Origin of the sequence: Nostoc favosum CHAB5714, from assembly GCF_020829495.1 — a bacterium.
Lineage (GTDB): Bacteria > Cyanobacteriota > Cyanobacteriia > Cyanobacteriales > Nostocaceae > Nostoc > Nostoc favosum.
Window position 1 is genome coordinate 57,672 of record NZ_JAIVFQ010000012.1, and the last position, 57,671, is coordinate 115,342.

General features: G+C 39.9%; 50 protein-coding genes and 3 pseudogenes (1 of these 53 only partly in view). 26 read left to right on the forward strand and 27 right to left on the reverse strand.

Features of this window, described 5'->3' with window-relative positions; translation table 11 throughout:
• From LC586_RS11180 to LC586_RS11195, 4 genes are all read right to left on the reverse strand, one after another.
• Positions 1 to 71 carry the 5' portion of a DUF2808 domain-containing protein gene (locus LC586_RS11180; protein ID WP_229484611.1) on the reverse strand. It extends 415 nt beyond the left edge of the window, so 71 of the gene's 486 nt are visible here — the first part of the coding sequence; it begins with the start codon at positions 69 to 71; the stop codon falls past the left edge of the window.
• Positions 72 to 351: 280 nt separating this feature from the next.
• On the reverse strand, positions 352 to 831 hold the full coding sequence (locus tag LC586_RS11185) for a hypothetical protein (RefSeq protein ID WP_229484612.1): 480 nt from the start codon (positions 829 to 831) through the stop codon (positions 352 to 354).
• A gap of 88 nt (positions 832 to 919) precedes the next feature.
• Positions 920 to 1,078, reverse strand: coding sequence for a hypothetical protein (locus LC586_RS11190; RefSeq protein WP_229484613.1), 159 nt, complete (start codon positions 1,076 to 1,078; stop codon positions 920 to 922).
• Positions 1,079 to 1,597: 519 nt separating this feature from the next.
• Positions 1,598 to 2,536 (reverse strand): DUF8832 domain-containing protein, encoded by a 939-nt coding sequence (locus tag LC586_RS11195; RefSeq protein ID WP_229484614.1) that lies wholly within the window; start codon positions 2,534 to 2,536, stop codon positions 1,598 to 1,600.
• A 642-nt stretch (positions 2,537 to 3,178) separates the two neighbouring features.
• Here LC586_RS11195 and LC586_RS40565 point away from each other — a divergent pair.
• The 6 genes from LC586_RS40565 (at position 3,179) to LC586_RS11220 (ending at position 7,928) form a co-directional block, all read left to right on the forward strand.
• Entirely contained in the window at positions 3,179 to 3,307 is a 129-nt protein-coding gene (locus LC586_RS40565) for a hypothetical protein (protein ID WP_267921660.1), read from the forward strand.
• Between the two features lie 232 nt (positions 3,308 to 3,539).
• Positions 3,540 to 4,220, forward strand: a complete 681-nt coding sequence (locus tag LC586_RS11200; RefSeq protein ID WP_229484615.1) for a DUF305 domain-containing protein — start codon at positions 3,540 to 3,542, stop codon at positions 4,218 to 4,220.
• Positions 4,221 to 4,437: 217 nt separating this feature from the next.
• A complete protein-coding gene (locus LC586_RS11205; RefSeq protein ID WP_229484616.1) occupies positions 4,438 to 4,758 on the forward strand; it encodes a hypothetical protein in 321 nt (106 codons plus the stop codon).
• Positions 4,755 to 4,949 (forward strand): heavy-metal-associated domain-containing protein, encoded by a 195-nt coding sequence (locus LC586_RS11210; protein ID WP_162398293.1) that lies wholly within the window; start codon positions 4,755 to 4,757, stop codon positions 4,947 to 4,949. The genes LC586_RS11205 and LC586_RS11210 overlap by 4 nt, the downstream gene beginning before the upstream one ends.
• Before the next feature lie 173 nt (positions 4,950 to 5,122).
• Complete coding sequence (locus tag LC586_RS11215) at positions 5,123 to 7,384, forward strand: heavy metal translocating P-type ATPase (RefSeq protein WP_229484617.1); 2,262 nt, start codon at positions 5,123 to 5,125, stop codon at positions 7,382 to 7,384.
• Positions 7,385 to 7,406: 22 nt separating this feature from the next.
• Positions 7,407 to 7,928 (forward strand): cupredoxin domain-containing protein, encoded by a 522-nt coding sequence (locus tag LC586_RS11220; protein ID WP_229484618.1) that lies wholly within the window; start codon positions 7,407 to 7,409, stop codon positions 7,926 to 7,928.
• A gap of 64 nt (positions 7,929 to 7,992) precedes the next feature.
• Here LC586_RS11220 and LC586_RS11225 read toward each other — a convergent pair whose 3' ends face one another.
• Positions 7,993 to 8,787 (reverse strand): sulfite exporter TauE/SafE family protein, encoded by a 795-nt coding sequence (locus tag LC586_RS11225; RefSeq protein WP_229484671.1) that lies wholly within the window; start codon positions 8,785 to 8,787, stop codon positions 7,993 to 7,995.
• Positions 8,788 to 9,108: 321 nt separating this feature from the next.
• Here LC586_RS11225 and LC586_RS11230 point away from each other — a divergent pair, with 321 nt between their 5' ends.
• Complete coding sequence (locus LC586_RS11230; protein WP_229484619.1) at positions 9,109 to 10,362, forward strand: HNH endonuclease; 1,254 nt, start codon at positions 9,109 to 9,111, stop codon at positions 10,360 to 10,362.
• Positions 10,363 to 10,507: 145 nt separating this feature from the next.
• Here LC586_RS11230 and LC586_RS11235 read toward each other — a convergent pair whose 3' ends face one another.
• Both LC586_RS11235 and LC586_RS11240 read right to left on the reverse strand, forming a co-directional pair.
• Positions 10,508 to 10,921, reverse strand: coding sequence for a heavy metal-responsive transcriptional regulator (locus tag LC586_RS11235; RefSeq protein WP_229484620.1), 414 nt, complete (start codon positions 10,919 to 10,921; stop codon positions 10,508 to 10,510).
• 239 nt (positions 10,922 to 11,160) lie between these two features.
• Complete coding sequence (locus LC586_RS11240; protein ID WP_229484621.1) at positions 11,161 to 11,412, reverse strand: thioredoxin family protein; 252 nt, start codon at positions 11,410 to 11,412, stop codon at positions 11,161 to 11,163.
• Positions 11,413 to 11,691: 279 nt separating this feature from the next.
• On the opposite strand from LC586_RS11240, the gene LC586_RS11245 reads away from it, so the two are divergent.
• The 5 genes from LC586_RS11245 to LC586_RS11265 all read left to right on the forward strand — a co-directional run bounded on the left by LC586_RS11245 (position 11,692) and on the right by LC586_RS11265 (position 15,315).
• Entirely contained in the window at positions 11,692 to 12,180 is a 489-nt protein-coding gene (locus tag LC586_RS11245; RefSeq protein WP_229484622.1) for a heavy metal-responsive transcriptional regulator, read from the forward strand.
• Between the two features lie 96 nt (positions 12,181 to 12,276).
• A complete protein-coding gene (locus LC586_RS11250) occupies positions 12,277 to 12,591 on the forward strand; it encodes a hypothetical protein (protein WP_229484623.1) in 315 nt (104 codons plus the stop codon).
• Positions 12,592 to 12,855: 264 nt separating this feature from the next.
• Entirely contained in the window at positions 12,856 to 13,938 is a 1,083-nt protein-coding gene (locus tag LC586_RS11255) for a F510_1955 family glycosylhydrolase (protein ID WP_229484624.1), read from the forward strand.
• A 188-nt stretch (positions 13,939 to 14,126) separates the two neighbouring features.
• On the forward strand, positions 14,127 to 14,792 hold the full coding sequence (locus LC586_RS11260) for a class I SAM-dependent methyltransferase (protein WP_229484625.1): 666 nt from the start codon (positions 14,127 to 14,129) through the stop codon (positions 14,790 to 14,792).
• A gap of 28 nt (positions 14,793 to 14,820) precedes the next feature.
• Positions 14,821 to 15,315, forward strand: coding sequence for a hypothetical protein (locus tag LC586_RS11265; RefSeq protein WP_229484626.1), 495 nt, complete (start codon positions 14,821 to 14,823; stop codon positions 15,313 to 15,315).
• A gap of 122 nt (positions 15,316 to 15,437) precedes the next feature.
• On the opposite strand, the gene LC586_RS11270 is transcribed toward LC586_RS11265, so the two are convergent.
• Together LC586_RS11270 and LC586_RS11275 are read right to left on the reverse strand one after the other, a co-directional pair.
• A complete protein-coding gene (locus tag LC586_RS11270; protein ID WP_229484627.1) occupies positions 15,438 to 16,361 on the reverse strand; it encodes a cation diffusion facilitator family transporter in 924 nt (307 codons plus the stop codon).
• Between the two features lie 3 nt (positions 16,362 to 16,364).
• Complete coding sequence (locus tag LC586_RS11275; RefSeq protein ID WP_229484628.1) at positions 16,365 to 18,896, reverse strand: heavy metal translocating P-type ATPase; 2,532 nt, start codon at positions 18,894 to 18,896, stop codon at positions 16,365 to 16,367.
• A 131-nt stretch (positions 18,897 to 19,027) separates the two neighbouring features.
• Between LC586_RS11275 and LC586_RS11280 the strand changes: the two genes are divergently transcribed.
• The 3 genes and pseudogenes from LC586_RS11280 to LC586_RS40570 form a co-directional block, all read left to right on the forward strand.
• On the forward strand, positions 19,028 to 19,420 hold the full coding sequence (locus LC586_RS11280) for an ArsR/SmtB family transcription factor (protein ID WP_229484629.1): 393 nt from the start codon (positions 19,028 to 19,030) through the stop codon (positions 19,418 to 19,420).
• Positions 19,398 to 19,766 (forward strand): annotated as a pseudogene (locus LC586_RS11285) (sensor histidine kinase); the annotation flags it as partial. The gene LC586_RS11280 and the pseudogene LC586_RS11285, both read left to right, overlap by 23 nt.
• A 186-nt stretch (positions 19,767 to 19,952) precedes the next feature.
• Positions 19,953 to 20,069, forward strand: a pseudogene (locus tag LC586_RS40570) (tetratricopeptide repeat protein); the annotation flags it as partial.
• Positions 20,070 to 20,223: 154 nt separating this feature from the next.
• Here LC586_RS40570 and LC586_RS11290 read toward each other — a convergent pair.
• Together LC586_RS11290 and LC586_RS11295 are read right to left on the reverse strand one after the other, a co-directional pair.
• On the reverse strand, positions 20,224 to 20,712 hold the full coding sequence (locus tag LC586_RS11290; protein ID WP_229484630.1) for a carboxypeptidase-like regulatory domain-containing protein: 489 nt from the start codon (positions 20,710 to 20,712) through the stop codon (positions 20,224 to 20,226).
• Between the two features lie 110 nt (positions 20,713 to 20,822).
• The gene (locus tag LC586_RS11295; RefSeq protein ID WP_229484631.1) at positions 20,823 to 23,933 is read right to left on the reverse strand and encodes an efflux RND transporter permease subunit; all 3,111 of its coding nucleotides are present in this window, start codon (positions 23,931 to 23,933) and stop codon (positions 20,823 to 20,825) included.
• Between the two features lie 254 nt (positions 23,934 to 24,187).
• Between LC586_RS11295 and LC586_RS11300 the strand changes: the two genes are divergently transcribed.
• Both LC586_RS11300 and LC586_RS11305 read left to right on the forward strand, forming a co-directional pair.
• Positions 24,188 to 24,832 (forward strand): hypothetical protein, encoded by a 645-nt coding sequence (locus LC586_RS11300; RefSeq protein WP_229484632.1) that lies wholly within the window; start codon positions 24,188 to 24,190, stop codon positions 24,830 to 24,832.
• 26 nt (positions 24,833 to 24,858) lie between these two features.
• A complete protein-coding gene (locus LC586_RS11305) occupies positions 24,859 to 25,686 on the forward strand; it encodes a hypothetical protein (protein ID WP_229484633.1) in 828 nt (275 codons plus the stop codon).
• A 44-nt stretch (positions 25,687 to 25,730) separates the two neighbouring features.
• Here the strand turns inward: LC586_RS11305 and LC586_RS41090 are convergent.
• From LC586_RS41090 to LC586_RS11320, 4 genes and pseudogenes are all read right to left on the reverse strand, one after another.
• A pseudogene (locus LC586_RS41090) lies at positions 25,731 to 25,832 on the reverse strand (phosphatase PAP2 family protein); the annotation flags it as partial.
• Positions 25,833 to 25,955: 123 nt separating this feature from the next.
• Positions 25,956 to 29,081 carry an efflux RND transporter permease subunit gene (locus tag LC586_RS11310; protein ID WP_229484634.1) on the reverse strand — a complete coding sequence of 1,042 codons (3,126 nt, stop codon included), beginning with the start codon at positions 29,079 to 29,081 and terminating at the stop codon, positions 25,956 to 25,958.
• Between the two features lie 2 nt (positions 29,082 to 29,083).
• The gene (locus LC586_RS11315; protein ID WP_229484635.1) at positions 29,084 to 30,754 is read right to left on the reverse strand and encodes an efflux RND transporter periplasmic adaptor subunit; all 1,671 of its coding nucleotides are present in this window, start codon (positions 30,752 to 30,754) and stop codon (positions 29,084 to 29,086) included.
• A gap of 398 nt (positions 30,755 to 31,152) precedes the next feature.
• On the reverse strand, positions 31,153 to 31,851 hold the full coding sequence (locus tag LC586_RS11320; protein WP_229484636.1) for a DUF305 domain-containing protein: 699 nt from the start codon (positions 31,849 to 31,851) through the stop codon (positions 31,153 to 31,155).
• A gap of 474 nt (positions 31,852 to 32,325) precedes the next feature.
• On the opposite strand from LC586_RS11320, the gene LC586_RS11325 reads away from it, so the two are divergent.
• Positions 32,326 to 33,228: a polysaccharide deacetylase family protein gene (locus tag LC586_RS11325; protein ID WP_229484637.1), complete on the forward strand. Its 903-nt coding sequence runs from the start codon at positions 32,326 to 32,328 to the stop codon at positions 33,226 to 33,228.
• 610 nt (positions 33,229 to 33,838) lie between these two features.
• Here the strand turns inward: LC586_RS11325 and LC586_RS11335 are convergent.
• The 4 genes from LC586_RS11335 to LC586_RS11350 form a co-directional block, all read right to left on the reverse strand.
• Entirely contained in the window at positions 33,839 to 34,384 is a 546-nt protein-coding gene (locus tag LC586_RS11335; protein ID WP_229484638.1) for a hypothetical protein, read from the reverse strand.
• A 2-nt stretch (positions 34,385 to 34,386) separates the two neighbouring features.
• Positions 34,387 to 35,370 (reverse strand): DUF4396 domain-containing protein, encoded by a 984-nt coding sequence (locus LC586_RS11340; RefSeq protein WP_229484639.1) that lies wholly within the window; start codon positions 35,368 to 35,370, stop codon positions 34,387 to 34,389.
• Between the two features lie 193 nt (positions 35,371 to 35,563).
• On the reverse strand, positions 35,564 to 36,814 hold the full coding sequence (locus LC586_RS11345; RefSeq protein WP_309143373.1) for an FAD-dependent oxidoreductase: 1,251 nt from the start codon (positions 36,812 to 36,814) through the stop codon (positions 35,564 to 35,566).
• A 35-nt stretch (positions 36,815 to 36,849) separates the two neighbouring features.
• The gene (locus LC586_RS11350; protein ID WP_229484641.1) at positions 36,850 to 38,496 is read right to left on the reverse strand and encodes an IS1182 family transposase; all 1,647 of its coding nucleotides are present in this window, start codon (positions 38,494 to 38,496) and stop codon (positions 36,850 to 36,852) included.
• Between the two features lie 165 nt (positions 38,497 to 38,661).
• On the opposite strand from LC586_RS11350, the gene LC586_RS11355 reads away from it, so the two are divergent.
• Positions 38,662 to 39,075, forward strand: coding sequence for a hypothetical protein (locus LC586_RS11355; RefSeq protein ID WP_229484642.1), 414 nt, complete (start codon positions 38,662 to 38,664; stop codon positions 39,073 to 39,075).
• Between the two features lie 31 nt (positions 39,076 to 39,106).
• On the opposite strand, the gene LC586_RS11360 is transcribed toward LC586_RS11355, so the two are convergent.
• Complete coding sequence (locus LC586_RS11360; protein WP_229484674.1) at positions 39,107 to 39,235, reverse strand: FAD-dependent oxidoreductase; 129 nt, start codon at positions 39,233 to 39,235, stop codon at positions 39,107 to 39,109.
• A 276-nt stretch (positions 39,236 to 39,511) separates the two neighbouring features.
• Between LC586_RS11360 and LC586_RS11365 the strand changes: the two genes are divergently transcribed.
• Complete coding sequence (locus LC586_RS11365; protein WP_229484643.1) at positions 39,512 to 39,865, forward strand: four-helix bundle copper-binding protein; 354 nt, start codon at positions 39,512 to 39,514, stop codon at positions 39,863 to 39,865.
• A gap of 927 nt (positions 39,866 to 40,792) precedes the next feature.
• Here LC586_RS11365 and LC586_RS11370 read toward each other — a convergent pair.
• A protein-coding gene (locus LC586_RS11370) for an IS630 family transposase (protein ID WP_229484673.1) occupies positions 40,793 to 41,820 on the reverse strand; the annotation gives its coding sequence in 2 pieces (ribosomal slippage) (positions 40,793 to 41,400 and positions 41,400 to 41,820; 1,029 coding nt in all).
• Between the two features lie 837 nt (positions 41,821 to 42,657).
• Between LC586_RS11370 and LC586_RS11375 the strand changes: the two genes are divergently transcribed.
• From LC586_RS11375 to LC586_RS11385, 3 genes are read left to right on the forward strand one after another with little or no spacing between them, the layout of a single operon-like run.
• The gene (locus tag LC586_RS11375; protein ID WP_229484644.1) at positions 42,658 to 43,590 is read left to right on the forward strand and encodes a P-loop NTPase family protein; all 933 of its coding nucleotides are present in this window, start codon (positions 42,658 to 42,660) and stop codon (positions 43,588 to 43,590) included.
• A 23-nt stretch (positions 43,591 to 43,613) separates the two neighbouring features.
• Positions 43,614 to 44,420: a hypothetical protein gene (locus LC586_RS11380; RefSeq protein ID WP_229484645.1), complete on the forward strand. Its 807-nt coding sequence runs from the start codon at positions 43,614 to 43,616 to the stop codon at positions 44,418 to 44,420.
• Between the two features lie 57 nt (positions 44,421 to 44,477).
• On the forward strand, positions 44,478 to 45,098 hold the full coding sequence (locus LC586_RS11385) for a DUF6753 family protein (protein WP_229484646.1): 621 nt from the start codon (positions 44,478 to 44,480) through the stop codon (positions 45,096 to 45,098).
• A gap of 4 nt (positions 45,099 to 45,102) precedes the next feature.
• Here the strand turns inward: LC586_RS11385 and LC586_RS11390 are convergent, their stop codons facing one another.
• Complete coding sequence (locus LC586_RS11390) at positions 45,103 to 45,891, reverse strand: response regulator (protein ID WP_229484647.1); 789 nt, start codon at positions 45,889 to 45,891, stop codon at positions 45,103 to 45,105.
• 263 nt (positions 45,892 to 46,154) lie between these two features.
• Between LC586_RS11390 and LC586_RS11395 the strand changes: the two genes are divergently transcribed.
• Positions 46,155 to 46,400 (forward strand): hypothetical protein, encoded by a 246-nt coding sequence (locus tag LC586_RS11395; RefSeq protein ID WP_229484648.1) that lies wholly within the window; start codon positions 46,155 to 46,157, stop codon positions 46,398 to 46,400.
• Here LC586_RS11395 and LC586_RS11400 read toward each other — a convergent pair.
• On the reverse strand, positions 46,397 to 47,176 hold the full coding sequence (locus LC586_RS11400) for a hypothetical protein (RefSeq protein ID WP_229484649.1): 780 nt from the start codon (positions 47,174 to 47,176) through the stop codon (positions 46,397 to 46,399). The genes LC586_RS11395 and LC586_RS11400 overlap by 4 nt on opposite strands.
• A 7-nt stretch (positions 47,177 to 47,183) precedes the next feature.
• The gene (locus tag LC586_RS11405) at positions 47,184 to 54,938 is read right to left on the reverse strand and encodes a hypothetical protein (protein ID WP_229484650.1); all 7,755 of its coding nucleotides are present in this window, start codon (positions 54,936 to 54,938) and stop codon (positions 47,184 to 47,186) included.
• Positions 54,939 to 55,331: 393 nt separating this feature from the next.
• Between LC586_RS11405 and LC586_RS11410 the strand changes: the two genes are divergently transcribed.
• Positions 55,332 to 55,907, forward strand: a complete 576-nt coding sequence (locus tag LC586_RS11410; RefSeq protein WP_229484651.1) for a class I SAM-dependent methyltransferase — start codon at positions 55,332 to 55,334, stop codon at positions 55,905 to 55,907.
• Positions 55,908 to 56,047: 140 nt separating this feature from the next.
• Here the strand turns inward: LC586_RS11410 and LC586_RS11415 are convergent, their stop codons facing one another.
• Genes LC586_RS11415 through LC586_RS11425 form a run of 3 tightly spaced genes read right to left on the reverse strand, consistent with a single transcriptional unit; the run spans position 56,048 to position 57,079 of the window.
• Positions 56,048 to 56,329 (reverse strand): hypothetical protein, encoded by a 282-nt coding sequence (locus LC586_RS11415; protein ID WP_229484652.1) that lies wholly within the window; start codon positions 56,327 to 56,329, stop codon positions 56,048 to 56,050.
• Entirely contained in the window at positions 56,298 to 56,444 is a 147-nt protein-coding gene (locus LC586_RS11420; RefSeq protein ID WP_229484653.1) for a hypothetical protein, read from the reverse strand. Before LC586_RS11420 ends, LC586_RS11415 begins: the two co-directional genes overlap by 32 nt.
• 14 nt (positions 56,445 to 56,458) lie before the next feature.
• Complete coding sequence (locus tag LC586_RS11425) at positions 56,459 to 57,079, reverse strand: hypothetical protein (protein ID WP_229484654.1); 621 nt, start codon at positions 57,077 to 57,079, stop codon at positions 56,459 to 56,461.
• A 6-nt stretch (positions 57,080 to 57,085) separates the two neighbouring features.
• Here LC586_RS11425 and LC586_RS11430 point away from each other — a divergent pair, with 6 nt between their 5' ends.
• Entirely contained in the window at positions 57,086 to 57,538 is a 453-nt protein-coding gene (locus LC586_RS11430) for a hypothetical protein (protein WP_229484655.1), read from the forward strand.
• The last annotated feature ends 133 nt before the right edge of the window (positions 57,539 to 57,671 follow it).

Consider the following 57,671-nt stretch of genomic DNA (forward strand, 5'->3'; position numbering starts at 1 on the left):
GCATAGCTAGGAGCAATAATAGCTGTGCTATTCAGAGTCAATACAATGGCGTAAATCAATGACCTCTTCATATTTATCTCCAAAATAATTAAACACGTTAGTTAAAGTGCAGGTTCATGTATTGTGACTGAATCTGCTCTTAATAGATAGATCAAAACTTGGCAAAGCCATATTTAACCACCCCCTTTATACAGCCGTTACTCAGGAGAAGTAGGTAGTTAGCTTGCCCTTATCAAGTTCAAATCGTCGGTGATGTTTTTGCTAAAGAGGTATGCTACCTCTATCTACTAGCATGACAAGTCATAATGAAATCAAGATGAAATTTAAGCAATTCTCGTTAGAATCTATAAATTAAAATGTGAGAAATTGAGCTACACCTACAGGAATCTCTGTATCACTACCAACGACTTTGACGAAAAGATGGAAAATAGAAGTAGAATCAAGAGTTGATTGGTATACTTTGTTAAGATTTATTAGCAACTTAGTAGTGCTAGAAGTAACTGGTTCAGGAAAATCTATAAAAATTCTTCTACTATTTAAAGAAACATTAATTTTGATTTTTTGACCTTTATCATCCAAGACATCAATATCATTACTTATAGCTACTGTGGATGGAGCATCAATAATTAGCTGGGAAAGAGACTTGCCCTTTTTAGGAACGTGTAACTGGAAGGCCAATTTAACTAGTTGCCAACCAGCAGGAGTAGATTGCATATTATTTTCAATACTAGCAACCTTATTATTATCTATTTTCGCATTTGCATAGTCAGGAGAAATTAAAGCTGTGGTAGCCAGACTACATACAGCAGCATAAATCAATGTTCTCTTCATCTTGACTGTTAAATTAACAAACTATCTCAACTAGATTGCAGATTTATCCTTAGTGAATGAACCTTTACAAAACCAGTTTGACAGGTCACTATGAAATTAAGATGAAATAACCAGCTTGAAAAAAGAAATTTAAGATTGCAAAGCACAAGTTAACTTTTACACGCACTGTAGTATCACCAAAGCCGGAACGTTCTTCTGTGCCACCTCCTTTGGGTCTAATACGCACAACATTGTACACTTCCAGCATGACTTGCATACGTTATAATACCAAATTGCCTTTGGTTGTCATTCTGAGCGAAGCGTTCGCGTAGCGTCTCACAGAGAAGAAACTCACCAAAAGTTTGGCTACACTGATTTTCGCTCATTTTTAAACAATACAAGCTATCTCGATTTGGTATAAATGCCATTATAAAAATTCCAGATAAAATTAAGATGAAATAAATTGCTTTACTTTCATATGCGATAAAAAAATGGGCTTATAGTACAACTATAAGCCCATCAGAGTTATGAAACATGAGGAGCATGTTCTTAATATTTATTATAAATAACTAAAATGAAATTAAGATGAAACTTTACAGTTTATTTGCTCATTAAGTTAGATTCATTCTAAAAAACATGATTATATAGTTTCGCTTAATTAATAATATAAATCTAGGCTTTAAGCCATACCAGAGTGGCACAACTAAAAAGCCTAAAATGACTACTAAACCATAAATTTAGACGACTAAATTTTAGTATTTGAGCATTAGGACAAAATTTGAGATAACTATTGTACGTCTACCCAAAAATCAGCAGTAATAATTCTCTCATTTCGATTAAATTGTCCCCACATTTTATATTTTCCTGGTTTCGGGAAACTAGTTATAAAATGAACCTCAGCAGCTGGAGTATTTTTCATCGCATGAGCATGAATATAGTCTGCTTGTGTTAACGGCGATGACTGCTTAAGTATGACTAGATGTCCTCTTTCTCCTAAATAAGGTTTCAAATCTTTCAGCGGTTGGTTGCTAGCAGCATCTTGTAAGTTAAAAATTAAGTGAACTTCTTGTCCAGTTTTGATTGTGGGTTGAGATAACTTGAGATTAGCCTTAGTATTGCCAAAAATCTTTGTAGTAGCTAAATCAATCTTGGGTGCAGTTGGATCGTTACCTGGAACTTCTACTTTTAACACCGAAACTTGTTCTGCCTTTCCTGCTACTTTGTAATCGCTGAAAAGGCTGTAGCTGCCTGGATGGGGAAAATTACTTTGGACTTCAAAGCGTCCATTTCCTTTATATATGGGGTGAATATGATTAAAAGATTGAAGGTCATCACTGACAACAATTAGATGCATTAATTTTTCTTGGAATTGATCAAAATTAGCAATTGCTTTACCATTGTTGTCTTGCACTTCAATCACTATAGGTACAGGAGTGTTATGAGTGATTTTGTCAGCAACTGTCAGTTTTGCAGTAGCGTTCGCAGGTTCTAACTTGGAATGACCAGAATGTTCGTCACGGGAATTCTCTATATTGTGACTACTGTGAGGATTTTTCTCAGCTTTTGGTGTCTGGGAATTACCCATCTTGTGACCTGCATGAGGATTCGCATTACTCACAGTGGTAGCATTAGAGTTTGGTGTCTCACCAGATTTTACTTGTGAGGCGCAAGCTTGAGTGAGAACAAAAGTTGAAGTGATGGCAAGTGCAGTGAAAAATCGCTTCATTTTTCTCCAATTAGTAATTATAAGTTTGAAAAAACGCCACAACTAGAATATTTAAGAAGTACAAAACTGCCACAAATAGTATACAAAGAAGTTTGGCTAGTTTACAGATAATACTTAACCTATGCGTGAACATCCCGCTAATTCTCCTGGTGCTTGAACTTGGTCTAATTTTGTTTTGACAATAAGACCAAAACAGTATGTATAGTTCCAAGCCATATATTAACTTTTTCATAGACAAATGAAATTAACATGAAATTCTCATAACTTATTAGCTAAATTTATTAGCATACCTAAATGAAATCAGCATGAAATCTAGGCATTTCACTAGGAATAAATTAGCATCATGTCATGAGGTAGATGCGCTTACACCGACAATTGCCTAGCGTGGATTATTAGAGGCATAACTACAGCTTCATACTGATTCATCTATTTAGCTTAGGGATAAAATTATGACTAAACTATGAATCCATCCTTGAAGCTTGCATTTAAGGTTGTTTAGAATGCCTGCATGACTGCGATCTCTGTGCTAATGCCTATGTATAGTATCTGCGTCGAAGCTTGCGTTAGCGTAGACGCGGAGCGGCTTCCCGTAAGGGTAGCTCCTCCGTAAGAAGGTTCGCTGTGCATCCGAGTACGAGAAACGTGACAACGACCACTGCAAACTTGTGCCTAATCCTGTCGTCGCTGTGCCAAGTTCTGTCGGCAGGTAGCAAAGGCGATGGCGTAGGTAATTACGCTCCCGTATGGGAAAGAAGCGCGATCGCTAACTAAATTGAACAATCTCGCAAGGTCGTTACTGCCGCAGGTGTAGCTTAACTCATCTGAGGAAAAAAGCTGAATAAATGCTAACCAATTTGCCTTTCAAGTAGGGAAGCACAGATAAACGAACACTATCGTTTCTGGCCAATTATTTTAGGGCACGCATTGATAACGCCTAGCAAAATCCCTAATCGGGAGTTTAAATTCGCTAAACCAATTATTTCCTTGAATAGAAGTCATTAAAATGAACAAAAAAGTTTTAACCTACAGTCTAGTTGCTCTACTGACAGGCACTACTATTACAGCTTTTTCCATCATTGACAGCGCCAAAGCCAACGATCGCAATCAAGTGCAAGCTCCCAATCCAACAAACACAAGCCCTATGCATGGTGGAATGAACATGAGGGCTGAAGTGGATAAGTCGTTTATCGAAATGATGATTCCTCATCATCAAAGTGCTACTGAAATGGCTCAGATGGCTTTGAACCGAGCCAAAAGCCCTGAAGTCAAAAAGCTGGCGCAATCCATCATTTCAGACCAAACCCGCGAAATTAAGCAGATGCAGGGCTGGTATAAACAGTGGTACGGCACTGAAGTCCCTATGAGTGGCATGACTATGGGTAACGACATGGACGAGGCAATGAAGATTTCCATGCAGCAGCAAGAAATGATGGATGAGGAGATGATGGCAGCCCTACAAAATGCGCCTAACTTTGACCAGGAATTTCTCCGCCAAATGACTCGCCATCATCGAATGGCGACGATGATGGCTGGCATGGTTGGTAACAGTGCTAGGCACCCCGAGATTAGAAATTTAGCTCAATCCATTGCTAAGAGTCAAAGTACTGAAATTGCTCAAATGCAACAGTTGCTCCAAGCAATGAATACTCAAGATCGAAATACTCCTAATCGTTCGAGTAGGTAATAACTCAATCTCTCCAAAGAGGGGTGGCATAGCTGAAAGCGCGATGGGCAGGCTATTACCCACCCCAGCCTCATTAGTAGGGAAATACAGGTGCAATGACTGCAATTCTCATTGCAGATACTTTGGACACATCTCATGCAATATTTTTGAAACCATTAAAAAGAATTTGGCAAAATCCCTTGACTCTCCAGCCAGATAGAGAGTCTAAGATGAATTCATGAAGTTAAGACACTTCAAAGAGTCTAAAGCTGTAGCATCTCGTGTACTTCCAGTTATGCCATCTGAAACAGCAATCAAAGAAGCGATTTCTACGACGGGCTATGACGCTTGTTCGCGTAGCGTCTTCAACAGGAGAAGACTCGCTAACACAACTCTTGGAGACGCTACGCGTAGCTTGCTTCCCGGTAGGGGTACGCTATCAGCATCGCTAACTCTGGTTATCTTGCTAGCTAAAGCCGTAAACCATTTGAGTCTTCAACTCCTGATTTTCTTAACTCCATCTTTTAACTATCCAAATTCAAGGTTTTTAACGTTATGACACTCCAAATAAAAGTTCCTAATATGGCTTGTTCTGCTTGTGGAGACACTATTACTAAAGCAGTTAAAACAGTAGATCCTACTGCTACGGTTCAAGCAGATCCAAAAACAAAAATCGTCTTAGTAGATACAAATGCTGACGAAACAGTTATTAAGGAAGCAATTACTACTGCTGGCTATTCTGTCACTTAAAAGCCATCAATAAAGAATAGATCAGCAAACAGAGCAAGGCAACTTTACTGAACTTAGCTTTGCCTGTGTGCTTTTCAGGCAAAGCTAAGTATAACGACACTCAGCTATCAATCACACCAAAACACCGTTCTTAGAACTCAGTAAAAGCAGCGGCTAAAAAAGTATATTTAACTATGGATACTCTGAGTCTTAAACTTCGAGGCATGAGTTGTGCCTCCTGTGCTAACAACATCGAAGAAGCAATCCGCTCTGTTCCAGGGGTGAGCGACTGTAACGTTAACTTTGGCGTGGAGCAGGCTACTATCCAGTATGATCCCAAGCGCACCAATCTGGAAACAATCCAAGCCGCTATAGATGCTGCCGGATACTCATCTTACTCACTCCAAGAACAAGAAATGATTACTGGAGAAGATGATGCGGAAAAAACCGCCCGTGAAGCAGAATTACGCACACTTACCCGCAAGCTAGTTGTAGGAGCAATCCTCAGCACTTTAATTGTACTAGGGTCAATTTCTGCCATGACAGGGCTAAACCTGCCTTGGATTCGGACATTGTGGCTAGACAATCCTTGGGTACAGTTAGTACTGGCAACTCCTGTCTTGTTCTGGTGTGGTGCAGACTTCTTCAAAAATGCCTGGAAAGCCTTTAAACGTCATACAGCAACTATGGATACCTTAGTTGCTATCGGTACTGGTGCAGCATATTTTTATTCACTATTTGCTACTGTTTTCCCAGGTTTTTTTACGTCTGCTGGACTGATGCCTGATGTGTACTATGAAGCAGCAGCAGTCATTACCACCTTAATTTTGCTAGGAAGGCTATTTGAGAATCGCGCTAAGGGACAAACTTCTGAAGCCATCCGCAAACTCATCGGTTTACAAGCCAGAGATGCCAGAGTAATCAGAAATGGCCAAGAAATTGATGTTCCCATCCAGGAAGTTCAAATTGGTGATGTAATTTTGGTGCGTCCGGGTGAAAAAATTCCTGTTGACGGAGAAGTTATAGAAGGTGCTTCCAACGTTGATGAAGCGATGGTGACTGGTGAAAGTTTGCCAGTCAAAAAGCAACCGGGAGATGAAGTAATTGGAGCCACAATTAACAAAACAGGTAGCTTTAAATTCCGGGCAACCCGCGTTGGTAAAGACACTTTTTTGTCTCAAATCGTCAAAATGGTGCAACAAGCTCAAGGCTCTAAAGCACCAATTCAACGTTTAGCAGATCAAGTAACGGGATGGTTTGTGCCAGTAGTGATAGCCATTGCGATCGCAGCCTTCGTCATTTGGTTTAACGTCATGGGCAACTTGACATTAGCCCTAATCACCACAGTCGGAGTGCTGATTATCGCTTGTCCCTGTGCCTTGGGTTTAGCTACTCCTACTTCGGTAATGGTAGGAACGGGCAAGGGAGCAGAAAATGGTATTTTAATTAAAGGTGCAGAAAGTTTAGAACTCGCTCATAGAATCCAGACTATTGTCCTGGATAAAACTGGAACTTTAACACAGGGAAAACCCACTGTTACTGACTTTGTTACTGTCAACGGCACAGCTAATAGTAATGAGTTAAAACTTTTGCAGTTGGCAGCGTCTGTAGAACGAAATTCAGAACATCCATTGGCTGAAGCAGTGGTTAGGTATGCTCAATCTCAGCAAGTGGAACTGACAGAGGCTAAACAATTTGAAGCGATCGCTGGGAGTGGTGTTCAAGGAATTGTTTTAGACCGTTTCGTACAAATCGGTACTCAGCGTTGGATGGAAGAATTAAATATCGATACCCGCACGCTTCAAGAGCGTAAAACCTCTCTGGAAGCTGCTGGTAAAACAGCTATTTTAATTGCAGTGGATGGGCAAATTCAAGGTTTGATGGGAATTGCTGATGCACTTAAACCTTCTTCAGTAGCAGTTGTGAGAACGCTACAAAAGTTAGGTTTAGAGGTAGTTATGCTAACAGGGGATAATCGCAAAACAGCAGAAGCGATCGCTGGTGAAGTTGGTATCACACGAGTATTTGCAGAAGTTCGACCTGACCAAAAAGCGTCTCAAATACAGGCATTGCAAGCAGAGGGGAAAATTGTCGCAATGGTGGGTGATGGCATCAATGATGCTCCAGCACTAGCTCAAGCGAACGTGGGGATTGCAATTGGTACAGGAACAGATGTGGCGATCGCTGCTAGCGACATCACCCTGATTTCCGGAGACTTGCAAGGTATTGTTACCGCAATTCAATTGAGCCGTGCCACTATTCAAAATATCCGCCAAAATCTCTTCTTTGCCTTTATTTACAATGTTGCTGGGATTCCCATTGCTGCTGGAGTTTTGTTTCCAATCTTTGGTTGGCTACTCAACCCCATTATTGCAGGTGGGGCAATGGCATTTAGTTCCGTTTCTGTTGTTACAAATGCCTTACGCTTACGTAACTTTCATCCCAAAACTATCTAATAATTGTGGAGGAATTTAACAAATGTTCAACAAAAGTAAGATTTTGGGGAGCATTGCCGGGTTAGGACTTCTGTTTGGTACAGCATCAAGCGTAGCAACAGCACAAATGCCAACCGAAATGCCAACACATTCATCAGAACAAACCAGTCAATTTCGCCGTATTGAGCAACCACTAGCATTAAAAGTCGGTGTTACTTTGGGCGGTTTAGGATTAATTGGATTGGAACTGTGGTGGTTTTTATTCAGTAAAAACAAAGCTATAAAAGCTAATCTGGGTCAAGGGATACAGGAGCTAACGATTAATGTAGATGGAGGCTATGAACCTTCTCGTGTGATTGTAAAATCTGGTCAACCTGTACGGCTAAATTTCTTTCGTCGCGACCCTAGTAGCTGTTTGGAGAAAGTGTTGTTACCTGATTTTCATATTGCTCAAGATTTAGCTCTCAATCACGTCACTCCCATTGAATTTACACCTCCCAAACCAGGTCAATATCAATTTACCTGTGGGATGAATATGTTTCGTGGTGTAGTGGAAGTCCAGTAGTGAGGTAACAATAAACTTTACCTTTGAAACTAATGATTCAGCTTTATATCAAGGTGTTAATTGACTAGTCATGGCTAGCTGATTGATTGGATTGCCAGGATTTACGCAGTGTTACAAATGCAAGAATACTCACAACTGTGAGGTAAATACGCTGTAGCCAGATACTACTCAAGCTAAGGGTAATACGCCCGCCAATTATTCCACCCATGAACATCGTCAGACCAAGAATCCCACCTAGTTTGTAATCCACAATGCCCTGCATCATGAATATTAAAGTGGCAACGAATGAAGAAAATATATTAATCAGCTTAGTTGTAGCTATTGCTTGAACAAATGTCATGCGAAATAACATCACGTAGGCTGCTGTCAGTAAAGTAACATAACCGCCACTGAAAAAGCCGCCGTAAATACCAAGTAGGAAAGTGACTATATAGCCTGCGATTTCTGCTATCCGCGAAGGTATTACTTCTGCTGGAACTACTCCAGCATTCCTGTTAACAATTGATAACACGGTAACTACAATCATCGAGATAGAGATAATAAGTGGCATCGATTTTGACGGCACAACCAGAACAAGCAATGCTCCCAAAATTGATCCTGCCAGCGTTAGAACTATCAGTAGTGGTAAGCGACTGCGGTCAATTACTCCTTTACCAATAAAAGGTAATGTGCCACCAACGCTCATGAATGTTAGTGCCAGCATATTAGTAGCAAGGGCAGTGCGCGGTTCAACCCCAAACTGAAGCATTATAGGTACGGTAATTAGGGAAGTGCTACCAGTGATAACGCTAATAACGCTTGCTATTAAGAAAACTGTAATAAGGACGAGTAATTGGATGGTTGTCAAGGTAGATATCACTTTATTCAAAAACTCTAGTTTGTCGGTCTAGATACCGGAGTTAGTAATAAAGGTAAATTAGCAGAAAATGGCTTGCGAGTAGCAATGGCACAATACGTCAGCTTTTCTATCATTACCCCTGATATGCCTTCATACAGCAACAGAGAAATTTTGGTCGCTAAACGAAAGTTAAGTTGCTCAACCCCTTTATTTGCAACTATTTGGCAAATGTCCTTTAGGTTGAGGTAGGCTTCATATCCTAAGTCGAATACTTAGTTATCTGTCAGATTTCATACTATATAGGTTATAAAAAGATTTAAGTAAACTCAAATTTTTCTCATTATGTCTACTTGTTATGTATGTGAATGCAGAATTATCAACCGTAGTACTGTAGAAGCAGTAACTTTTGCAATTGTTCTCGTTGCGGTGGAAGGATTCTACCATTTTATGTCATTACTTTTACATAAATACCCAACTATAAGCAACGTTTACAGGGAACATATTATACTTAATTCTATAGGTGGTAAATTAATTTCTCCTTCAATTATTTGTCAATCATGCGCTCCAGAATTTGATTCAATAGACACATCACTATCGAATCAATTAAATTTTTTTGGGTTAATGCTTAATATTAAAAGAGATAGGGGCGAAAATCCACCAGTTAAAGCAAGAATAATCAGAACTGGTGATGAAATTTCCTTAAATGCTGGAGGAAAGCCTGTTCTAATCCGTCCAATTATTAAAGAAAATCAGCATGATGGAAGTATATCCATTGGAGCCAGAGACAGGAAAGAGATGAGAATAGCCCTTAAAGGACTAAAGCGAAAATACTCTTTTAATAAAGATATTGAAGCGCTTCTAAATCAGGCTAATTCAGAAGCAAGCTACTTTGATGAACCTGTTAACTATAATCTATTAATAGATAGCGAAAAACAATTTCGAGCTATCTGCAAGATGATAGTTAATTTTTATATGCATAATAATGGAAATCGAGAACAAATATTACATCTTATTCCTTATATAAAAGATGGTAGGCAACAAAACTGTGTATGGTACTACTATCCATTTGATAACCTTGATTTAGATAAAGAACCTGTACAGATATTACATCATCTTTTTATAAAAACAAATTCAAATGAAAAGTTAATGTATGGTTTTGTTGAATTATTTAGTACATTCAAGTTTTTGATTTTAATGTCAAAGAATTATATCGGGGATAGTTTGCAGTACTCTTATTGCTTTGATGTATTAGCAAGAACTCCAATAGCATCAATATTAGATATTAGTTTATCGAGAGATTCAGTTTTAAATATTGTAGAATCTAGAGAAAATAAACTAGAACAATTAAAGTCTAACTTAAATAAATTCATGTTATTTATAAATAAAAAACAAGCTAATGACTGTATAAGTCATATAACTCAAAAAGCAATTGACACTTCTTTCAATGGTCTTGCAGATGGCTCAGTTCCTAGCAATGATATGATGAGAGCATTAATTGAAAATGTCTCTGAAGAATTCGCTAAATTTTTCCACTCACAGATTCAATTTTCTCAAGAGAATTTCCCAGCAAACAATAACTATAGTGGCGATGATTGAGGCAACATTAGCTGCTGCTCCTATCTGAGCAAGTATTTCAGGCGATCGCTCTAAATGCAATCCGAAACACATACCCAAGTACAACACTTCATAGTAGCGTGTGCGAGCATCAAGGTATCAGCATTGCCTTAATGTTTTTGAATCTTTATTGAATGATGGGACATATCGTATCCTTTCGTTTACCTGTAAAATTATCCCAACCTGAGAGTAATCCTGTTAGTTCATCTCTTAAAGTTAATAGCTCTTCAATCTGATGGTCAACCTCATTCACCTTATCTTCCAGCTTTTGTTTAACTTCACCACAAGGCAGATTTCCTTCATCATGTATATTAAGAAGATTTCTGATTTCTTCAAGACTAAGACCAAGACTTTGCGCCCGTTTAATAAATGCTAAACGTGTAAGCACATCTGATGAAAATTTCCGAAAACCACCCTCTGTTCTTCCAGAAGAATTAAGTAGACCTAGACTTTCATAATAGCGAACTGTCCTGATAGGCACTCCGCTTAAAGCTGTTACTTGACCAATTAAAAGCGGCTTTTTAGCCTGCTGAGTTAACATGGCATACTTTGAAGTTAATTAGCTAGTCTATGATAATCAAAATTGTATTTTAAAGAGGCTTTTAAGAAACTTAGTATTTAAATACATCGATAGTTTAGAACATGAAAAGAGCTAATTAAAGCACTAATGCTTAGTATTCTTATATACTATTAGTTTGTTTCTAGCTAGAAACAAACTAATAGCTCACTTGCACAAATTTGCCACTCGAACGGGTAGTAAATTCCTCGTTCTTACTGCTTCTAATTTAAGGGCTGACCTACACCAGCAGATTGGAGTTGCTCTCGACTGGGTTTACCAGTCACAACCAGTTTTCCATTGATTGCGATCGCTGGTACTGCATTTACTCCATACTGCTGGGCTTTCTCCTGATCTTGTCGCAAGTTATAAACCGATACTTCACAGTCAGGACAAGTCAGTTCTTGCACCATTTGCACTGTCTCATCACAAAGAGGACAGTCAGCTGTAAAAATCTCAATTTGACGTTTTGTCATGATGTTTACCAAAAATTTTTTCTACTCATTCATTCTGAATCCTCTAGCCGGCTATAGAGTCAACCCCATAGGTAAATATTATTTTCCAAATAATCTCAATTAAAATTATTTGGACATATCATCTCCTCAAATTTGCAACCCTAGCTCATCAAGTTTTAAGCTAATATTTTTGCCCACAAGTATTGTAATTAAACTTTACACAAAATTTTCCAATTATCACTTGACTCTCTAGCTGACTATAGACTTTAAAGTTATAACAACACATAGTAGTAAATAACTATGATTGCTGTCGTGGAACAAGTTTGTTGTGAAGTATCATCCCCAAAAAAGCTGCTAAAAATTGGTGAGCTGGCAAAGCAAACTGATGTGGCAGTGGGAACAATCCGGTATTACGAAGGCTTGGGCTTGATAAAACCAGTTGAAAGAAGTGAAAGTGGCTACCGTTATTACGACTGCGAGGCAATCAACAGGCTGCAATTCATCAAAAAAGCCCAATCCTTACAGTTTTCCCTGTCTGAAATTCAACAAGTGCTAGGCATCCGTTCACAAGGCGACCCTGCTTGTCCACTAGTTCGGGACTTACTTAAACAAAAAATTGCTCATCTTGAGGAGCAGATTTATCGCATGAAGGAACTGAAGGATGAGCTAGAGGCATATCAACAACGTTGGGAAAACCGACCTTTGGATAATCCCTGTAATAAAGAGCTTTGTAGCTTGATTGAGGAAGTTGCTTGCTCTGATATACCTGTTCACAATTTCCGAGACTAGTAAATTTATTACTTGACTCTATACCCCACTAGAGACTTTAGAATGGCTTTAGTTTCTCAGAGACTACTAATTTAACAAAATAATGGAGAGTACAAAATGAACATTAATACAGGCGTTAAGACAGTATTGAGCGGAGCCGTAGCTAGTTTTGCATTGCTTACGTTAACCGCTACTGCTTCCTTTGCCAACACCCCCAAGGAAACTGTAACCCCGAATCAATCCGCCAGGGCTACAAACGAAGCAAAACTAATTCAAGTGCTGACCAGTCAAAGAACAGCCCCAACGAATCAAACGCCACAGCAGCCAAACCAAACAGGATGTAAGTGTTGCCAAGCAATGATGAATAAGATGCCAGGAATGATGAACAATATGCCAGGAATGATGAACAACCAAGACAGTCCATCAAAATAGAGCTTGATAAATCGTTCGGCGGGAAGCACATTTTAAAAATGTCAGAAAAAACTAGGAGTCCTTAGAAAAGTCTCGCCGAAAAAGACTAATGAATTAATTGCTAAGGAAGCCATCTTATAGTTTAGTTAAGGAACTTAAGGTAAACCAGGATAACTATCGGACTCATTCCTTTTATCCAGAAGCTCAAATCGCCCTTACTTTTGCATTTCATCATAAGTAAACAGCTTTACTACAGCAGAAAACTTACTCAGGAGCAACACAATTATGAGTCAGCCTGACTCAAAAGACCACAACATGATGAAATGGATGGGAATTGCTATGGTGGTTTGCTGTGCCGTGCCCATAGCATTTTCGCTCTTTTTAGGCGGAGGTTTGGGGGTGTGGTTCGGTCGTTTTATCCAGCCACCTACTAGCAATCAGTCAACCAACCAGCCACTCTCTGCCAACCAATCAACCAATCAGTCAACCAACCAGCCACTCTCTGCCAACCAATCAACCAATCAGCCTCAACCAAAGGCTGTAAATGTATCCTTAGAGAAAGCGGTCAATTGGCAAGTAAATAATCACGTTCATGGTTTGACTGTGAATCGAGATAATCCCAACATTATTTATGTTGCAAGTCATAACGGACTGTTGCAACGTTCTGAAACTGGAGAATGGTTCTGGATGGGAAAAGAGCGAGCTGATTATATGGGCTTTACTGCCGATCCAATTAACAGTAACCGCTTTTATTCCAGCGGACATCCGCACACAGGAGGTAATCTAGGATTCCAGATTAGTGAAAATCAAGGGCAAGATTGGAAACAGATTTCCATGCCTGGAGTAGATTTTCATGCAATAGCGATCGCACCGAGTAACCCCAACGTTTTTTATGGATGGCCGGCTTCTGGGGCGCAAGGGCTGCATACTTCTACTAATGGTGGCAAAACTTGGATTAAACCCCGCATGAATGGATTAGGCGATGCTCCTTTTGACCTTGCAGTTGACCCGCGAAACCCTGAGCATTTGTTTGCAACTACCCGTTCGGGAATGTATGAAAGCACTAACAGCGGCAATGACTGGACGTTAGTAGCTAATACACAGGAAGCTCCTGTTATCAGTCTAGCTCTGCAAAAAGAGGGTAACACCACTGTAATGTATGGCTATCGCTTTCTCAAGTCAGCACCCGGTGTTTATCGCAGCAGTGATGGTGGTAAGACGTGGGAGAAACTTTGGACTGAAATTAATGGTGTAGTTGTAAAACTAGCGATCGCTCCTAGCAATCCCCAAATATTTTATACGGTAAATGATAATAATGCAGTCTTTCAATCCCAAGATAGCGGCAAGACATGGAAAGAACTGAAATAAATTTGAAGACTATCTATATAGCTATAATAACTTGAAATACTAATCGCTCAAATCTGCAATCAAGGCATTTTGAACGTTAGGATTATTTGCAATTAAAATTACAGTTAAGCCATTACCTTACTTAATCAGTAGAGAGTAATAATGATAGCTTGAGCAACGCCAGCTATAGTTCCAGAATTGAGAAAATAATGATGGCGAAGATACATACTGTAGCGTCAGATACAAAAGGTTCTCCAGACTGGTATAAACGCTTATTTGCCTGGATAATGGCTCATGGCAACGCTAAATACGAGGAGGAGATAGCAGACCGAAAACGACCTTTGTTTGCCCAACTGCATGGCAACGTTTTAGAAATTGGTCCTGGTACGGGCCCCAACTTGTCTTACTATCCGTCCGACATTCATTGGATTGGTATTGAGCCAAACCCTTTCATGCATCCGTATCTACAGCAAGAAGCTGAACGGCTCGGCTTAGAGATTGACCTCCGCAATGGAGATGCTGAACACCTGGAAGTCGAGGATAACAGCATGGATGCTGTTGTAAGTACGCTTGTTTTATGTTCTGTAAATAATCTAGCTGCTGTATTGCAGGAAGTTATACGAGTACTTAAGCCTGGTGGACGCTTCTTTTTCCTTGAACACGTTGCGGCACCTCAAGGAACAATGTTGCGATGGATACAGCATGGAATAAAACCGCTTTGGAAAACGCTTGGTGATGGTTGCCATCCTGACCGCGAAACCTGGTTAGTATTGGAGAATGCAGGGTTTGAGCAAGTAGATTATCAACATTTTCGGGCAAACCTCCCTGCGATCGTTAGCCCTCAAATAATTGGTGTAGCAGTTAAGAAGCTCTAACAGACGTAAGTATAGCCTTAGTTGCAGTATGTCAAATTCCTCAAAAGTCATTCATCCCCAACACTTGCTTAATTTACCAGAGTTGAATATCGCTATTTTCTCCTTTCTTCTAAATTTCCTTTGGGAGATGCAGCAAATGCCGTTTTTTCAGGTTTCTTCTGAATTTTCTTGCACAGATAAGGTAATAAATTGCACTGTTGCTACTGTAGGGGATGTTGGAATTTCACTTACCGCTTTTTGGACTGTTGCAATTATGTCCAAGTCGCGCCAGTGGTTTCGTCAGCTAAATTGGTGGCAGTTAAGTAGCTTTATTTTAGTTGGTGTTGCAATTACGATTATTTTTGAAGCTTTAGCTACTAGTGTGCTTGATAGATGGGAATATGCTGATGTTATGCCGACGCTTCCATTCTTAGGTACTGGCTTGCTTCCCTTGCTTCAGTGGATACTGATACCGCCCATAATTATCTGGTTTGTTCAGAGGCAACTTTTTAATGTTAGGTATAAAGATTCAAGGCAGTCTTAAGCTTTCCAATTATGCTGTAACTGAAGAGATCAGTTATTCCTGATCTCCTGTTAAGGGTAAGCGAATAGCAGAGTGTTAGAGCACGTTTAAGTCAATATAGATAAGTATAAACAAGTAAACTCTTACACCACATTTTCTGGAGCAAGGGTACACGGATACCTCGGATCGCCAGTCTCTATCTGAAGCGTAGCGTGTTCAATGCCAAAATGGTCGTGAAGCTCTTGAAAAACCTGTACTAAAAAAGCATCACCTGGGTGTCCTGCGGGCATGATTAAGTGAGCAGTCAGTGCAGTCTCGGTAGTACTCATTGCCCAGATGTGCAAATCATGAACACCAGCCACACCAGGACGCTCGGTCAGATAAGTCTGCACAGCTAAAGGCTCGATTCCCTGTGGTACAGCATCTAATGCTAAATTCACAGAATCTTTCAACAGTTGCCAAGTTCCAACTACCACTACGACAACAATAATTAAACTCACAACTGGGTCAAACCACAACCAGCCAGTAAAAACAATGGCGATGCCAGCTAATACAACCCCTAACGAAACTCCGGCATCAGCCGCCATGTGCAGAAAGGCTCCTCGAATATTTAAGTCTTGTTGACGACCAGACAAAAACATTAGGGCAGTAACTGTATTGATGATAATTCCTACTACAGCAACGCCAATGACTGTACCTCCTGATACTGAGTTAGGTTCGCTAAAGCGACGAACTGCTTCCAAAGCGATCGCACCCATTGCTAGGAGAAGAACAAGTGCGTTGATCAGAGCCGCCAAAATCGAGGAACGACGCAATCCGTAGGTATACTGTCGGGTTGGGAGTCGTCGGGTGAGGGCACTTGCTCCCCAAGCTAGTAGCAATCCCAATACATCACTCAAATTGTGACCAGCATCGGCAACCAAAGCAAGCGAGTTTGCTCGGTAGCCATAGACTGCTTCAACAATCACAAATCCGATATTGAGGGCAGTACCAATTGCGAAAGCGCGGTTGTAGTTGCCCTGTCCGTGTTCGTGTCCCTGATGCTTATGGCTGTGGTCGTGTACCATTGCTTAATCCTTGACAGTCTTGGTTTTAAATAGCCGCATTCCATTTGCAGTCACTAATAAGGAAGTTCCTGTATCTGCTAAGACGGCTACAGCTAACCCAACAAATCCAAAGGTTCCCAATAGCAGAAATAAACCTTTTGTTACTAAAGAAAAGACAACATTCTGTTGAATCACAGATACAGTGCGACGGCTTAGTTCTACTGCATAAGCAAGTTGTCTGAGGTCACTTCCCACGATCACTACATCTGCTGTCTCCAAAGCAATATCTATTCCACCAACCGCAAAACTAATATCCGCAGCAGCCAGTGCAGGGGCATCGTTAATACCATCCCCAACCATACCTACTACTCCCTTTTGACGCAGGAGTTGAATTTCTTCAAGTTTATCTTCGGGTAGTAATTCTGCTCGGTACTCTGTAATTCCAACTTGCTGGGCAATCTGCTTGGCAACAGCAGTGCGATCGCCTGTCAACATCACCAACCGCTTTAATCCAACCCGCCTCAACTGTCGCAAGGCTTCTGTCGCTTCCAAGCGGATGCCATCGGAAAGTGCGATCGCTCCCAATAACCCTTCATTTGTCCCTAGCAGCACCGGAATTTGACCGAGTTGTTCAATTTCAACTAACAAAGATTCAGCCTTATCAGATAAGCGAATACCTTGGTCTAAAAATAACCGTTGATTGCCTACGAAGTACAACAGCTCGCCCTCCAGGTACTCTTCGAGTTCTCCTTTGGAGTACGCAGTCGCTACAACAGGGGGCTTTGGGGTTCCTACGACAGTGGAGTTGGGGGGAAACCCTCCAACGCGCTGCTCCCTAAAGTTCGCCTGAATTCCTTTCCCAGGTAGTGCCGTGAAGTTTATAGGTGTTTCTAACTCCATGCCTTGTTCATGAGCCTTGGCTACGATTGCCTTGGAGAGCGGATGTTCTGACTGTTGCTCAAGTGAAGCTGCAATCTGTAACACCATGTTTGCACTCACCTTGCCAAAGTCATAAACCTTCTGCACAACGGGCAGCCCTTGTGTAATCGTACCAGTTTTATCAAAAGCAAGGGTAGTCAGGTGTCCAGCTGTCTCCAGCGCATTACCTCCTTTAAACAAAACTCCCTGGCGGGTTGCAGCACCAATAGCGCTGACAAGTGAAACCGGGGTGGAAATCACCAAGGCACAAGGGCAGGCAATTACCAGCATTACTAGTGCCCGGTAAACCCAAACGTTAAAAGGTTGAGCAAAAGCCAAAGGCGGAATCAGGGCAATGGCGATTGCAATCAAAATTACAATCGGTGTGTAGACCTCTGCGAACCGATCCACCCACTGCTGCGTGGGAGCGCGGCTTCCTTGAGCTTGTTCCACCAGATGAATAATTTTTGCAACGGTGGTATCGCCTGCTGTGTGGGTAACTTGTACTGACAAAAAACCTGTCTGATTCATTGTCCCGGCATAGACAGTATCGCCTATTTCTTTATCTGCTGGGACTGATTCTCCTGTAATTGGAGACTGATCAATGGAACTGTTACCAGAAATAACTACGCCATCCAACGCCACGCGCTGTCCTGGTCGAATCGTCAACATTTCGCCTAAGCGCACACTCTCTACTGGAACTGTCACCTCCTGATTTCCCCGCTTCACAGTAGCAGTAGGTGGAGTCAAATCCATCAGGGCGCGAATTGCATTACGGGTTCGACCAAAAGTGAAAACTTGCAAGGTTGTACCTAAAGAAAACAGAAAGACGACTAGTGCCCCTTCAAACCAGTCTCCTAAAATCACTGCACCGACAACTGAAATTGTCATTAACAGATTCATATCGGCGCGGCGCAAGCGTAACTCAAATAAACCTGCCCGTGCAATCGGATAGCCAGCAATAACTATGCTGATGCCATAAAAAGCACGCGCTAAAAAAATAGGCAGCGCTAAATATTGAGCGAGTAAACCTAAAATTAATCCTATCCCTGCGAGAATCACACTTTGCCCTCGGCGGTTGGAAAGCCAGAATTTCCAGTTTGTCGCAGCGGTATTCTGAGTAGGTTTGGGAACTGAATGAGCAGGGGTATGATTGTGACTGTGGTCGTGCTCGTAATCATAGGGATTAGCATCACGGCTATGTTCGACTGTATAACCCAGAGAAGTAATCTGGTATAAAATTGTCTTTTCACTAACTTGCTGTGGATCATAGGATAGTTGCAATCTTTCAGTCGCAAAGTTGACTGATACATCACTTACACCTGGGAGCTGCTGCAACCCAACCTCAATTGTCTTGGCACAGCTTCCACAGTCCATCCCACCAACCTGTACTTGTAGGGTTTTGGTAGGAGCCACATCAACGCTATAGCCCAAAGCAGTAATGGAATTTACGATTTCAGCTTCGCTCAAGACATCTGAGTTGTAGGAAACCTTTACCCGTCCTGTGGCAAAACTCACCGAAGTTTCTGTCACACCACTTAACTGCTGCAAGCTGGCTTCAATTGTCTTAGCACAGCTTCCGCAGTCCATGCCACTAACCTGGAAGGCTTGAGTTTTAAAGGAGGGTATTTGAGTCATGACAACCTACAAAAAAGGCTAAAAAGTTAATTGCTAGTATTATAGTCAAACAGTTGAACAGTTATTCAATTGTACAACTATTATTATTTTATGTATACTGAGATTGATAACCATTGCCTAAATTACACACCATGAATACGCGCAAGCGAAAGCAGGACTTGAACTTACTTCAAAGTTTTGATGCACCAACCTGTGATACCCATCTGGTACATCTAGATAATGTACGCTCAACTCAGGCACAAATCTTGTCTACAGACAAGGCAAAACAGATGGCAGAAGTCTTTGGAATACTTGCAGATCCAAATCGTTTGCGGCTGATATCAGCTTTGGCTGACCAAGAGTTGTGTGTTTGTGATTTAGCTGCGTTGATAAAAATGACGGAATCAGCTGTTTCTCACCAATTGCGATTATTAAAAGCGATGCGTTTAGTTAGTTATCGTCGAGAAGGCAAAAATGTCTATTACAGCTTGGCTGATAGTCACGTCATCAATTTATATCGCTCTACTGTTACGTGTACTTTCTAATCTAATTGCCAATGCTATTCAATGCACCCCTGCTGGCGGTTATGTAACTATCATCCTCAAGCGCAGCAACGCTGATGCAGTGATTGAAGTTCAAGATATAGGTATTGGCATTGCATCGCACGAGCAAAAGCGGGTTTTTGACCGTTTTTATCGAGTGAATAGCGATCGTTCGCGTCGTACTGGTGGATCTGGATTGGGATTGGCGATCGCGGCTGCAATTGTTCAGGCTCATGGAGGTAGTATACAGGTGCAAAGCCAAGTCGGTAAAGGTAGCACCTTCATCGTTCACTTGCCCTTGACTGGAGAACCGAAGCAACTGACCTATCTATCAACAGATGAGAATTGAATACCCTCCTAAAGGATATAAATGAAATTACTAAAAAAGTTAAGTTTAACAACTTGTCTTTTGAGGTAGGTTGTGGCTTCACCTATCAAGTATTAATCAAACTCTAGCACCATCTCTTTTATCTAAAGAATTAGCTCAGTCAGAAAAAACTGCAACTAGCACGAATAAACAAGAGTGGAATATTCCGGCGATCGCAAAAGCGCTATTACCGATTTACAGCAAGCTGCAATTCTGTTTCAACAAGAAGGAGATACCCAGAGGTATCAGCAAACACAAACTCTCTTTCAGCAGATTCAGCAGTAAGCAATATTCAGGCTCGAAATTAGGTAAAAATCATTTTTAATCAGCTTATTTTCAGGGTGGGCAAGCAAGGCTTACCCTGAAATTTAGGCTAACTTAATGAATGACTATCAATATGAGCCATAACTGCCCTGCAAGCGATGCCTAAATACTCGGATTACTGATTAAAACTAAACCTACCGTTGACTTTTTCTGTACCAACATTCGCGGTAACTTTCACTTGATATTGACCCGCCGTAACTCCCTCCAACTTGGTAGCGTAGTGTTTACCATCAGCATCGTATGTTAGGGTAACTGTTTTTTGCTTTCCATCTGGTGACTGAATATCAGCAGTAACTTTCGCATTTGGAACTGCTTCGTGTTTGTCACCTGTTTGCAAATATAAATCTAAGTGAGTCGTGCTACCTTCTTTCTCAGGCACAAACTCTAAGTGATATTTTCCTGCTTCAACGACTTGAGCATTTTTACTACCCGAGCCACCATGAGCAGATTTTTCAGAGTTGGCTGTGGTTCCTGTATTGGTTGCGGTTTCTGAAGTAGCCACAGAAGGATTGCTACTGGACTCAGAAGCTTGATTACCACAAGCTCCCAAAAAAAGTAATCCTATACTGGCGAAAACAACAAAGCCTAATTTGAATGATTGCATTGATTTACTCCTCATTGATTATTAGAAAAATTTAGCTAAATCCCATACGTAGTGCATGAATATCTCTACATTCCCAGGTGGACATCTGGGAAGAATTAATAAGTTAAGTGTCATATAACTGAACCTTGAGTAACATCGATTTCTTGCACTTGTGTAGTCTTTTTGGGAACCAAAAATTTCCCAAATAGCGAATATAAAGCCGGCAAAACTAAGAGTGTTAAAGCAGTGGAAGTAACCAGGCCACCTAACACTACCACAGCCAAAGGTTGTAAAATTTCCTTACCTGCACCAGAACCAATTACTAGGGGAACCATACCTAGTGCTGACGAAAGTGCTGTCAGGAGAATCGCAACTAATCGTTCCATTGAACCATCAACAATCACTTGTTTGAGTGGTATTCCCTCAGCGAGGCGATTGTTATAGTTATCTACTAACAGCAATCCGTTACGAGTAGCTACACCAAATAAAGTAATGAAACCAACCATTGAAGCGACAGATATGATCCCACCACCTATAGCAACAGAAATTACACCGCCAATTAACGCTAATGGCAAGTTAATCATAATCATTGCCGTGGCAGGAATAGACTTGACGGCAAAGTAAATCAGCACTGAAATTGCTGCTAGGGCAACCGCACCTGCAATAATTAATGTCTGCGTTGCTTGTTCCTGTGCCTGAAACTGACCGCCAAATTGCACATAGTATCCCCCAGGCAGTTGAATTTGTTTGACGCGATCGCGTACATCTTTAATTACAGAACCCAAATCCTTGCCAGAAACGTTGGCAGAAACCACAATCAGCCGGGAAACATTTTCACGATTAATGGTACTTGGCCCCGTGCCATAATCAACTTTGGCAACCTGGGATAAGGGAATTTTCTGCCCGTTGGGTGTATCTACCAACAAGTTACCAATCACATCCAAATTGTTACGCGAGCTATCTTGCAACCACACAACGAGATTAAACGTTTGTTGCTTCTCCAACACTTGAGAAACTGCTTTGCCGTTCAGCCCAGTCTCTATCGTTTCTGCCAGTTCCCCCACAGTTAACCCATAACGAGCGGCTGCATCGCGGTCAAATTGAATTTGGATTTGTTTGACTGGGACTTGGGGTTCTAGTTGCAGATCCACAATGCCGGGAATACCACTCATGGCGGATTGTACCTGTTTTCCAAGGATGCGGAGTTGTTCGAGTTCGGGGCCGTAAATTTTGACAGCGATCGCACTCCTGACTCCAGAGAGGATATCATCTATTCGATGTGAGATAAATCCACCAATGTTGGTTGCCACACCAGGAAGTTTTTCAAACTCTTTGCGGAGTACTTCAACAGTCTTCTCTCGGTTTTTCGCGCCTGCTTCGCTAATCTGCACATCCAATTCACCAAAGTTTACCCCTGCCACTTCTGGATCTCCTTGAGCAAATCCAGAGCGTAAGGCAATGGCATCGAAGCGGCGATCGTTTTTGAGAGCATCCATTACTGCCAAAGCTGCTTGGTCAGTTGCATCTAAGGATTCACCAGGTAAGAGAACCATTGAATTGACCAAAGAACGGTCTTGGAACTCTGGTAAGAAGACTTTGCCTAATCCAGGCAAAATAATTATGGAAGCTACAAAGCCCGCAAGTGCCACTCCTAAAATCACCTTGGGGTAACGAATCGAGAACTTCAACGCTGGACGATAAAATTGATGTGTTTTGCGCTCTAGCCAAGTTTCGGCACTCGGTAAACGGCGATTTGCTAATAATAAAGCACATAGTGCTGGAGTTAGTGTTAATGCAACTAAGGTAGAAGCGAGAATTGATAGCAAATACGCCATTCCCATCGGCGTAAAAATACGACCTTCCACCCCAGACAGGACGAAAATCGGTGCAAATACTACTGCAATAATGACTGTAGAGAATAGAACACTAACACGTACCTCTACTGAACCATCAAATACCACTTGTAAAGGATTTTTCGGGTTGCCTGCTATTTGGTTTTCCCTCAATCGGCGGTAGACATTTTCCATATCAACGATCGCATCATCCACCACCGAACCAATTGCAACTACCAATCCACCCAAGGTCATTGTATTAATTCCCTGTCCAGTCCAACTCAGAATAATCATGCCTAACAGTAACGACAGAGGTAAGGCACTGAGGCTAATAATTACCGTGCGCCAGTTCATCAAGAAGATAATCAGAATGGCTGAAACGATAATGATGCCATCGCGTAAGGCTTCCTCAACGTTTTTGACCGAAGCTTCGATGAATAAATCTTGATCAAAGGTTTTAGTAAACTTAACATCCTGCGGTAGCCCTGGTTTAATCTCCTCCATTGCTGCCTCCACAGCTTTGACTACGGTCGGTGTATCTGCGGCTGGCTGCTTAGAAACAGTTAAAATTACTGCTCGTTTCCCTTGGAATAGTCCATCTCCTCGTCTTAGTCCCGGGCCAATTTTGACATCTGCCACTTGTTCCAGTAATACGGGTGTTCCTTTCGCAGCTTTGATAACCGAACGCTTGAGTTGATTAATTGACTCTATTCGCCCAATTCCCCGAATTAGTGTTTCTTGGTCAGGAGTAATCAAAAATCCTCCCGGCACATTGACGTTAGCATTCTGCACTGCTTGGGTGACTTCTGGCAACGAGACATTATAGGCTTTGAGCTTGTCAGGGTCAACCAAAACTTGATACTGTCGCTCATCGCCACCGTAAAGAAATACGTTGCTCACCCCTGGTACAGCCAGTAAGCGATTTTTTACGTCCCAGTTGACAATGCGCCATACCTCCATCATGTCGGTGCTTTGGGAGGAAAAAGCGTATTTGACGGCCCATCCCAAGGGCGAGTTAACAGGCAGAATTTCCGGTTGCTCTACCCCTTGTGGTAGTTTCACCCCTTGTAATCGCTCTGTTACTAGTTGACGAGCGCGGTATATATCAGTATCCCAGCTAAAGACAGTTTTAATAGCAGAAATCCCAATAGCAGATGAAGACCGAAGAGATTCCAGTCCTGGTGTGCCATTAATCGCGCTCTCAATCGGGCGAGTCACCAAAGACTCGATTTCTTCTGGTGCTAAACCAGAAGCTTGAACTTGAATTTCTACTTGTGGCGGAGCAAAGGCAGGAAATACGTCGAGCGGCATTTGTGTGATGACGCGCAATCCCCACAGACTAATTAATATCGAGGCAATAACGATTAGCCACCTTTGCGCGATCGACCATTTGACAATGGAATTGAGCATTTTTGAGACAACTCAAGGGTTTTTTGCTTGACGATACAGTGAATCCATTCGGGATAATCTGTAGTTTTGAGAGTTAGGCACTGTATCTAATGTCTCAAATGAAGATGAAATCAGGATGAAATCAAAGTTGAATAATGGTAAGCTAAAAATTCGGTAGATGTTACCGCGAGTAAATGTCTCACCCTTGCTAGCAAATGCTTTTACTCCCTATGAACAAACCTTTTTTGAATTAAGTTGAGCAATAGAGGTAAGTGATGGCAAAAGGTAAACGTAGCGGTGGAAAAGGGTTTGGTAAACCACCTAAGCCACCACATCTAGATAGCTCATTAGATTTTGAAGAATTAGTTAACGGCAATCTGATTTTAGTAGCGAACGTAATCACCAACGAAATTAAAGGGCTTGGAGATGCCTTTACATTTATAAAATCTAACGAGTTGACTGACGAATTATCAGATTTTAGGTCAGCTATTGCTACCGCATTTGACTCCTTATTGATTAGACTGGCGAAGCGGCGACGAATTGAAGAAGGTAAGGGTTTACTAACTCTGACTCCAAAACGTTATCGTCAAGAATGGGGGCTTAGTGATAGTTCTGACGGTGAAATAGTTTTTAATTGGTGGACTTTAGCAGAGTTGAAAGTTGCTCAAGAACGGAGCTACATATTTGGTGGAACCCGAATTCTTGCCAGATTAACAGAATCTCTAATTATGCATTCTCAAGAAAGGTTTCCGGTTATCTACCACGCTGTTCCATGTACAAGTGGAAATGATCAGGTAAATTATATGCATCTCATGTTTACTGTTCCACTCAGTTCCAACGAAGCAGCAGAATTTCTTAGTATCAATATAATTGAACGTGAAACTACACCTTTAACAGAACTTTTACCTCCTACTTCCTAAAAAGTCGCTTAAAAACAAACAATACTATGTCTAAAATCCGTATTGGCAATACTATAGTTAAAAGTAATGAAAAGTTAAGACAAATACAATCACAAGTTTTTACTCATTATGGCTATCAAAAAGTGAATGATTTTTTGCTCAATGATAGCAGAGATTTTAGAGTTGTATTTGATATGTTATGGGAAAAGTATCATAGTCAGCCCAAAATTTTTTATGATTCTACCTTAATAAAGGTACTAGAGGAATCGAAATCATTTAAAAAGTTTATACTAGCCGTTAATATACAAACAATTTCTCAGATGAGAATTCCTTTTGATAAATTTTATATCCCGTGCTTAAAAGAATGTTATCAGAATTATGAGACTCATAAAGAAACAGGTGCTAGAGGTTGGGTAGTCGGTGTTATTCCTTTTCTCGGTGCTACTTACCCTGAACGTCGAAAATTTTTATCGAATTTAATTTACTCTTTAGATATTACAGAAAATATTAATTCAGGAAGAATTATTTATTTAGATAATCATCTAGCTTTAACTTATAAACAAGATGATTCTAAAAACCAAGCGTTAGGAGAACTATTGTTTGCAGCAAGACGTTCTGAAGATTTATGGTCTTTTGATCAAACAGATGTTTTTGTACCTGTAAAATCGTTACGTCAAGCTAAAATTGCTTTAGCTAATTACCAAGGTAAGCCCCGAAAAGGAGAATTAGTAGGAAACGATTCTGCACGTTTTTCCAGATTTTTAGGCTTGGATATTAGAGATAGCTATGCATATATGCCTGGCTATGAAGAATTAGTTAATTATAAAGGAAAAGGCTTCCAAAAACGACAATCAATTATTACTCGCTACCACTAATACCAATTTTCCATGAAGATACACAACGAACGTTATTGAAGGTTTTACTTTAGTGATTGCCCTTGCCTCAATCTCTGTAGATTCAGCATTGTAATACATATCATCAGCCACAAAAATCCAACACCATATCCTGCAATTACATCTGTAGACATTTTGGGATTCTGGCTCACGTGATAGCTGAAAATACAGTCGAAAAATTTGGAATTTAATGCATGGATTCTTTGCTCAATTCCAAAGGATTCTAGAAGATAAATTTCCTGTGATATTTATCATCGCTCAAAAACTGCTTTTGGTACTTTGCCATCCTCTACAACTGACGTAATACGCTTAGGCAGCAATAACTTACCAAACTTGGCATACAAAGCAGGCAAAACTACTAATGTTAACGCCGTAGAGGTAAACAACCCACCCAAGACCACTATCGAAAGTGGTTGTAAAATTTCTTTTCCAGGGCCACTCTCAACTACTAGAGGTGCTAATCCTAAAGCAGAGGTAAAAGCGGTCATCAAAATTGCATTCAGACGTTCCATTGACCCTTTAATCAAAACTTCTTTAAGTGGTAGACCTTCAGTAAATTTGGTGTTGTAATTATCCACAAGTAACAAACCATTGCGGGTAGCAACTCCAAATAGAGTAATAAAACCAACCAAGGAGGCAATAGAAATAACGCCGCCAGACAAAGCTACTGAAAATACTCCTCCCACCAACGCCAAAGGCAAGTTAATCATAATCATGGCGGTAGAAGGGATAGATTTGACTGAAAGGTACATGATGACTGTAATTGCGACAAAAGCGATCGCACTCGAAATTAAGATATTCTGAGTTGCTCTTTCTTCTGCCTCAAATTGTCCTGCATACTGAATATAGTAACCAGCAGGGATTTGCACTTGTTGCTTAACTTTCTCCCTAATTTCATTGACAATGGAACGCAAATCTCTACCATTAGCGTTAGCAGAAACAACAATCAAGCGGGATACATTCTCTCTATTTATAGTATTAGGTCCAGTACCATTTTCAATTGTTGCAACCTGTGCAAGAGGAATTTTTTGACCGTTAGGAGTATCAACTAACAAATTACGAATCGTATCCAAATTTTGTCTTGCATCTGGCTTTAACCACACAGCTAAATCGAAAGTTTGTTGTTTCTCTAAAACTTGAGAGACTACTCGTCCATTGAGAGCAGTTTCAATAATTTCGGAAAGTTTGCCTACTGTTAAACCATACCGTGAAGCAGCAGGTCGGTTGAATTTAATTTGTATTTGTTCAATTGGTATTTGGGGTTCTAGTTGTAAATCTACAATCCCATTCACAGTTTTCATGACATCATCAACCTGTTGTCCAATGATGCGGAGTTGTTCTAGGTCGGAACCAAAAATTTTGACTGCGATCGCACTCCTCACCCCAGACAACACCTCATCCATGCGGTGCGAGATAAAACCACCAATGTTTGGCGCTACCCCTGGTAACTTAGCAAATTCCTCCCGTAACTTCTCAATCGTCCCCTCCCTGTCTTTCATCCCTGCGTCGCTTAACTCGATATCCAAGTGTCCCAAATTCACCCCGGCTGCATCTCCATCTCCTGGCGCACGTCCAGAACGCAATTGCACGTATGGAAATCTAGAGTCTCCCTTGAGTGCGTGTTGAAGTGTTTCACCAGCTGCATTAGTAGCTTCTAGAGAAACCCCCGGATAAAGAGTGAGAGTATTAACCAAAGTCTGCTCTTGAAACTCTGGTAAAAATATTCTGCCAAAGGAAGGGACAATTACAGCCGCAGCTACCAAACTAGCGATCGCAACCCCTATAACAATTCCAGAACGCCGCATAGAAAATGTTAGTAGAGGACGATACAGCCCCTTAAAAAATCTTGCAACCCAAGGTTCTGTTTCAGGCAAGCGACCATAAGGCAGTAAAATTGCACATAAAGCCGGAGTCACCGTCAATGCCGTGATACTAGAGGCTATGACTGCTGCCATATAGCCTAATCCCATTGGGATAAAAATGCTGCCTTCTACACCAGCTAAAGCAAAAACTGGAGAGAAGACAACTATGGTAATGATGGTAGCTCCAAATACTGAATCCCGTACCTCTTGACAACCGTCAAATACAACATCTAAAACCGGACGTGGGTTGGGTGAATATTTGTTTTCTCGCAAGTTGCGGTAGACATTTTCAGCATCAACAATCGCATCATCAACGGCTGAACCAATGGCTACTGCTAACCCTCCCAATGTCATAGTATTTAAACCTTGTCCCAACCAATTTAGTAATAGTACTCCTAGTAATAAAGATAAAGGTAGGGCAGTTAAACAAATAGCTAGGTTACGCCAATTCATTAAAAAGGGAATTAGAATTAGAGCAACAATAATACTGCCTTCAATTAAAGCTTCTCTAACATTTTCAATAGAAGAATCGATATAGTTTTCTTGTCGAAAAGTAGGGGTGACTTTGATATCTTTGGGTAAGCCTGCTTGAATCTCTGACATCGCTGCTTCAATGGCACGAGTGACAGTAGGAGTATCGGCTTGAGGCTGTTTGTTAATCATTACAATCACTGCCTTTTGACCGTTAAAACTGCCGTCGCCCCTTTTAATAGCTGCACCAATTTGCACGTCAGCAACATCGGAGATTTTAACAGGCGTACCATTACGAGCAGTAATCACTGATTGCTGTAATTCTTCTATAGATTCAATTCTGCCAATACCACGAATTAACTTTTCTCGGTCTGGAGTAATTAAATAGCCACCAGGAGCATTCACATTGGCAGCTTTGGCTGCTTGCTCTACGTCTTCTAAAGTGACATTAAAGGCTCTTAACCTTGCTGGGTCAACTAATACTTGATATTGGCGGACATCACCACCATACGCCACTACCTGACTAACACCAGGCACAGCTAAAAGGCGATTTGTCACTTGCCAATCAACAATGCGCCGCACTTCCATTAAAGGAGTGCTTTGGGAGGTAAAGGCATATTGTAATACAGTTCCAATGGGAGAACTTGTAGGAGAAATTTGCGGAGTTTCTACTCCTGACGGAAGCTTACTTTGAGCTTGTTGTAATCGCTCTGTTATTAGCTGGCGAGCTTGATAAATATCAGTATCCCAGTTAAAGATGACTTTAACAACAGAAATTCCCGCAGCTGAAGATGAGCGTACTGCTGTTACTCCAGGAGTACCGTTAATCGCACTTTCAATTGGTAAAGTTACCAGGGATTCTAATTCTTCGGGGGCGAGTCCTGGTGCTTCAGTTTGGATTTCGACTTGAGGTGGTGCAAAACTGGGGAAAACATCCAAAGGCATTTGGATAATCGTCCGAAATATCCAAATAGTGAGGATAATTGTACCCAGGATGACTAACCAACGGCGAGCGATCGCCCATTTGATGATAGCACTCAGCATTTTTATTGTTGGGTATTTTTACTGATGATTATGACTTTTGGTTCTTCATGAGGCGCGCGGTGGTTATCATCTGAGTTTGTAGAACCATTAATAGAATCTTCTGGTACATCATAGGCAAGTTCTGCCTCTACTGGAACTAGTTGAGGCTTGCTGCGACGGCCCGCCATGAAACCTACAGCAGCTATTGCAGTTCCTCCACCTGCTCCTAGCAACCACAACGGTACTGGGAAGCTGGGCGTTTTAACTTCAGTCGCTTGTGCAGGAGCTTCTTTTGTCTCACCTGTTGGCTTAGTACCACCCCGCAATGATTGTGCATAAAGTTGTGGTGCGCGTTGAGTGACAATCATATCGCCCTCAAATAAGCCACTCTTAACCTCAACCATATCTCCAGAGGTTTGCCCTAAAGTCACTTCAACTGTTTGGTAAGCATTACCATTTTGCACGTAAACAACTTTCTTACCATTCGCGTCAACCACTGCTGAGGTAGGAATAGCTGAAATAGCAGAGGATGTTTGGTCTGTTAAGACTTCTAGCTCTGCAAACATTCCTGGTTTGAGTTGCCGAAGAGAGTTATTTACCTCTGCTTGTACTGGTACAATTCGTGTTTCTCCTTCTACCACCGTTCCAATCCGGGAAATTCGTCCTGAAAATGTACGATCAAGCATACTGGCTACTTTTAAACTAATTCTCTGACCAGTTCTTACCTTGCTTAAATCTTTTTCATATATGTTAGCTGTAGCAAAAAGCCGACTATCGTTGACAATCGTCATCAATTTGCCACCCGCATCATTAAAAGTTTGACCAATAGTCACTTCTCTATCAGCAACCTTACCAGAGATAGGAGCAGTTACTGTCACTAGTCCTTTAGAATTGGGTTGATTTCCTAGTTGAGCAAGTCGAGTTTGATAACTAGTATTACTGCGATTTATATTTGACTTTGCTAGTTGAACTGATGCTTGAGCGCGTTTGAGTTGATTTTCTGCTCCGATAACCTCCCGACGGCTGTTAGCTTTGGTAAGTTCGGCTTTTGCCTGTGCTAACTGGGTTTGAGATTCTAAGGCATTGCGTCGCGGTAAAGCACCTTCAGTGGCTAACTGTTTGTCTTTGTTGTACTTTTCTTGAGCAAAGTCAACTTGACTCTGTGCTTGGGCAATTTCAGAGTCGGCTATTTGTTGATATCTTTGGTAATTTTGTTGAGCCAGCCTCAAGTCAGCTTCCGCCAGCTGTAAATCTGCTTGACCTTGTGCTAATTTGTCCTGAGATTCCACACGCAATGTCACTAAATCTGGGCTGGTTACAACGGCGACAGGTTGACCTTGCTTTACTGATGCACCTGGTTCCACCAACAATTCAACCACTTTCGCCCCAGCAATTGGGGTAGTCACTTCTACTTTTTGGCTGGGAAGAGTCTCTATTTGTCCAGTGGTTTTAATGCCAATGGCTAACTTTTGACGTTGGACAGGCTCGACTTTAATCCCTAACCGTTTGGCTGTGTCGGCATCAACCTGAATAGAATTATTAGTTGAAGTGGCTTCACTTCCTCCTTGAAATTCGTCTCCATGTCCACCATGAGCCAGAACAACTGCGGGACTTGCTAATAACAGCAGGCTCAGGAATGTGCCAGAAACATAACGAATAGCTGTAGGTGTTTGGGAGCGTAGAGAATTAGACATCGCTACTAAAAGTCCTTGAGTATGGGACGGAAGAAATTGCCAACGGTCAAAAGTGCTTTTAAGTTTTAGAAATACACTCTTTTACTAGTCTTTCATTTAGAAATGAAATTAGGATGAAATCGAGCTTTGACCGCTCTCAGAATCACATCACTCTAAACATAAATGGAGTTCAATAGAGCAAGTGTTTCCTATCTATTGGCATTGCATACTTGCTTGCTTCACATAGATACTTTTGCTTACCCTTCGGGTGACGCTCGAGTACTCACGCTTCGCCAGTTCCTTACGGCGGGTTTACCCTCTACCCTGCGGGTTCTGCAAAACCAAACAGGACTGGACTTACCAGTTACGGAGGTAAACCCTACCAAGAGCAATGGACTCACCGCCTACTTTAAGAGGACTCACTGGTTATACCAAGCTTTTCGCCACTGTTTCATTTGGTTAATCTCTGCTTGCTGTGAATCAATGATACTTTGAGCTAATTTCTTGATCTCAGAACGCTTAGATTTACTCAATGCATCTTGAGCCATTGTAATTGCACTTTCATGATGGGGAATCATTGCATTTATGAACCGCAAGTCAAACTCAGTATCGGCGGCTCCTAAGTCCATATTCATCATCATGCCTTGCATCTGTTCTTCAGGCATTGGGACTGTTTTACCTGTTTTCGCATCATAAGCGACTGGGGTACTGCTTGCAGAGGGATACCAAGCTGTGCGCCATTGTTTCAACTGGGCGATTTCTTGATCTTGAGCTTTGATAATTTCCGAAGCCAGCTTTTTAATTTCAGGACGTTTTGATTTCTCCAGCGCTTGTTTTGCCATTTCTACCGCCCCTTGATGGTGCGGAATCATTGCGTCAATAAACCGCAAATCATAATTAGCATCGGCTGAACCTAAATCCATTGTCATGTTGTGGTTCATGCCACCACCATGATTCATAGGTTGCTTGTCGCTAGTATCAGTGGCGGTGGTAGTAGGGTTTGATGCTTGGTTTTGGGAAGTAGTTGTAGAACAGGCTGTTAACAAGCCGCTGGGAACAGAGGCGATCGCTAGTAAGGTCAATGACAAAAAGCTGTTTTTCAGAGTAGAAAGTTGCATAGGGATTATCTAAATGTTTTCTGATTTCATTTTGAAATCTCCAGTTGGCTGGAGAGTCAACCCTTTAGGTGATTTATTTTTTGCTTAAGTAATAAAATCATCTAGGTAACTGGTTGCTTGCAATGCAACTGTTGTACTTACTACATAGTTTGACAGCCGAAGATGAAATCAGGATGAAATTAAAGGTTCCTGCTCTTAGCAAAGACTAGCTACAAGAAATTAGAAGATTGTAGTACATTACTACAATCTTCTAATTCTTTTGTGACACCCCGCTTTGATTTGCCGACCTTAGCTTCAGAGTTTATAGCCGTAGTCACATAGGTTAGGACATAATGACAAGCGTGAATGCTAGGAACAGTAATAGTTTTACCTCCTGCCTCCTGCCTCCTGCTATAAATATGGCAAATAATTATGCTATGGAAGTAACGTAATTTAAAATAATTTGCGTTTAGGGTAAATACAAGGAAATCTAATATGGTAAAGCTGAAATTATTGATTGGAGGAATAGTATTCATCCCGCTAGTCGCAGTCCTATGCGACTTTAGTTTCGGAAGATTTTGGTTTTCAGAACGCTCAGACCATCAAAAATTAGTCAAAAAACCAGAACAACTCAGTGCCAGCGCTGTGAGCAATCAGCATAGTTCGGTATCCGATAAAGCCAGTGTTGCACAAGTAAACAGCCACATCTTTACAGTCCCTAATGAGTTTCAGGGAAAAATTATTAAACAGGCACAACTGAATAAACCAGATAAAGTTATCGCGCTAACTTTTGATGATGGTCCCGCACCTAAATACACACAACAGGTGTTAGAAATACTGAAGCAACAAAATATTAAGGCAACATTCTTCTGCGTGGGGGAGATGGTGCATTATTTCCCTCAGATTGCCAAGCTAGAGGTAGCCAATGGTCACGCGATTGGAAACCATACGTGGCATCACTGGTATCGAAAGATGAGCCTATCTGTTGCTGCGCGTGAGATTGAGTCCACCGCAACAGCTATTTACCAAACTATGGGGGTAAAAACTTTTCTGTTTCGTCCGCCTTATGGCATCCTCAACAATGGTGTAGCTGATTACGCTCAAAAGAATAATTACGCTGTTCTCATGTGGTCAGATGACTCGATCGACTATCGTCGTCCTCCAGTATCCAGACTCGTCAATAATGTGTTAAAGGACGCTAAACCTGGTGGTATAGTACTGATGCATGATGGTGGGGGCGATCGCTCACGCACTGTTAAGGCTTTACCACAAATTATCGCTTCACTCAAACAGCGTGGTTATAGGTTTGTAACCATACCCGAATTATTAGAAATACAGGTACAAAAAACACCATTGGTAACAACAGCGCAGTTTCATAAAGTGAATAAAGGTACATAAATTATTAACTCATTACTTTACCTGATCCAAGCTATCTTTGTTCTTTTTTTCTAATTATTATCTTGCTTCTTTTTTGCTAAGTTCTTCTGTTGTTTTTGTTAATGTCAATTCCTCTGTTAAGACTCGCTGATAAACCTGTGATAGCAAAGGCGTGACTTGATTATTTTCTGTACCATATCCTAACCCTGTTTTGTCACTCTGAGAAAAGAAAAATCAGAGCCGAATTTTCAACTGTATGTATAACGAGTATTTGAGCGTTTATTTTCTAATAGAATGCCCCAAATCAAGCTTTTTTGGTAAAAGCCTTATGCTGTAAGTATCCCAGATTATTCTCTGGCAAAAGTGATAAAAGAGGGCTAAGCTTGTCCAAGTACCGGACAATATCTGTAAAACCTGATTAAGTTTTTTCTGCTTCAAAAGAGTTGTAATATCTGCTCTCCAAGCATGATGGTCACTGAGCCATGCATATACTACCTCATCTTGTATTTGTGGCTCGAAACTCTCAGGAGCTATACTTAGAGACTTGGAGAATTTGTGGTACTTTTTAACTTTTTCTTGCCAGGTAGTTGTAAGGATTTGATAACGACCAGCAGCTATACTGCACTCGCCTTTATGAGATCAAAGAAGCATCAAGGTTAAAGACCTTCACACCATTCTCTAGCTTGGGCGTTAGAGTCTCATCCCCTCGTGCATCAACGGGAGCAGCGTAGGCTATCTTTGTCAAGTCTACTGCTGCCATGTCTTCCATTGCTTCCATGCTCATATCAGAGGTCATAATCATTCCTGGGGGCATGACTAAACCATTCATTTGAGTGACGCTACTCATGGGTGCAGACGGTAGCGATGATATTGGAGTCGGAGATTTCGTACCGCCCATATTCATCCCAGGCATGGATTTGTTGTCGTTATTCATATTCATCCCAGGCATGGATTGGTTGCCCATATTCATTCCCGGCATTGACTCAGGCTGCATATTCCTAGCACTCATGGTAAAGTTGCCGTAGAGTGCGGCAATGAAAACACCAAATGCTAAGGCTAATAGTGTTAACAGCGTCACTGCTAGAAGTTGCGATCGCGTAGCTTTGGGTTTCATTGACATACCCGCGTGCGAATCGGCAGTAGAAGAATTCATATCTACATTTCGACGGGTTTTCATGGTTACATTCCTTCCATAATTTGGTCTGTATCAGCATTGGATGCAGGCACTTTATCGGAAGTTGCTGTAATTTGTTCTCTTTCAGCAGCTAAACTGTGACCACCTTTACCTAATGCCCGGGCGGTTCCCATGCCATGCTTTAGACCAACAGCAACGAGCCACATATTGACGGGAAAGGCAACTACAAATCCTACTACAGTTGCCAAAGACATCACACCCCAAAATCGAATTGAGGTTGGCTCCATCGCTGTCATATCATGGCTCATCAGGATCACCATCACTGGAATCATTCCTGCCATCACCGCATTCATTGAAAGCCATTCCGGCATAAAAGAACGCCGGACGGCTTTGAGATATGAACCACCCAGCATATCTTTCATAAACAAAGATTGAAAAACAAACAGCCCAAATGCAAAGCCAAAAAAATACTCAGAAATCACATCAAGCCACATGGGTAGTCCAAGGGTCATGGTAATTGCGGCAGCAACGATAATTCCCGTTGCATCACCAGCTAAACAGTGAATTGTCGAACCAACAGTCTGTTTCCACAATGGTTTGACAAACTCCTCATGCTGCATTGGAGCTGGTTCTTTACAAGACAGAATGTACAGTGCCGCACCAATTACTCCTGTGTAAAGAGTCACTAACAACCATCCCCACTTCATTACTGTTAGTTCAGGATTACTAGTAAACGCATCCCAAGCTACATAAACCACTGAGAGGACTGTCAGACTAAACCAAACAATCAAAACAGTATCAATCCAAGCAGAACTTTTGAAGTTTGCCTCATTCATACCAGACATATTCATGCTGGACATATTTGAGTTGCCCGCAGGCTGAGATACAGGGGGGCTTTGAGCAATAGAATTGGGAATGCTCTCAATAGAATTAGGTGAATTTTGACTTACTCCCAAGCGTGGCGTTATTAGCACTAATCCTAGAGTTAGTGTCAATAAAGCTATCCATAAAATTGATTTGGAGCGCATATTTACCTTTGAATTTACAGCAAGCCAGTTATTAAAAAGCGTCTTTCATTAAGGAGTATTAGCTGGATATAAAAATCAGGTTTGAATCTTGGTAGGTATACTAAACCTCTAGGCTTTGTTAACCGAGCTTTGGACTAATCTGGATTTTCAGAAATCAAATAGAAATCCTATATACTCTTGTCAGTAGCAAAAATTAGCGCAAGGTAAAAAACTCTTCCGCAGCTGAAGGATGAATACCAATTGTTGCATCAAAATCTTTTTTAGTGATACCTGTGCGAATAGCAAGTCCAAGACATTGAATAATCTCGGCAGCATACTCACCAACCATATGAGCGCCGAGTACCCTGTCTGATTTGCTATCAACTACTAATTTAATCAGAGTTTTCTGTTCCGGTTCAGCAATCGTGTCGAAAAGAGGTTGAAACCTTTGGGAATAACAGCGTATTGATTCTCCAAATTTTTCGCGTGCTTTAGCTTCAGTCAAGCCAACCGTAGCCGCTTCCGGTCGAGAAGAAAGTGCTGAGGGAATGCACTCTAAATTCACAGTTCGGGGCTGATTACCAAACACAGTGTCAGCAAAGGCACGACCTGTGGCAATGGCGACAGGAGTCCAATGAGGTCGGTCAGTGCAATCTCCAACAGCAAAAATATTAGCCTGAGTAGTACAGCTGTATTCATCTACTGCGATCGCTCCTTGTTTGACTTGAACACCCGCTTTTTCTAAATTAAGACCACTTAAATTAGGAACTCGAGCTATGGCGCTAAGAACGGTATTTACAGTTATACTATCTTGTTCATTTCCTAATAAACTCAAAAGTAAACTATCTTGAACTTTTTCAATTTTTTCGACAACAGTATTGCAGAAAATTTGAATGCCATTATTCATCATACTTTCTTGAACTGTAGTTCTAATATCTTCATCTCGACCTGGTAAAATACGGTCTTCCGGTACTATTAAAGTAACCTTTGAAATCAACCCATTTAGGCTTCCAGCAAACTTCACTGCTATCTGGTCACTACCAATAATCGCAATATGCTGCGGTTGCTGCTTGATTTCAAACATCTGACGTGTGGTAATAGCATATTCAATTCCTGGAATTTCGGGTTTTACAGCTTCTCCACCTACAGCAATCAATATTTTATTGGCAGTAATCTGGTGTCCCCCAACATCCAAAGTATGAGAATCTAAAAATCTTGTCTCTCCGTAAATTAGGCTTACCCCTGCTTCTTGAAGATGCTGAATATGCAATTTGTTCAAATGTTGGATTGCTCGATCTTTAGCTGTCATAAATTTATGCCAGTCAATGCGGTCACTTACTTTATCCCAACCATATTCGTCGGCATCTTCAAAAACGTGTGAAAAACTAGCAGCATATGCCATCAGTTTCTCTGGAATACAGCCATGAATTACACATGTGCCACCTACCTGGTCGCGTTCGGAAATTAATGACTTTGTTGGCGAATTTTTTGAAGTCGAATTTAGACAGCTAGTGCTGCGAAACGAGAAATACTCTTGCCAAAGTTATTAGCTTGCGTCCACCACTGCCAAACCCTAACCAAATTCATGGCAGCAGCCGTGATTATATGTTGTAGCCTAGTTTTTTCAAAACCCCGATAACGACATCTACGCAACCCAAACACTCTTGTGGCTTGAGAAATAGTTCCTTCAACACCAGATCGTTTTGCATACTGCTCTTGAAATTCAGGCGTTTGTTGCCGCGCTCTTGCTTCATTTAGAGCTTCGTGCAATTCTTGAGGACGTAAAGTTAAGGTTCTGACTCCGGTTTTATCTTTAGTACAATCTAGACGTGATGGACAATTGTGACAATCAGATTTTTTAAACCTGGCTACAACAACTGGTTGAGAATAAAGATTTAAACGATTTGTCCAAGAGCTAGACAGCTTATCATGAGGGCAGCGTACAACTTGTTGTGACCAATCTATTTCAAAATCTGCCAAACCAAAACCCTTTTGAGCGCGTGATTGCCATTGTGAATCACCAGGGGCAGGACCAACTAAATCGACGTTATATTTCTGGCTAGAATCTACAAGTAATTGAGCATCTATATATGCAGTATCCACTAAATGTTTTTCAGGTATTATACCTTGTTTAGCTAAATTCTGATGAAGTTCATCAAGAACTTGATGGTCTCTATCACTAGTAGGCTTAGTTTCTACATAGCTAATTAAGTGAGGTGCATCGTCATCGCAAGTTTCACTTAAGTGAACTTTATAACCAGTCCATATAGTTGTACGTTTATTTCCTCTTCTGGCATCCAGATCATATGGAGAGTTAATGATAATGGATGGTGGGGGAATCTCGTCGGCTGACCGTAATTTAACTAGATCATTTTCAACAGAAAATTGTTGTATCCAAACCAGTCTGAGAATCTCTACAGCTTCGATTTGACGTAACCAATTAGGGGCTAACTCAGACCAAATTGCATCTAATATATAGAAACCATCAGCACCAATTCTTACAGCTAATGATGTGCGTTCTTCTCCATTAGAAGGGAGGCGAGAGTCCTCAAACTTTCTGCCATAACGTTCATACCATTCCGAGTTAGGAACTATTGTCTGTAACCAATTTGGCGCTACAGATGCTAATGTATTCAAAGCATAGCGTAGAGTTTCACCTATATTTTCTAAACGGCTCAAAGTCCGGATAGCAGCTATTATGTGAGTAGAGTCAGTACGTTGTTGTTTTGGAGATTTTAGCAGTCCTTTCTCCACAAAACGAGAAAGCATTAAATCTAGTAATTGTCTTTCTTGTGACCCGTCGATTAACCGAGAACGAAACTCGCTTAAAACTGAAAAATCAAAACCAGAGTCGGTTAATTCTAACCCTAAAGCATACTTCCAATCGATTCGACTTCTAACTGCATCTGCGGCTTGTCTATCAGTTAAACCCTCAGCATACTGCATCACAGTCACTAAAGCTAGACGGGCTGGTGCTATAGCTGGTTGTCCACGCCGAGGAAATAAATCAGTAAATGCTTCATCAGAATAAAATATCCCTAATTCGTCCCGCATTCTGATATATATGTTTTCTTTTGGAAATGAAGCCTTAGCTACGCGGGTAGTTTCTTCTGGAATTGGGAAGCCTGGTTCCGGTTGGAGTGACATCGTTACGTTCTACACCCTGATTTTGTTCACTTTAATTTTATTGAACCACCACCGCTTTTATCTAACAAACGTCTATCAATGGAATGATAAGACTTTTAACACATTTGTCTATCAAATAACTAGACTCATTTATGATAGACACAAGCTAGACTAGAGAGAAAAGTCATGGAGGATAAGAAGCGGGTTCAAGTAAATTTTCGGCTTGATGAAAATTTTTTAGCTGCTATACAAGCTAAGTGCAAAACGGACAACGTTACTCAAACCGACTTTATTATTCAAGCTTTGAAAAAAGCTTTGTCTAGCAATGATTCTAAGTTGGAATCGATACCAGAAGTTCTATCATCTCTTTATTTCCGTTTGACTCAATTAGAAACACGTCTAGCAGACAGTCTAGCAACTCAACAACACCTTAGCGATCGCCTAACTGCATTAGAGCAGCAGCCAAACACTTATTCTCCTGATTTAGAAGCACTCAGCGAGCATGTATTAGCACAATTGCATTTAGGTAAACAAGCTCCTGGTTACAAAGCAGCTAAAAAAGCTTTATCGAATTTTATCACCCAATTGAATATTGAATAAAAAGCTACTAAATCTATACTTAAATCTCTCTTCATACAGGAGCTTTTGAATTCGCCAACAAAGTCATTAATACACGAGCACCATGAGCAGCAGATTGTCTAGCGGCAGCAACACCTCCAGGCCCTGCGCCAATTACAAAGAGGTCATAATCAAAGTTCATAAATTATTAACTCAGTTTTTAAGAACACTATATTTCCCTATATTTTTAGCTTTCCACACAGTGATGAAATTAATATGAAATCCTTGGAATTCTAATTTAAAAATAGTTATGCATACTCAAATAAAATTAGTATGAAATTCCCTTATGTCATTAGTAATAAATATTTCTTGTGCCATTAGGTAGACGCAAACATATTGATAGTTTTTTAATGTGATCACGAAGAGGCATAAATACTGCCTCATGTGAAATTGACGACTTTAAATCGGAGGTATAATTATGACGACAGCCCAATCTCACCAATCCTTGCTTGAAACTTGCATAGAGGCTTGCTTTGATTGCCTACGCGATTGCGAAAACTGTGCCGATGCCTGTTTAAGTGGCAACATGGCACAGATGATGGCTCAATGCATTAAGTTGTGCCGAGACTGTGCTGATACTTGCGCTCTGTGTGCTCGTTTTATGTCTCGCAATTCGCCTCTCCATGCTCAGATATGCGGAGTCTGTGCTGAAGCTTGCGATCGCTGTGCCAGTGAGTGCGAGAAACACGATAGCGACCACTGTAAACGCTGTGCCGAATCTTGCCGTCGCTGTGCGGATTCTTGCCGTCAAATGGCGAAAGCTATGGCGTAAGTATCTATAATCGCTGACAGGTACGTTGCAAAATAATTAAAATTTATGCCACACCATGTATTACGAGACAAAATCATGCCAATCATCCACGTAATACATGGAATTTCTCAGAACGACTACTAAGTATTACACAATATGAGTAGGAGATAGAGAAGCGATTAGTCCAGCTATAGAATCTTCAACAATAAAATTCAGCGCTCAAGGAACGGTCAGCCATTACCTTTATGCATGACGTTGTGGACTTTGAATCGATAGGTACATCGCCAACTGCTACAAATCCGCAAACGAGAAATGCATTTGCGATCTGGTGAAATACTAGATCGCTTTGCCTATGCAGTGTTAGAGTCTTTAAGACGGCAGACTTACTTGACTCCAGTTTAAAAAGGCTTGTTGTAATGGTTGGAGAAGTATTATCGAGTGAGCTGCGAAGAAAATTAGAAGTCAGCTTTGAGTTTGATGAAGGAAAATTCTGTTAACAACTAAGTAACAATGGCTACGCGACTTTTACCTCAGCTTGACGAGGAGTCTAAACCGGCTTGTCAATAACATTTGAGATGCGCTTACCTTGACTACCATACTCAAAATAATAAAAAAGTTTTATCCAATTAACTTACCAACTTCATTTAATTTCTGCTCCAAAATTCCTTGTAAAGATTGAAGTTGTTCCCTACTAGCATTAGCTAAAGTCATCTCAGATAATCCACTATTTATTTTTTGAATAACTACTTTTATTTCTTTCGATTCTGATTGTTCTGATTTTAAATACTTAGCTTTAATACTCTTAATTAAATCGTCTGTCTCAGGTACAGCTAAACTTTATTTTGATAAGAAGATAAACCAAATTTTAAGAATAGTATAAATTAGCTTTTGCAAGGTTAATAATATATTAATTAAATATACTAACATATTATTAACACTATAGCAATCCTAAATGATTTGTGAGAAAATACCATACTCATACAGTTTAGGGAAGTCAAAAATTTGACCATCAATAGCCAACTCAAATAAACCTTTAACAACAGAGAAAGAATGACAGAAAAAATAAAATTCTCGAATTAACTTTTTTGCTTGTAACCAAATATCTTCGACAGGATTTTGTTGTGGAGCATTTGGGGCAAATCGTTCACAAGTTATCAACCATTCTTCTTTTTCAAGCTGACGATTCAAAGAATCTAAATACTCTTGGATTTGCTGTGAACGGTGGTAACTGGCACCGTCCCAAATAATTAAAAGTTTTGCTCCCTCTCGTTGTGAGCGAAGGTATTCTAAAAACCCTATTGTCGTTTCAGAGTTTGCGGTTTTTGCTTTGTAGGTGAAAAACTCCTTTGTTTTATAGTCTAGTCCACCAAAATATGTTTGCTTACTCCGAGAGTTGACAACTGGAACGGTTACTCTTTGAGAGGACTGACCCCATACATAACCACACACATCCCCCCATAACAAATGGCATTCATCAACCATGAACACCACTAACTTTCCTGACTCGATTTCACAACGTCTCGCTTCCAGTAACCCACAGAGTTCTTTTTTTTTGATGTTACTAGTTCTTCGTCATGCTTGGGATTGTAAGCTTGAGTTTTCTTCCAACTAATCCGGGCTGCATCAAATAAGTCGTAGTAGCTCTGTTTCGACTCAAACACCACCCCATACGAAGATGCTATCTCGTACTCTAGTTCGCTCAAATTCCACTTATCTTTTGTTTTGAGCCATTCAAGGATACACGCACGCTGTTGTGGATTTAGAAATCCTTGACTTCCTTTGTAAGCAAGCTTTAATCCTTCTACTCCTGAAGTAAAAAATACTTTCTTCCACTTACTGATGAATCCTGATGAAACCCCCAGTATCGATTGAATGGCAACATGAGTGTATCCTTCAAGCAACATTTTGACTGCGATCGCCCTTTGAACTTCCCGCTTGTCTTGGCTATTTTCAATAAACTCCGATAGCGATTGCATCCACATTACCATACTCCGTACAATAGTTCTGAAAATCACTCATTTCCCTTTTCAGTATTTTCTCACGAATGATTTAGGATTGCTATAGTTTAAGCAAGCTACATGAAATTTATTACTAATTTATAAATCAACAAATGTTGGTTAAATATTGAAATTTTGTTGATTGGCTTTTTAAGTTAGAGCTTACATAATATAAGCAACCTATGTAAAAAAAAGTAGTCAGGGATCATTGAATAGTGAGTATTTATTGGCTTCCTCATATAGCTAATTTTCAGGGCAAGTATATGAGCATTTTAGAATTGATGTAGGCATAAGGTTTTTGTATAAGTATACTTATGATTATGGCTCTCCTAGACTATAGCAATCCTAAATCCTTCGTGAGAGAGAAAATCGCTGAAAGGCTTTAAAATACGTACTTTTAATCTCAGTATTTTCTCACGCCTCAATTCGGATTGCTATAGTTATAGAAAATTAATACTTGATATCAGGTTAAGTCCTTACATAGTAGGGGATTCAAGAATCAGAAAGCATATTTTTATTAAATCTTTGATTCTATTTTAGCGAAACCTAGTTGTATCAGGTGTTTTAGGTGTTTTTTAGTATTAATTTATCAAACGAGGTCTAGGAGAGCTATGATTATTTACTCTGGCAGGATTGATGGAGGGAACAGTCATTTTAAGTGGTTTGCTGGAACCTGTATAATCAACTATTTTTATCGTTAAATGTTACTTTTATCAAATAGTTGCCACTTCTTATAAATGAATTCTTTTCTTCAATATAAGGTTTAAAAATTTCGATTTACATCAACAAAGTGTATTTGCTTTGTAGAGGATTATTATGTCTAAAAATAGAACCAATAAGGGTGAAAAACTCATGTTTAATGATAATACAACCAATAGTAATATTTTGCTAAACACTGATAATAAACCTCAAAAGCGGTTAATAATTGTTACAGGTGATAAAGGTGGCGTGGGAAAAAGCACCTTTGCACGAGCGCTATTTCAACTGTACATTAATAAAAATTTACCCTGTGTTACTTATGAAGCTGACTTAAGAAATCCTCAGTTAGAAAGATATTTCAAAAAAGACTACCGACCGATAATACGTTACATTGATATTTTCCATAGAGGTGGTGCTGACGATTTATTAATAAATTTAGATGAGAGTGATTGTCCTATTACGCTATTAGACTTACCAGCACAATCGGGAGGTTTCTTTGAAAGTTATGTCAAAGAGCTTTCATTTTTTGAAGTGCTTAAAACCGATATTAATTGTCAAGTTACGATGGTTTCAGTGATTAGTAGGGTTCTTGATTCCATAAATGTTCTAGAAAAACTGCGTGAACTTTGTAAAGATCAAGTAGATTATATTGTCGTCAAGAACTTATTTCATGGTGAAGAAGAAAAATTTGAGCGTTATAATGATGCTTTTCTGCGTCAAAATATGCTTGCAGAAGGTCTGGTAGAACTTGTGATGCCAGATTTATTCTATAAATCCTACGACTTTATTGACCGCCATGCTCTGACATTTAATGAAGGTCAGACTCATAAAGGAACAAATATTGTGATTAAGTCGAGAATTAAATCTTGGCTTGCTGAGTTTGAAGCGCAAATTAACCCAGCATTTAATTTATTTGGCTTTGATATACAACCAGATGATTGTTACTATGCAGCAGTTGTTGAAAAGTCTAAGGAGCTTAGAGAAAATGAAGAAAAAGAAAAAGCTAAAAATCAAGATTCAAATTTACAATCTGAAAATATAGCTGCTTAATTTAGTAGTTTGCTTAGTTTATTATGTTTAGAAAGCGTTTTGTAATTACATCAGGTGATGCCCGTGTTGGTAAGTCCACAGCTTCTAGGCTCTTGCTAGAGTTGTACTTGAAAAATAAACTCAATGTGCGTGTTTTCTACCACGGGCATCGTAATAAACTATCGATGTATCAAACACAACGCTTTGAGATAAACCATTTGGGATTCTCTAGGGGTGATTCTGATAGGTTATTACTCGACTTAGAAATGTTTCCGAAAATTGAAGTTATTTTGACTGATATGCCAGGTCAAAACCTCCGAGAATTTAAGTTTTTTGATAAAGATGTTTCACTGATAGAAAATCTGAACTGTCTAGGATATCGTGTTACTTTCTTGCACCCGATATCATACCGTAAAGACTGTGTTGAAGATTATCTTCAGGATTTATACCAGCATTTTGGTAGTCAGGTTGACTATGTTGTTATCAAAAATCATTACTTTGGCAAGCAATTTCGATACTATGAGGGTAGTGAATTCCAAGCTGATATTAAAAAATTAAACGGCTTGGAACTAGTTTTAGGTGGATTGCATAATGACTTTTACCAGTTGCTTGAGGATACTAGTTTACCTTATACTCAACTGATTGAAACTAACTCTCCTCTTAATACTATTCAGCGTTCGATAGTATTCAACTGGATGGAGAATTTTCATAACTCTATTGTTTCTAATGAAATAGCTTCTAATTATCTAGGGTTGAGTATGAACTGTGCAGAATTAGCTTCTGTAGGTGCAAATAAACAAAGTCCTTCCAATCTTGATGTAACTGAAGATGTTGAATCTGAGAAATGGTAATTATTTGCTTTACCAAATTGAAAGTGAGACTTTAAATTGACTGTTTAAAAACAACCTATGACTAATATTGCAAAAGTTGTTGAAAAAGTTGTTGCAGAATATTCTGAAGAAAAAAAAGCAGAGGTTACTGATTGGATACTGAAATTGGGTATTCGGCCTGATGATCCCTTGTTTAACCTATATGCGGAACTGGGTACAACTCAGTTTGCGTTGCAGCAGCTACCAGGTAGGCTTGACTCGCTCGTGGTGGGTTGGACTGACATGGTAGACGATAAGCTTAATAGTGCTTCTAAAGTGGCAATACAACAACAAAAGAGTGCGATCGCAGAAGCGGCGAAGGATCTGGTTAAGATGACTAAGCAAGCTGGCGGGGCTTTGCCTCACTTGGATGTAAGTAATTGGCGATTGGCACAAGTGGCGGGGGTATTAGGTTTTGTACTGGCTTTAGGGACTGCAATTGGTGTTTTTACACACAATACTATTGCTGGAAGTGTAACTTTTCAGCAGGCGGCTTCTGGATCTGCCATCTTACAACCCGAAGATAAAAAGCTTCTGGATTGGGCTAAATCCAATGAAGGTAAGGTAGCGCGTAGTATTTATGTTAAAAACGCCGCCATCATTAAAACTTGCCGCCAGCAGAAGAAATATTCAGGTGGCTGCATAATTGCAGTTGATTAATTTTCTAAGCAACCCAGCCTTTATATCCCTTATTACTCGTTTTAGCTGTATCTTTTTGACTTTTTTGGTTGGTTTTGACTCTTGTGTGGGTTTCTTGAGTAACTTCTTCTTCGATTTTCATGTCTGTAAAGCTGAGGATTCCCAGGCGGATTGCTTCGCGGATAGCGTTTAACCTATCTTTGACTCCTAGTTTGATAAATGAATTATGTAGATATGACCTTACTGTACCTTCTGAAACATACATTACATTGGCAATTTCATTATTTTTCATGCCTCCGGCAGCTAATTGAAGAACTGTGATTTCTTTATTAGAGAAATCACTTAACAAATCTAATGTGTTTCTATCGGGTGTGTCATTTGACCTGAGACTATCAATCAGAATACGATTAATAGTTGGGTCAATCCATGATTCGTTATTGTACGCAGCCATTACTGCTTCAACGAATCTTTCTCCTACTTCTTCTCTAAGGCTATTTTTACAGTAGTAGCAGTCTGCGCCATTACTAATTGCCGCGTTAATGGTATCTCGGCTGCTATTTGCAGTCATAACCACAATTCTAATTGATGCGTGCTTGGATTTAATTGTGCTTATTACATCAATGCCATCGATATCAGGTAAATCAATATTTATAATTACGATATCTGGCTTTTCTTTGTCAACAATTTCTATTCCTTGTTTTCCGTATTTGGCAACGCCGCAGACTTGGATTGTACCAGTTTCAGATAATATTGTTGCCGCGCCAATCCTAGATATGTTCTCATTTTCAATGATGACAACATTAATAGGTTTCATATTATATGCTTTTTTGGTTTGGTATTGGTATTGTCCCTGATAATAATACTTATAACACTTACCTTTTTTAGATTTCTTAATCTTTACAATTACTATAAATTAATTAGCTTATTTAAAGTTTTTACTATTATTCGTAAAAACTTTACAAAGTGATTGGGTAGTTTGTGTAGTTTTCATTAAGCAATATATTGACTAGATGATTTTATTTATCACTACTGGTTTTAATAGTTATCAGCGAATTATGGAGGAATAGATAATTTTTTATGAAAGGCGATAAACTTTTAGCATGGATAGAAAAGATTGTTGTTTGGTCTTTAATGGGGATGCTATGTTTGGTCGGGTTAGGCAGATTGCCTGTTAACCCGACGAGTTTGTTTGACTTTACTGCGTCTTTTTACTATTTTGCTGTTGCGGTTGTTATTTGTCCCAAGACTCCACTGAGTTTTAATAAAAAGCTGATTTTTGGATTTATAGCTTTTATGTATGGCGTGTGGTTTGGGTTGATTTAATCTAGCTCTTTAGCAGAATCCTGGTTTTTGAATTGTTTTTGACTCTGTTCGCGGCGTGCTTGTTGCTCATTGAACAGAGTCTTGAAACGTTCAAATTCCTCTTTGGTGAGATTATTAATGGTGATAGAGTACTCTTCTGAGTTATTGTCATGAGATGCCAAGAGTGCTTCTCGACTTTGTTTAGAATCAGGCAAATTTCTATCAAGGCTAAGAGTTTGTGAATCTTCTTCTAATTTTAGACTTGCAGTATATTCTTCACTTTTATAAATAATACTTTGTGTTTCTTTATCTGATTTTCCAAATATATCTAAACGGTTTAAAATTACAGGAATAACAAACTGTCTAATTTGGGAATCGGCGGTAAGAGATTGTACTCTATCTTCTGGACTCTCTTCTACTGGGTTGCTATTATTGTCGTCATTTTTATTTGTGGTTTTTTTTATAACCTCTGATTCAATTGTCTTTCCTGTGGACTGGCTTGCTTCGGCTTGTGAAGATGACTCTTGATTAACTTGATTAACTTGATTAACAAAAGTGATAGGTTTAATTTCTGTAGAGTTTACTTTTGCTTCACCTTGCACTATTTCACTGACTCTGTTAATTTCCGAATTCAACCTTAGCACAGCCTCTTTTCGTTCCTCAGCAGTTGGAGGTTTTTTTGCACATTCTTCAAATTTCTCATTAGGTATATTAAGCTGTTTGATCAATTCTCTGAGGAGACTGGCTTGCATCGCTGGAGTTAAACCTTCTACTGGAAGTTCGATTAGTTCTTTCATACTAAAATTACCTCTCAACTAAATCTTCTTTGACATCTTTGAGCGCATTATTAATGCGTAAATTCATGAGTTGAAAATCCTGTAATGTTTCATCACTGATGTTACTTACTTGGGTTTTTCCTTCTTTGATATATAATAAGATGTTGTCATTTTTATCTTTAACTAAGTAAATTTTGTCTTGGGCTTTTGTAGCAATTTGGTATTTTTCTGTTTGTACTGACATAATGCCATTGATATCTTCCTGTCCAATTATTTTAACTAAACTTTGGGCAAGACTGGTCATTTCATTAATTTTTTCTAGCTCCTTAATATCTCGCTCCATTGCCTTAAAAGCGTTCTCAAGACTGATATTTTCTTTGATATATAAATCAGTTACTTCATGAATTCTATTGAGATATGTTTCTGATTTACCGAGTTTTTCAGATGCTACATACCAGTCTTGAAGATTTTGCACTGTATTAGCTTTCATCCGCTCGATAATGTTATCCATTGCTCCAACCTGCTGTATTCTGGGTTGAGAAGGTGATGCAAGTGCTTGGTCAATATTTGGTTGTTGACTTTGTTGTGGAGAGAAAATGCTCTTGTCATTAGCAATAAACGAGTTATGTGATACTTGTGTATTGGAAGAAATAGTGTTGGTAATAATTTTGGTATTTTCTACATAATTAAATACAGCGTATCCTTGGGAAGTTTGTTCTACCTTGTACCCTTTTTCTTGAAGATAATGTTGAACTAATTGGTCACTTCCTTGTGCATTTCCGACTATGAAAGAGCTTTTCGCTTCTATTGCCTTATTAAGTAACGGTTTGTAGTGATTTTCAAATGTTTGAGCAATTTGCTCGTTTGTCACTCTGCGCCACGGGCCAGACCCGGATACCATAATGATGTCGTCTTTCGAGTAATTTCCTGTGTTGGCGCGTTCTCCCCATGCTTGCTCGTAATTCCGAGTGCTTGAAGGTGTATTGGGGGGTGCAGCTGGTTTACCGATAAACTGGGTAGCTATTTGTGCCATCGCAATATCTTTTTTCATGTGTTCAGCGACGGCGGCGTTTATGGGTTCGAGTTGCGAGAGTGGATTTGTGGGCCGCACAGCAGTTTGTTGGGACTTGTCCTGCTGGGTTTGTACTGTAGTTTGTTGTGATTTTGTAACTACATATATATACGCTTCGCTAAGGGCTTGAATAAATGCCGATTCTTTACCCTTACCCTCCCACTGTTGATCCTGGGCATTAGTAATGCTTTTACAGTTCTCTAACCAATTGATTCCCCCGCGTTTGGCGATCGCCTCACTTAGCCGGGGGTGTTGTTCGAGTTTAGCCTGAAGCACTTCTACCATTAACTTGTATTCATCAGCTGATGGATACAACTGCTTTTGATGGTTAAATGCTTGTTCGGCGGATGCGTATGCCACCCCTTCAGGTTTTCGGACATGGGTTTCTACACCATATCGTCCGGCGGGGGCTTCTGGATTATTATTGACTGAAACTTGGTAATCGTTTTGTAGCTTGCCTTTTTCTTTTGCGAGTGCAGTGGCAAGACTGAGTGCTACTCCAAGCCCATCTTTGGATTCGGGGCTAATATTTACTGGAGTTGCAGGTTGTTTTTGAATGGTTGGGAACGGAACAATTTTGCCATTGACATAATCCCCTAGCGGCTCCATGAATAAGCCATATACGTGACTCTTACTTGCCTGGGTTTGGGTAAGTTCTTTCGGTGAATGCTTTTCCCATTTCGCCCAGGCTTGCTGGTAACTTGGATCTCGAATCATTTCGGGAGTAATTTTGTACTGCTTACCCACCCGGAAAGCAACTTGCTCGCCGTTTTTACCTTGGGCGATCGCAATATCTCCCTCTTTGACACCATAAGTTTTTTGGTAGTCTACACCTCTGGTAGTGTGTATCCTACCGTGTCCGCGCATGGCATCGATGGTTGTATTGACTGGTACTTTGGAAGGTTCGCCGTGCAGATGCAGCGAATAAACCATTGGTACTGGTTTTCCAGATATAGTCGGGTTGTCTGGAATCTGAGGGTTAGCAGCGCGTGCCGCAGTGGAATTCCCAATGGCGATAATTTCTTCTACAGTTGGTTGGTTTGAAGAGTGTGAGGGAGTATTTTGAGTGACTTCTCTGAGGCTTGTATAGCTACGTTCTACTTTAATTTCTCCCCCAGGTGTCCACTCGTTAGTTTTGATGGTAAGGTCGCTGTTGCTTTGGACTATCGCACGAGGAGGTTGGTTTGAGGCGAGGAAGTTTTCAAATTTTTGGCGAACGCTGTTTTCTCTGCCCCAGTCATTTTTAATTGACCAGATGTTGATAGACCATCTGCCTGCTTCAGTATTGAGGGCAGCGTGTTCATTCTTGCAGTTAAAGCGGGTTACAGTACCCGACTCAAGTTTAAACTCTTGGTATGGTGCGTCCTGATTCTCTTCCCTAGTCCATGCCATTCGTTCCTTAGCAGCGCGATATCCCCAATCAGAATTTCCGATATTAATGCTGCGGGCTTCCGTTGCGGCATAGGAGTCATCGCGGTGGTAGTTGATGCCAGCGCCGGGGTTCTCGGAGTAAGTGACCAGCACAATATCAGCGTCAGGATATACTTGTTTGACAAGTTCCATTAACTTGTTGTCCTGTACCCCTGGCTTGAAGTCTTTATCCTTCAAATCCCATTTTGCACCGACCCATGCGACTTGTCTTAGCAGTGCGTAGTTGGATTTATCGTTTTGAAGTATAGGTTTGAGGTGGGTTTCAAGGTGCGATCGCAATTGTTCTACTTTTTCCTCGCTTACCTTACCCAATATTTCGATAGCTTTGGTTTGATCAGCTTGGCGCGAGTTTGGTAGTAATATTGCTTGGTTATCAGCTTCTAATTTTGTGTTTGTTGATACTTGTATATCAACTGCGTTTTTGTAAACTTGTGAAATACCTGCAACTGTAGCGTTAGTATTTGATTGAATGTTAGTTATATTATTTTCTGGTACAGCTTTTGCAGGAATAATTGGTACTGGAGAATCTTCTTGATTAAGCTCTCTGGGACGGTTAGGTAGTGCTTGTAGAGCTTTTTTGTACTCACTATTTTCTGGAATTTGGTTTAATTCTAAACGACTACCTTCAGTTGCAACTTTTTGATTTAACTCTGCACTAAGTTGTTCGTAACGGTCAAATCCCTCAACTTCACCGATATTAATCGGTTCTCCAAGTAAACTATTTAATTCTTTGTTTATTTCTTCGAGAATTTCATTTTTATTAAAAATAAATGTAGCTATGTGACTCTCAATAAAATAATGTTTTTCAGTAGATTTTGATTCTAGCCAAGTGGCTACAGCGATCGCATCTTGTGCGGGAACAACTAATCCGAGAGCTTCTTTAGCTTCTACCTGCGATCCATCTGGAGAACTATATTGTTGGTTTGGGTTATAAAAATATACAGTTTGTTCTGGAACGAATGGAGTGGGTTGTGATGATGTATTTGCATTCTTGATATTACCACCAGCACGGCCAATAAATGTTTGTTTTAATTCGCCACTCATGGTACTTTCATCGAGTATGAATACACTCATACCTTTTTTGGCTTCTAACCTAGCTTGTGATCCGGGAAGCTGTTCGTATGATACTCCTACTTTTTCTAGATACTTTTTGGTTTTGTCCGCTATATTTTCGTCAACTGTTAATCCTAAAATCCCTACTAATTTTTGTTCTTTATCTTGGAATATAATTGTAGGACGTTCATTAATTTTACCGACTATTTGGTTGCGTTTTTCTTGCTGTTCGTTTCTGACAGGTTTCTCATTACTGATAAGCTGACTGCGCTTAACCCATTTGTCGGGATACTGTACTGTTTCTGGATTAATAGTTATTTTACAGGTACTTTCATTACTGATAATCTGTACAGGGATACTAGTTCGTTGTTGGTTTAAGCGAATAATACCTGTATCAATTAGTTTTTGTACAGTGCTACTTTCTTTCCTTTGCCACTGTCTTTGTACATTCTCTCTATTTAACTCGGCTTCGAGGCGTTCAGTATGCTGACCAATAATGCCGAGTGATTGATCACCAATTTTAGCAATATATATGTGCTTTTTATCAAATGCTCTAACTAAAGTTTCTTTAAATGCTTGGTTGCTAATCTCCTGTTTTTTGTACTTTGGATTAGTAATATTGATTCGTAAAAAATTTCCCTTAGATGTCTCTGCTATTGCATAGGCATTTTGTCCGGTGATGATGGTTTGAATTTTAAGCTGTAACTGTTGCCCATTACCGGGTTTTTCTGCTAGCCAACCTTGAGCAATACCCTCTTTGATTGATTCCTTATCAATGTTGCCTAGTTTCTCAGGTTTATTACCATTTTGAAGATAAATACTATAGTCTTCACGAATAAGATCAACTTTTTCGATTGTTAACATTACAGGTTCATTATTGAACCTTTGGGAATTTCCAAACTTATTAACTTCACCTACTTTAAAGGTAAGTTCTGGAAGTCCGGGTACTTTGGTTGTAATAGAGGTGGTATATACTTCACCTTTTTCAACGCTAGCAATAGCAACACTACCAATTGGTAGTCGGGCGTTACTTTGTTCTATATTTCCAAATGTTTCGTAATTACCTTCCTGGTTCTGGAGTTCAATGATACTTTTTCCATCTTCAGCTAGATTAAATCGAATATTTTGAGGTTGGTTTTCATGAAATAATTCACTACTCCTGTCGAAGCCAGTGATACTAAAATCGTTAAATTTGAGTATGTCTAACTGACTGATAATCTCTTCAGGAAAGGCAGCAAAGGCGAAATTAGAAACTTTCTTTTGGTAATCGCTACCTTTATCATTAGTGCTTTCACGAGTAGTTGATACTGCCCAAGTAGCAGCCGCCATTGCTAGCTTTTGTCCTTCTGGAATTGAATTGTAAAATTCTTCTGCTATCTGGTAGGCTTTTTGGTAAAGAAGCTTAATTTGACCTTCGCTTAGTTCAGCTTGAAAGGCTATTTTGTTAGACTTTACTTCCTGTCCAAGTCTAATTCCTATCTCTTCGGATTTGTTTTCTTGCTCCTTAGCAAGTGTTCCTAATGCCCGAAACTTGGGTTTACCGTTCTCAGTCTCATCATTAATTTGGGCAGAAACTAAATATTTATGCGGACGGTTATTGTTGCGCTTGTCTCCAGATATTTCTGATAGCTTGATTGTAATTTTATTAGCTTTCCAGATAAGTTCATTATCATACTGTAAAAGGTTAGTTACACTTACTTGATTGCCGTTAGCAAGGGTAATATTTGCAGACGGCCCTTTTTCAGTTTCTTTTTGTCTAGATAGCTGACTCGCTCGATTAAAGGATTTGTCGAATTCTTTTTTGACAAGAGTAGTTCTTAATCGCTGTTCGTTAGAAAACTCGACACCTTTAAATAAAGCTTGAAATTGGGCGATTTCACGCGATTCGAGACGAGCTTTTTCAAAATACTGGTTGTTTTGAGCAATTAGTAATTCAACTGGAGAGTATCCCGTGGGTTGAATTGTATTGTCAATATAAACATCTTTTTTCTTATCCTTAATATAGTTAACTTCCCGGTGGAGAATCCGACTGTTGTTGCGGATAATTTCCATTTCGGGTTTTTTGGCACTTTTGAAGAGGTCAACTGCAATTTGGTTTTGAAATGCTGCCTCGGCAATCATTTCGCGGTATATCTTGATGTTAGTATTCATTGCCACCAGTGTATTGACCTGGTTTAGGGGTTCTTGCCGAACAGTTTTGATAAACTCTTCCATGTAACCGCGATACTTGGTCGGAACCTCCTTCCCTTCAATACCCTTGGATTTTGCCCAGGCTTCTGTTTTAAATAAATCTTCGTAGTGTTTGGCTACCTGCTGTACGTACTCAATTTGGTCTTTTTCACTACCAAAGTTTTTCAGGATAGTAATTTCTGACTCTAACGCCTCGATTGAGGTCAGGTGATTGTTGATAACACCGACACTGATGCCATCGCTCATGTGGATGGCGATTTCTTCAAATTCCGGCTGACTGCCATCTTCCTGGTAAAAAGATTGTTTTTTGAGTTTAACAGTTGGATCGTAAGCGTTTTCAGGCAGGTTGCGCTCCCTCGCCTCGGCAGTGAGGTTGGGATACTTGGTTGCCCGCTCAAAGCCAATACAATCACCATCGTAATCGCGTGCCTGACGCTCTTGTTCGGACTCTTGAGGAAAAATTTCTAATTCATAACCAGCTGATTTTAGTTCTAAAATATACTCATTAAATTTGTTAGTAAACTCGATTTTATCTTTAGTTTCGAGCTTACTGATATTTCGCTCTAAGTAATTTTCAATACCTTTTAATTGAAGATTTTTTCCTTGAGCTTCTGGCAGGATAGATTTAATTTGCTTATTGAGGCGGTTGTAAATGCGATCGCTTGTTTCGTCCGAGACAGCGATCGCACCTGCTAGAGGTTGACCATCAGGCCCAAGGATATCTTCTACAATTTTGTTAATTGAGACGCACAGACCATTTGAGTTGAGGAAAGGGGAGCGGAAGTTGAGAACTTCTTCCCCATCTTGATAGTGTGGAATGCAGATTTCCTCATTTTGCAGGTCTTTGCAGGGAATGACCATTGCTCGCTCAAAGGTGAGTGTCTTGCCGATGGCGATTTCTTTCCACTCGTTTTGAACGAACCGGGCGAATTCGCGCTGTACTTTCTCAGTTTCGAGAAGTTGATTCTCTCCTTGCAGGTCAGCTTTGATGAGTTTATAGATAAACGAGTCAGTAACTATGCGATCACGCAAAGTTTCTAATTCTTCTACTACTGTTGGATCTTCTGCTGCTTGTTCTTCTAGTGTGGTTGCTTGTTCTTCAAGAAAGGCTTTCCGCTTCTCGTACTTTTCGCAGTAAAGTTGTGCAAGTTGCCGAGGGTCATCCTGTGCTTCCTTAAGCTTTTTGGCTTCAAGTTCTAATTGTTCGGTAAAGTCTTTCAGTCCGTTAGGGAATGAAGCGAGTAACTGAGATATTGCCGTTTTACCAAGTTCAGACTGTGATTTTTCACCTAGCCAGATATTTTGCTTGTACAATCCAGGTTGAATTTGGGGCTTAGTTGGCCCATTAGGGTTGTCTTTATCAGTTCCCTTAAACGCGGATAAGGGAAGAATTAAATCAATTTTAGTTGAGTTATTGGGATCTGAATAATTGAGGATTTGGTCAAGGTTTGCAGGTCGTAAAGTACCTTTGCCAAAGCGGTATTTGTTATCGTCTCCGTCTTGGTCAGTCCAGCCGAAGCGGTGTTGAATTACTCGATATTTATCACCTTTTTGATGCTTGGTTAATTCGTGATATAAGTCTGTGGATATTTGCCCGTAACAGTCTCCTGTTAGCCGATACGCCTGGTCGTTACTAATAACGCCACCATTTTCACTATTACTGTCATCAACAATTAGAATATTTAACTCTTTATTAACGCTATTTTTACACGAACCAAGAAAAATAGACCCGTAAGCACCTCTATCTTTGTTATCTGGACATAATTGTCTAATTGTATGTAGATATTCTTCCGGCCCATATAATAACCGAGTTTTTGATGATAATAATAATTTATAACTTTCAGGATGATTAATCAATTGTTCCGCAGTAGACTTTTCGTCCATATGCCCGAACGAAAAGTTTACACTAGGAAAGAAATGTTCTACTAGGGTATTATTAAGTTCTTCCTTTAACAGCGAATCTGGATTATTTGTATTACCATCTGTATGAATCCACTGATTTAATCTAGTGTCAAAATGTTTAGCTTGAATTGTCATATATTAACAATTAAACTTATAAAATTAGATATAAATTTTTACTTTTTGGCACTAAAATACCCTTAGAGTTTGATTTTACTTTCTCTATATCGGTAATCTATTCAACAAATTTCTAATTTCTGCTGGTAATTTAGACGTAATTTAAAATACTCTAGTATAGAGTTTTTACTTAATTTACTGCTAATAAAGGGTTATTCTGCGTAATGTCATAAGTTAAGTCTGAAAAAAATATACCAAGTTTTCGATTATTTGTTGCTTAGTGCTAAATCAGTAGTAACTTTTGTGATGTTTGCGATTATGTTGTGTTTGTAGTTTTAGCCAGAATGACAATGTGTTAAAAACTCAATACCAGATAGCATAGAGGCATCACAGTAGGGAGGCGATAAACAACTGATGAGCATTGTAGACAGTATATTCATGCAGATGTTCGGTCGCCCGAAGGATGTGCTAGGCAGGTTTGGTGGCATCATCATGGCACGCATGAATCAAGCGTTCACCTATTCAGTCATCGACTTGCTCGAAATTCAGTCGAACGACAAAGTGCTGGAAGTTGGATTCGGCTCTGGAGTGGGCATTCAGCGTCTGACCAAGTTGGCATCAGCAGGATATATTGCAGGCATCGATTACTCTCAAGAAATGGTCGAGCAAGCTACAGCTCGGAACATAGCAGAGATTGAGGCTGGTTTGGTTGATTTGCGGCAAGGGTCGGTGGAAAGTTTACCCTTTGAAGACAACACATTCAATAAAGCGCTGGCAGTTAACTCCATGCAAGTTTGGCCAGATGCTGTAGTTGGGCTGCGGGAAGTGCGGCGAGTTATGAAGGTTGGTGGCAGAATAGCGCTTGGTTTTACTTTTTATTCAGGGCAGCCGAGTACCGGATTGACTCAAATACTTACGACTGCTGGCTTTACTCAAGCGCGTCTTGTGCAGACAGATCGAGATTTTTGTGCATTGGCGATCGCACCATAACCAATGCCATCTAACGAATACTTGTATGGTAAGCCAAAATTTTAGAGTTGTCTTTCCCTTGTTCTAGCTATTATGGGCTATATTTGGGCTTGATTTTTGTTTAAGTCCCGCTAATTATTAAAAGTGAAAATTTTTAGTTTTCAAATACAAATTAATTCCTCAATCAAATCTGCTGCCCGCTCTCCATATTTTTGCTGAATAGCATCCCTATATGGTAAGCTATCTTCATTTAAAAAGTCGCGGATAAATAGAGAAAAGTTAAATCCTCTCTTCGAGTCAACGTATTCTGCTAGTTCAATATTAAACAACGTTTTAAATTCATCTTCTCTTTGTTTGAGTGCTGAATATTTAGTTAAATTGTTTGCTTGGAAGATTGGCTCAACCGCTTGATTAAACAGTTTTTCCATTAGTACGTCTTTCATATTTCCCTCTATATTTCTGCTCTAAATTTTGCTTTAAGAATAATGTGTTTCCTATTAAACCGTCAAGAACTATTCCTGCAAACTCATGGATTCTTTCAATGGGTTTTTTGGACATGGTTTTTACCTCATTCAACTGTTGTTAATATTACGCGGATACCATCTACATGGAGGATACCAACCACAAGTGATCGCCTCTTTATATTCTGACAAAGTATGATTAAAGTCTACTTCTAGAAATACCTTACTAGTATCAAGATCATGTTTAAAGCGGTAAGGTAAAAATACAGGTACATACCATCCTAATTCTCTGAGTCTTCGAGAATCATAGTTAACTTCTAGTTTGTCACATTCTCGAAGTCGCCAATACTTATAAGGGATTGTTTCAGCTTCAGCAAAGCCGAAAGCTCTTGCTTCTTCATGGATGTCAAGGCTAAAGCCATACTCATCTTTACCAATAGTTAAACATGAATCTTTGTAACTATAACAAATGTCAATTGCAGTACCATATCCTGCTTTTTTTGCCTCAGTTGGTATCCATGCAAGAACCTCTAGTGTAGGTACTTTATATAACTGATCCATCTCTGGAAGCCACATTTGGCAAGGAAGAAAGCACCATCTGTTTTGACTGTGTAAAGCATTGTGTTTACAAGATTTATAATTAGGACACTTCTCTGGAGGTTTGCCCGTTACTATTTCACAGTCTAGAAATAACCAGCAACCAACCTCAGTATTTTTACGTTTTTTACCCATAGTTTGATGCGTGAAATAACACCAGATCATTATAAAGAATGTCCACTTGGATTAGGTTGTTCAGATTTCAATGAGCAAAATGAATATGGTGTACAACTCTGGCAAAAATGCCCAAATTCTAATTATTGTAAAGGTGTTTGTGAGGCATGGGACATACCAATAGAAATTTATAATGATAGAACGGTTGTTAATTTATATCTACCACACAATTATGATGAAATAACATTTGCTAAGGAAATGAAAAAATATGGTTGGGCAGAAGCAGAAAGACTACCATTGCATAGAGGTGAGCATTTCGATTTCTACACAATTAATAATGAACTATTAGTAATTGAAAATAAGTTTAAATACGGTTTCGCTATAGCAGTTGATATTCGTCGAAAAAAGTATATTCAAAAATGCGTAGTTGATAAGCACGGTCTATGGTGGTGTACGAATGGTAGACCACCAAAGATTTAAAAATAAAGTGATAGCCTGACTCAAGAGGTAATTAAAAATATCTAATGTATGTTACACCCTGTCTAGAACTAAACTGTTTAGTTTGTACTTCATGACAGCTAACAGGTCTTCGCCGGAACTAGCCTTTGTTCTA

Excerpts from the sequence above, each read along its gene's own strand:
- LC586_RS11255 (WP_229484624.1), top strand. The coding sequence starts at position 12,856 with ATGAGTCAGCCTGACTCAAAAGACCACAACATGATGAAATGGATGGGA.
- LC586_RS11275 (WP_229484628.1), bottom strand. The coding sequence starts at position 18,896 with ATGACTCAAATACCCTCCTTTAAAACTCAAGCCTTCCAGGTTAGTGGC.
- LC586_RS11260 (WP_229484625.1), top strand. The coding sequence starts at position 14,127 with ATGATGGCGAAGATACATACTGTAGCGTCAGATACAAAAGGTTCTCCA.
- LC586_RS11410 (WP_229484651.1), top strand. The coding sequence starts at position 55,332 with ATGAGCATTGTAGACAGTATATTCATGCAGATGTTCGGTCGCCCGAAG.
- LC586_RS11280 (WP_229484629.1), top strand. The coding sequence starts at position 19,028 with ATGAATACGCGCAAGCGAAAGCAGGACTTGAACTTACTTCAAAGTTTT.
- LC586_RS11350 (WP_229484641.1), bottom strand. The coding sequence starts at position 38,496 with ATGTCACTCCAACCGGAACCAGGCTTCCCAATTCCAGAAGAAACTACC.
- LC586_RS11425 (WP_229484654.1), bottom strand. The coding sequence starts at position 57,079 with ATGGGTAAAAAACGTAAAAATACTGAGGTTGGTTGCTGGTTATTTCTA.
- LC586_RS11295 (WP_229484631.1), bottom strand. The coding sequence starts at position 23,933 with ATGCTCAATTCCATTGTCAAATGGTCGATCGCGCAAAGGTGGCTAATC.
- LC586_RS11400 (WP_229484649.1), bottom strand. The coding sequence starts at position 47,176 with ATGAAAGAACTAATCGAACTTCCAGTAGAAGGTTTAACTCCAGCGATG.
- LC586_RS11375 (WP_229484644.1), top strand. The coding sequence starts at position 42,658 with ATGTCTAAAAATAGAACCAATAAGGGTGAAAAACTCATGTTTAATGAT.
- LC586_RS11415 (WP_229484652.1), bottom strand. The coding sequence starts at position 56,329 with ATGAAAGACGTACTAATGGAAAAACTGTTTAATCAAGCGGTTGAGCCA.
- LC586_RS11320 (WP_229484636.1), bottom strand. The coding sequence starts at position 31,851 with ATGCAACTTTCTACTCTGAAAAACAGCTTTTTGTCATTGACCTTACTA.
- LC586_RS11290 (WP_229484630.1), bottom strand. The coding sequence starts at position 20,712 with ATGCAATCATTCAAATTAGGCTTTGTTGTTTTCGCCAGTATAGGATTA.
- LC586_RS11305 (WP_229484633.1), top strand. The coding sequence starts at position 24,859 with ATGTCTAAAATCCGTATTGGCAATACTATAGTTAAAAGTAATGAAAAG.
- LC586_RS11220 (WP_229484618.1), top strand. The coding sequence starts at position 7,407 with ATGTTCAACAAAAGTAAGATTTTGGGGAGCATTGCCGGGTTAGGACTT.
- LC586_RS11185 (WP_229484612.1), bottom strand. The coding sequence starts at position 831 with ATGAAGAGAACATTGATTTATGCTGCTGTATGTAGTCTGGCTACCACA.
- LC586_RS11245 (WP_229484622.1), top strand. The coding sequence starts at position 11,692 with ATGATTGCTGTCGTGGAACAAGTTTGTTGTGAAGTATCATCCCCAAAA.
- LC586_RS11270 (WP_229484627.1), bottom strand. The coding sequence starts at position 16,361 with ATGGTACACGACCACAGCCATAAGCATCAGGGACACGAACACGGACAG.
- LC586_RS11365 (WP_229484643.1), top strand. The coding sequence starts at position 39,512 with ATGACGACAGCCCAATCTCACCAATCCTTGCTTGAAACTTGCATAGAG.
- LC586_RS11380 (WP_229484645.1), top strand. The coding sequence starts at position 43,614 with ATGTTTAGAAAGCGTTTTGTAATTACATCAGGTGATGCCCGTGTTGGT.
- LC586_RS11215 (WP_229484617.1), top strand. The coding sequence starts at position 5,123 with ATGGATACTCTGAGTCTTAAACTTCGAGGCATGAGTTGTGCCTCCTGT.
- LC586_RS11395 (WP_229484648.1), top strand. The coding sequence starts at position 46,155 with ATGAAAGGCGATAAACTTTTAGCATGGATAGAAAAGATTGTTGTTTGG.
- LC586_RS11315 (WP_229484635.1), bottom strand. The coding sequence starts at position 30,754 with ATGTCTAATTCTCTACGCTCCCAAACACCTACAGCTATTCGTTATGTT.
- LC586_RS11405 (WP_229484650.1), bottom strand. The coding sequence starts at position 54,938 with ATGACAATTCAAGCTAAACATTTTGACACTAGATTAAATCAGTGGATT.
- LC586_RS11190 (WP_229484613.1), bottom strand. The coding sequence starts at position 1,078 with ATGCTGGAAGTGTACAATGTTGTGCGTATTAGACCCAAAGGAGGTGGC.
- LC586_RS11310 (WP_229484634.1), bottom strand. The coding sequence starts at position 29,081 with ATGCTGAGTGCTATCATCAAATGGGCGATCGCTCGCCGTTGGTTAGTC.
- LC586_RS11210 (WP_162398293.1), top strand. The coding sequence starts at position 4,755 with ATGACACTCCAAATAAAAGTTCCTAATATGGCTTGTTCTGCTTGTGGA.
- LC586_RS11340 (WP_229484639.1), bottom strand. The coding sequence starts at position 35,370 with ATGCGCTCCAAATCAATTTTATGGATAGCTTTATTGACACTAACTCTA.
- LC586_RS11430 (WP_229484655.1), top strand. The coding sequence starts at position 57,086 with ATGCGTGAAATAACACCAGATCATTATAAAGAATGTCCACTTGGATTA.
- LC586_RS11390 (WP_229484647.1), bottom strand. The coding sequence starts at position 45,891 with ATGAAACCTATTAATGTTGTCATCATTGAAAATGAGAACATATCTAGG.
- LC586_RS11325 (WP_229484637.1), top strand. The coding sequence starts at position 32,326 with ATGGTAAAGCTGAAATTATTGATTGGAGGAATAGTATTCATCCCGCTA.
- LC586_RS11300 (WP_229484632.1), top strand. The coding sequence starts at position 24,188 with ATGGCAAAAGGTAAACGTAGCGGTGGAAAAGGGTTTGGTAAACCACCT.
- LC586_RS11240 (WP_229484621.1), bottom strand. The coding sequence starts at position 11,412 with ATGACAAAACGTCAAATTGAGATTTTTACAGCTGACTGTCCTCTTTGT.
- LC586_RS11265 (WP_229484626.1), top strand. The coding sequence starts at position 14,821 with ATGTCAAATTCCTCAAAAGTCATTCATCCCCAACACTTGCTTAATTTA.
- LC586_RS11335 (WP_229484638.1), bottom strand. The coding sequence starts at position 34,384 with ATGAAAACCCGTCGAAATGTAGATATGAATTCTTCTACTGCCGATTCG.
- LC586_RS11235 (WP_229484620.1), bottom strand. The coding sequence starts at position 10,921 with ATGTTAACTCAGCAGGCTAAAAAGCCGCTTTTAATTGGTCAAGTAACA.
- LC586_RS11230 (WP_229484619.1), top strand. The coding sequence starts at position 9,109 with ATGTCTACTTGTTATGTATGTGAATGCAGAATTATCAACCGTAGTACT.
- LC586_RS11195 (WP_229484614.1), bottom strand. The coding sequence starts at position 2,536 with ATGAAGCGATTTTTCACTGCACTTGCCATCACTTCAACTTTTGTTCTC.
- LC586_RS11385 (WP_229484646.1), top strand. The coding sequence starts at position 44,478 with ATGACTAATATTGCAAAAGTTGTTGAAAAAGTTGTTGCAGAATATTCT.
- LC586_RS11355 (WP_229484642.1), top strand. The coding sequence starts at position 38,662 with ATGGAGGATAAGAAGCGGGTTCAAGTAAATTTTCGGCTTGATGAAAAT.
- LC586_RS11205 (WP_229484616.1), top strand. The coding sequence starts at position 4,438 with ATGAAGTTAAGACACTTCAAAGAGTCTAAAGCTGTAGCATCTCGTGTA.
- LC586_RS11420 (WP_229484653.1), bottom strand. The coding sequence starts at position 56,444 with ATGTCCAAAAAACCCATTGAAAGAATCCATGAGTTTGCAGGAATAGTT.
- LC586_RS11200 (WP_229484615.1), top strand. The coding sequence starts at position 3,540 with ATGAACAAAAAAGTTTTAACCTACAGTCTAGTTGCTCTACTGACAGGC.
- LC586_RS11360 (WP_229484674.1), bottom strand. The coding sequence starts at position 39,235 with ATGAACTTTGATTATGACCTCTTTGTAATTGGCGCAGGGCCTGGAGGT.
- LC586_RS11250 (WP_229484623.1), top strand. The coding sequence starts at position 12,277 with ATGAACATTAATACAGGCGTTAAGACAGTATTGAGCGGAGCCGTAGCT.